This is a genomic window from Pseudomonas sivasensis, assembly GCF_052938085.1.
Genome location: NZ_CP176442.1, coordinates 1,415,609 through 1,471,737 on the forward strand (window position 1 = coordinate 1,415,609; position 56,129 = coordinate 1,471,737).

55 protein-coding genes and 1 tRNA gene (2 of these 56 running past the window's edge) are annotated in these 56,129 nt (G+C 59.4%); 33 read left to right on the forward strand and 23 right to left on the reverse strand.

The annotated features are described in order from the left end of the window. Positions 1-828: the 5' portion of an electron transfer flavoprotein-ubiquinone oxidoreductase gene (locus tag ACKZ62_RS06705; protein ID WP_447096464.1), read on the reverse strand. The gene continues 837 nt to the left of window position 1, outside the view; the window shows 828 of its 1,665 coding nt (coding positions 1-828); its start codon is at positions 826-828; the stop codon falls past the left edge of the window. A gap of 506 nt (positions 829-1,334) precedes the next feature. On the opposite strand from ACKZ62_RS06705, the gene ACKZ62_RS06710 reads away from it, so the two are divergent. The 14 genes from ACKZ62_RS06710 to ACKZ62_RS06775 all read left to right on the forward strand — a co-directional run bounded on the left by ACKZ62_RS06710 (position 1,335) and on the right by ACKZ62_RS06775 (position 12,988). After that, entirely contained in the window at positions 1,335-2,084 is a 750-nt protein-coding gene (locus ACKZ62_RS06710) for an electron transfer flavoprotein subunit beta/FixA family protein (RefSeq protein ID WP_032887429.1), read from the forward strand. 2 nt (positions 2,085-2,086) lie between these two features. Further along, a complete protein-coding gene (locus tag ACKZ62_RS06715) occupies positions 2,087-3,016 on the forward strand; it encodes an electron transfer flavoprotein subunit alpha/FixB family protein (protein ID WP_447096465.1) in 930 nt (309 codons plus the stop codon). Positions 3,017-3,099: 83 nt separating this feature from the next. Further along, a complete protein-coding gene (locus ACKZ62_RS06720) occupies positions 3,100-3,915 on the forward strand; it encodes a substrate-binding periplasmic protein (RefSeq protein WP_447096466.1) in 816 nt (271 codons plus the stop codon). 9 nt (positions 3,916-3,924) lie between these two features. Beyond that, positions 3,925-4,287: a DUF4398 domain-containing protein gene (locus ACKZ62_RS06725; RefSeq protein WP_095185327.1), complete on the forward strand. Its 363-nt coding sequence runs from the start codon at positions 3,925-3,927 to the stop codon at positions 4,285-4,287. Beyond that, the gene (locus tag ACKZ62_RS06730; protein ID WP_032887435.1) at positions 4,284-5,099 is read left to right on the forward strand and encodes an OmpA family protein; all 816 of its coding nucleotides are present in this window, start codon (positions 4,284-4,286) and stop codon (positions 5,097-5,099) included. The genes ACKZ62_RS06725 and ACKZ62_RS06730 overlap by 4 nt, the downstream gene beginning before the upstream one ends. A gap of 270 nt (positions 5,100-5,369) precedes the next feature. Next, positions 5,370-6,809: an aminotransferase-like domain-containing protein gene (locus tag ACKZ62_RS06735; RefSeq protein ID WP_032887437.1), complete on the forward strand. Its 1,440-nt coding sequence runs from the start codon at positions 5,370-5,372 to the stop codon at positions 6,807-6,809. Positions 6,810-6,913: 104 nt separating this feature from the next. Beyond that, positions 6,914-7,405, forward strand: a complete 492-nt coding sequence (locus ACKZ62_RS06740; protein WP_099602921.1) for a translation initiation factor 2 — start codon at positions 6,914-6,916, stop codon at positions 7,403-7,405. A 162-nt stretch (positions 7,406-7,567) separates the two neighbouring features. Then, the gene (locus ACKZ62_RS06745; RefSeq protein ID WP_032887441.1) at positions 7,568-7,822 is read left to right on the forward strand and encodes a YkgJ family cysteine cluster protein; all 255 of its coding nucleotides are present in this window, start codon (positions 7,568-7,570) and stop codon (positions 7,820-7,822) included. Positions 7,823-7,863: 41 nt separating this feature from the next. Then, the gene (locus tag ACKZ62_RS06750) at positions 7,864-8,469 is read left to right on the forward strand and encodes an START domain-containing protein (RefSeq protein WP_032887442.1); all 606 of its coding nucleotides are present in this window, start codon (positions 7,864-7,866) and stop codon (positions 8,467-8,469) included. A 103-nt stretch (positions 8,470-8,572) separates the two neighbouring features. Then, positions 8,573-8,809: a hypothetical protein gene (locus ACKZ62_RS06755; protein ID WP_032887444.1), complete on the forward strand. Its 237-nt coding sequence runs from the start codon at positions 8,573-8,575 to the stop codon at positions 8,807-8,809. 214 nt (positions 8,810-9,023) lie between these two features. Beyond that, entirely contained in the window at positions 9,024-9,365 is a 342-nt protein-coding gene (locus ACKZ62_RS06760; RefSeq protein ID WP_015885395.1) for a ribonuclease E inhibitor RraB, read from the forward strand. 457 nt (positions 9,366-9,822) lie between these two features. Continuing rightward, complete coding sequence (locus tag ACKZ62_RS06765) at positions 9,823-11,232, forward strand: circularly permuted type 2 ATP-grasp protein (RefSeq protein WP_032887446.1); 1,410 nt, start codon at positions 9,823-9,825, stop codon at positions 11,230-11,232. 5 nt (positions 11,233-11,237) lie between these two features. Further along, positions 11,238-12,188, forward strand: coding sequence for an alpha-E domain-containing protein (locus ACKZ62_RS06770; RefSeq protein ID WP_032887448.1), 951 nt, complete (start codon positions 11,238-11,240; stop codon positions 12,186-12,188). Then, positions 12,185-12,988, forward strand: a complete 804-nt coding sequence (locus ACKZ62_RS06775; RefSeq protein WP_095185329.1) for a transglutaminase family protein — start codon at positions 12,185-12,187, stop codon at positions 12,986-12,988. The genes ACKZ62_RS06770 and ACKZ62_RS06775 overlap by 4 nt, the downstream gene beginning before the upstream one ends. Before the next feature lie 202 nt (positions 12,989-13,190). Here ACKZ62_RS06775 and ACKZ62_RS06780 read toward each other — a convergent pair whose 3' ends face one another. Further along, a complete protein-coding gene (locus tag ACKZ62_RS06780; protein WP_447096467.1) occupies positions 13,191-13,997 on the reverse strand; it encodes a c-type cytochrome in 807 nt (268 codons plus the stop codon). Positions 13,998-14,638: 641 nt separating this feature from the next. On the opposite strand from ACKZ62_RS06780, the gene ACKZ62_RS06785 reads away from it, so the two are divergent. From ACKZ62_RS06785 to ACKZ62_RS06795, 3 genes are all read left to right on the forward strand, one after another. Then, positions 14,639-15,844 (forward strand): acetyl-CoA C-acetyltransferase, encoded by a 1,206-nt coding sequence (locus ACKZ62_RS06785; protein ID WP_339482120.1) that lies wholly within the window; start codon positions 14,639-14,641, stop codon positions 15,842-15,844. 16 nt (positions 15,845-15,860) lie between these two features. Beyond that, complete coding sequence (locus tag ACKZ62_RS06790) at positions 15,861-18,008, forward strand: 3-hydroxyacyl-CoA dehydrogenase NAD-binding domain-containing protein (protein ID WP_447096468.1); 2,148 nt, start codon at positions 15,861-15,863, stop codon at positions 18,006-18,008. Between the two features lie 84 nt (positions 18,009-18,092). Beyond that, a complete protein-coding gene (locus ACKZ62_RS06795) occupies positions 18,093-18,806 on the forward strand; it encodes an amidotransferase (protein ID WP_032887456.1) in 714 nt (237 codons plus the stop codon). Here the strand turns inward: ACKZ62_RS06795 and ACKZ62_RS06800 are convergent. The 3 genes from ACKZ62_RS06800 to ACKZ62_RS06810 form a co-directional block, all read right to left on the reverse strand. Further along, positions 18,803-19,774, reverse strand: coding sequence for a magnesium and cobalt transport protein CorA (locus tag ACKZ62_RS06800; RefSeq protein ID WP_032887457.1), 972 nt, complete (start codon positions 19,772-19,774; stop codon positions 18,803-18,805). The genes ACKZ62_RS06795 and ACKZ62_RS06800 overlap by 4 nt on opposite strands. A gap of 140 nt (positions 19,775-19,914) precedes the next feature. After that, a complete protein-coding gene (locus ACKZ62_RS06805) occupies positions 19,915-20,637 on the reverse strand; it encodes a 1-acylglycerol-3-phosphate O-acyltransferase (protein ID WP_447096469.1) in 723 nt (240 codons plus the stop codon). A gap of 213 nt (positions 20,638-20,850) precedes the next feature. Continuing rightward, positions 20,851-21,543, reverse strand: a complete 693-nt coding sequence (locus ACKZ62_RS06810) for a crotonase/enoyl-CoA hydratase family protein (RefSeq protein ID WP_032887461.1) — start codon at positions 21,541-21,543, stop codon at positions 20,851-20,853. A 319-nt stretch (positions 21,544-21,862) separates the two neighbouring features. Here ACKZ62_RS06810 and ACKZ62_RS06815 point away from each other — a divergent pair. The 5 genes from ACKZ62_RS06815 (at position 21,863) to ACKZ62_RS06835 (ending at position 24,191) form a co-directional block, all read left to right on the forward strand. Next, positions 21,863-21,952: transfer RNA gene (locus tag ACKZ62_RS06815), tRNA-Ser, on the forward strand. Between the two features lie 232 nt (positions 21,953-22,184). Further along, positions 22,185-22,532 (forward strand): metalloregulator ArsR/SmtB family transcription factor, encoded by a 348-nt coding sequence (locus ACKZ62_RS06820; RefSeq protein WP_032887533.1) that lies wholly within the window; start codon positions 22,185-22,187, stop codon positions 22,530-22,532. A 76-nt stretch (positions 22,533-22,608) separates the two neighbouring features. Next, positions 22,609-23,079, forward strand: a complete 471-nt coding sequence (locus tag ACKZ62_RS06825) for an arsenate reductase ArsC (RefSeq protein WP_122681204.1) — start codon at positions 22,609-22,611, stop codon at positions 23,077-23,079. Positions 23,080-23,091: 12 nt separating this feature from the next. After that, positions 23,092-23,793, forward strand: coding sequence for an arsenical resistance protein ArsH (gene arsH, locus ACKZ62_RS06830; protein WP_032887537.1), 702 nt, complete (start codon positions 23,092-23,094; stop codon positions 23,791-23,793). An 8-nt stretch (positions 23,794-23,801) separates the two neighbouring features. Continuing rightward, positions 23,802-24,191, forward strand: a complete 390-nt coding sequence (locus tag ACKZ62_RS06835) for a GNAT family N-acetyltransferase (RefSeq protein ID WP_375803698.1) — start codon at positions 23,802-23,804, stop codon at positions 24,189-24,191. Positions 24,192-24,248: 57 nt separating this feature from the next. On the opposite strand, the gene ACKZ62_RS06840 is transcribed toward ACKZ62_RS06835, so the two are convergent. The 4 genes from ACKZ62_RS06840 to ACKZ62_RS06855 all read right to left on the reverse strand — a co-directional run bounded on the left by ACKZ62_RS06840 (position 24,249) and on the right by ACKZ62_RS06855 (position 26,779). After that, on the reverse strand, positions 24,249-25,289 hold the full coding sequence (locus ACKZ62_RS06840; RefSeq protein ID WP_447096470.1) for a DMT family transporter: 1,041 nt from the start codon (positions 25,287-25,289) through the stop codon (positions 24,249-24,251). A 62-nt stretch (positions 25,290-25,351) separates the two neighbouring features. Next, positions 25,352-25,687 carry a hypothetical protein gene (locus ACKZ62_RS06845; RefSeq protein ID WP_032887540.1) on the reverse strand — a complete coding sequence of 112 codons (336 nt, stop codon included), beginning with the start codon at positions 25,685-25,687 and terminating at the stop codon, positions 25,352-25,354. A gap of 93 nt (positions 25,688-25,780) precedes the next feature. Continuing rightward, positions 25,781-26,359, reverse strand: coding sequence for a DUF4337 domain-containing protein (locus ACKZ62_RS06850; RefSeq protein WP_032887542.1), 579 nt, complete (start codon positions 26,357-26,359; stop codon positions 25,781-25,783). 54 nt (positions 26,360-26,413) lie between these two features. After that, the gene (locus ACKZ62_RS06855) at positions 26,414-26,779 is read right to left on the reverse strand and encodes a DUF2784 domain-containing protein (protein ID WP_032887544.1); all 366 of its coding nucleotides are present in this window, start codon (positions 26,777-26,779) and stop codon (positions 26,414-26,416) included. Between the two features lie 108 nt (positions 26,780-26,887). Here ACKZ62_RS06855 and ACKZ62_RS06860 point away from each other — a divergent pair, with 108 nt between their 5' ends. Beyond that, positions 26,888-27,574 (forward strand): HAD-IA family hydrolase, encoded by a 687-nt coding sequence (locus tag ACKZ62_RS06860; protein WP_095185335.1) that lies wholly within the window; start codon positions 26,888-26,890, stop codon positions 27,572-27,574. Between the two features lie 156 nt (positions 27,575-27,730). Here ACKZ62_RS06860 and ACKZ62_RS06865 read toward each other — a convergent pair whose 3' ends face one another. After that, complete coding sequence (locus ACKZ62_RS06865) at positions 27,731-28,477, reverse strand: 3-oxoacyl-ACP reductase family protein (RefSeq protein ID WP_032887548.1); 747 nt, start codon at positions 28,475-28,477, stop codon at positions 27,731-27,733. A gap of 126 nt (positions 28,478-28,603) precedes the next feature. Between ACKZ62_RS06865 and ACKZ62_RS06870 the strand changes: the two genes are divergently transcribed. Continuing rightward, positions 28,604-29,527 carry a LysR family transcriptional regulator gene (locus ACKZ62_RS06870; RefSeq protein ID WP_122757044.1) on the forward strand — a complete coding sequence of 308 codons (924 nt, stop codon included), beginning with the start codon at positions 28,604-28,606 and terminating at the stop codon, positions 29,525-29,527. 51 nt (positions 29,528-29,578) lie between these two features. On the opposite strand, the gene ACKZ62_RS06875 is transcribed toward ACKZ62_RS06870, so the two are convergent. The 3 genes from ACKZ62_RS06875 to ACKZ62_RS06885 all read right to left on the reverse strand — a co-directional run bounded on the left by ACKZ62_RS06875 (position 29,579) and on the right by ACKZ62_RS06885 (position 33,055). Beyond that, positions 29,579-30,307, reverse strand: coding sequence for an aspartate/glutamate racemase family protein (locus ACKZ62_RS06875; protein ID WP_032887552.1), 729 nt, complete (start codon positions 30,305-30,307; stop codon positions 29,579-29,581). A 13-nt stretch (positions 30,308-30,320) separates the two neighbouring features. Then, positions 30,321-31,850: an NCS1 family nucleobase:cation symporter-1 gene (locus ACKZ62_RS06880; RefSeq protein WP_447096471.1), complete on the reverse strand. Its 1,530-nt coding sequence runs from the start codon at positions 31,848-31,850 to the stop codon at positions 30,321-30,323. 470 nt (positions 31,851-32,320) lie between these two features. After that, entirely contained in the window at positions 32,321-33,055 is a 735-nt protein-coding gene (locus ACKZ62_RS06885) for a phosphoadenylyl-sulfate reductase (protein ID WP_032887556.1), read from the reverse strand. Positions 33,056-33,206: 151 nt separating this feature from the next. Here ACKZ62_RS06885 and thrH point away from each other — a divergent pair, with 151 nt between their 5' ends. After that, on the forward strand, positions 33,207-33,824 hold the full coding sequence (gene thrH / locus ACKZ62_RS06890; RefSeq protein WP_032887558.1) for a bifunctional phosphoserine phosphatase/homoserine phosphotransferase ThrH: 618 nt from the start codon (positions 33,207-33,209) through the stop codon (positions 33,822-33,824). A gap of 90 nt (positions 33,825-33,914) precedes the next feature. Here thrH and pabB read toward each other — a convergent pair whose 3' ends face one another. The 4 genes from pabB to rloA form a co-directional block, all read right to left on the reverse strand. Beyond that, positions 33,915-35,258 carry an aminodeoxychorismate synthase component I gene (gene pabB / locus ACKZ62_RS06895; protein WP_032887560.1) on the reverse strand — a complete coding sequence of 448 codons (1,344 nt, stop codon included), beginning with the start codon at positions 35,256-35,258 and terminating at the stop codon, positions 33,915-33,917. A 99-nt stretch (positions 35,259-35,357) separates the two neighbouring features. Then, entirely contained in the window at positions 35,358-36,344 is a 987-nt protein-coding gene (locus tag ACKZ62_RS06900) for an alpha-L-glutamate ligase-like protein (RefSeq protein WP_032887562.1), read from the reverse strand. Then, positions 36,344-37,876, reverse strand: a complete 1,533-nt coding sequence (gene rloB / locus ACKZ62_RS06905) for an osmotic stress tolerance membrane protein RloB (protein WP_032887564.1) — start codon at positions 37,874-37,876, stop codon at positions 36,344-36,346. The genes ACKZ62_RS06900 and rloB overlap by 1 nt, the downstream gene beginning before the upstream one ends. Before the next feature lie 5 nt (positions 37,877-37,881). Continuing rightward, on the reverse strand, positions 37,882-38,415 hold the full coding sequence (gene rloA, locus ACKZ62_RS06910; RefSeq protein WP_032887566.1) for a retropepsin-like aspartic peptidase RloA: 534 nt from the start codon (positions 38,413-38,415) through the stop codon (positions 37,882-37,884). Positions 38,416-38,686: 271 nt separating this feature from the next. Between rloA and ACKZ62_RS06915 the strand changes: the two genes are divergently transcribed. From ACKZ62_RS06915 to prpD, 6 genes are all read left to right on the forward strand, one after another. Further along, on the forward strand, positions 38,687-39,397 hold the full coding sequence (locus ACKZ62_RS06915; protein WP_032887568.1) for a GntR family transcriptional regulator: 711 nt from the start codon (positions 38,687-38,689) through the stop codon (positions 39,395-39,397). Beyond that, on the forward strand, positions 39,394-40,287 hold the full coding sequence (prpB, locus tag ACKZ62_RS06920) for a methylisocitrate lyase (RefSeq protein ID WP_015885362.1): 894 nt from the start codon (positions 39,394-39,396) through the stop codon (positions 40,285-40,287). The genes ACKZ62_RS06915 and prpB overlap by 4 nt, the downstream gene beginning before the upstream one ends. A 42-nt stretch (positions 40,288-40,329) precedes the next feature. Further along, a complete protein-coding gene (gene prpC / locus ACKZ62_RS06925; protein ID WP_032887571.1) occupies positions 40,330-41,457 on the forward strand; it encodes a bifunctional 2-methylcitrate synthase/citrate synthase in 1,128 nt (375 codons plus the stop codon). Between the two features lie 194 nt (positions 41,458-41,651). Further along, on the forward strand, positions 41,652-44,246 hold the full coding sequence (acnD, locus tag ACKZ62_RS06930) for a Fe/S-dependent 2-methylisocitrate dehydratase AcnD (protein ID WP_032887573.1): 2,595 nt from the start codon (positions 41,652-41,654) through the stop codon (positions 44,244-44,246). A 10-nt stretch (positions 44,247-44,256) separates the two neighbouring features. Further along, positions 44,257-45,447 carry a 2-methylaconitate cis-trans isomerase PrpF gene (gene prpF / locus ACKZ62_RS06935; RefSeq protein WP_095185342.1) on the forward strand — a complete coding sequence of 397 codons (1,191 nt, stop codon included), beginning with the start codon at positions 44,257-44,259 and terminating at the stop codon, positions 45,445-45,447. Positions 45,448-45,655: 208 nt separating this feature from the next. Further along, the gene (gene prpD / locus ACKZ62_RS06940) at positions 45,656-47,140 is read left to right on the forward strand and encodes a 2-methylcitrate dehydratase (RefSeq protein ID WP_032887577.1); all 1,485 of its coding nucleotides are present in this window, start codon (positions 45,656-45,658) and stop codon (positions 47,138-47,140) included. A gap of 75 nt (positions 47,141-47,215) precedes the next feature. Here prpD and ACKZ62_RS06945 read toward each other — a convergent pair whose 3' ends face one another. Genes ACKZ62_RS06945 through ACKZ62_RS06965 form a run of 5 tightly spaced genes read right to left on the reverse strand, consistent with a single transcriptional unit; the run spans position 47,216 to position 52,686 of the window. Next, positions 47,216-47,944 carry an alanyl-tRNA editing protein gene (locus tag ACKZ62_RS06945; protein WP_032887578.1) on the reverse strand — a complete coding sequence of 243 codons (729 nt, stop codon included), beginning with the start codon at positions 47,942-47,944 and terminating at the stop codon, positions 47,216-47,218. 2 nt (positions 47,945-47,946) lie between these two features. Next, the gene (locus tag ACKZ62_RS06950) at positions 47,947-48,939 is read right to left on the reverse strand and encodes a serine O-acetyltransferase (RefSeq protein WP_032887580.1); all 993 of its coding nucleotides are present in this window, start codon (positions 48,937-48,939) and stop codon (positions 47,947-47,949) included. Positions 48,940-48,976: 37 nt separating this feature from the next. Further along, positions 48,977-49,891: a PLP-dependent cysteine synthase family protein gene (locus ACKZ62_RS06955; RefSeq protein WP_447096472.1), complete on the reverse strand. Its 915-nt coding sequence runs from the start codon at positions 49,889-49,891 to the stop codon at positions 48,977-48,979. Between the two features lie 15 nt (positions 49,892-49,906). Beyond that, positions 49,907-51,769 (reverse strand): molybdopterin-synthase adenylyltransferase MoeB, encoded by a 1,863-nt coding sequence (moeB, locus tag ACKZ62_RS06960; RefSeq protein WP_447096473.1) that lies wholly within the window; start codon positions 51,767-51,769, stop codon positions 49,907-49,909. 23 nt (positions 51,770-51,792) lie between these two features. After that, entirely contained in the window at positions 51,793-52,686 is an 894-nt protein-coding gene (locus ACKZ62_RS06965; protein WP_160385034.1) for a DMT family transporter, read from the reverse strand. A 160-nt stretch (positions 52,687-52,846) separates the two neighbouring features. Between ACKZ62_RS06965 and ACKZ62_RS06970 the strand changes: the two genes are divergently transcribed. Further along, positions 52,847-54,271: an aminotransferase-like domain-containing protein gene (locus tag ACKZ62_RS06970; RefSeq protein WP_032887586.1), complete on the forward strand. Its 1,425-nt coding sequence runs from the start codon at positions 52,847-52,849 to the stop codon at positions 54,269-54,271. 115 nt (positions 54,272-54,386) lie between these two features. On the opposite strand, the gene ppsR is transcribed toward ACKZ62_RS06970, so the two are convergent. After that, the gene (ppsR, locus tag ACKZ62_RS06975; protein WP_027603681.1) at positions 54,387-55,205 is read right to left on the reverse strand and encodes a posphoenolpyruvate synthetase regulatory kinase/phosphorylase PpsR; all 819 of its coding nucleotides are present in this window, start codon (positions 55,203-55,205) and stop codon (positions 54,387-54,389) included. A gap of 178 nt (positions 55,206-55,383) precedes the next feature. Between ppsR and ppsA the strand changes: the two genes are divergently transcribed. Continuing rightward, positions 55,384-56,129: the beginning of a phosphoenolpyruvate synthase gene (gene ppsA / locus ACKZ62_RS06980; protein ID WP_032887588.1), read on the forward strand. The gene runs 1,630 nt beyond the window's last position; only the first 746 of its 2,376 coding nucleotides appear in the window; its start codon is at positions 55,384-55,386; its stop codon lies beyond the right edge, outside the window.

A 56,129-nucleotide genomic window follows, 5' to 3' on the forward strand; every position in this document is an offset into this window, starting at 1 on the left:
GAAAGCGTTGCTGTAGGACAGGTCGACGATCAGGCCCACGACCACCTGGTTGTTTTCCAGGTGATAAAGGAAGGAGCCGCCAGTGTTCTCGTTGCTCATGATGTCCAGCGGCCAACCGGCGGTGTGGACCACCAGGCCTGGCTGGTGCTTGGCCGGGTCGATTTCCCAGATTTCCTTGAGACCAATGCCGTAGTGCTGGGCGTCGGCGTCGCTGTCCAGGTTGAAGCGCTGGATCAACTGCTTGCCGATATGCCCGCGGCAGCCTTCGGCGAACAACGTGTACTTGCCACGCAGTTCCATGCCTGGGGTGTACACGCCTTCTTTAGGATTGCCTTCGCGGTCGACGCCGAGGTCACCGGTGATGATCCCGCGCACCACGCCGTTCTCGTCGAACAGTGCTTCCTGGGCGGCGAAACCTGGGTAGACTTCCACGCCCAGATTCTCGGCCTGCTGGGCGAGCCAGCGGCACAGGTTGCCGAGGGAGATGATGTAGTTGCCTTCGTTGTGCATGGTCTTGGGCACGAAGAACTCAGGCACTTTGGTGGAAGCTTCGGGGCTGCGCAGTACATAGATGTCATCGCGCACCACGGGCGTGTTGAGCGGGGCGCCGAGTTCTTTCCAGTCCGGGAACAGTTCGTTCAGGGCCCGTGGTTCAAACACGGCACCGGAGAGGATGTGTGCGCCGACTTCGGAGCCTTTCTCGACCACGCAGACGCTGATTTCCTTACCGGCTTCGGCGGCCTTCTGCTTCAGTCGGCAGGCGGCGGACAGGCCAGCCGGGCCAGCGCCGACGATGACCACGTCGAATTCCATGTATTCGCGTTCCACAGGCTATCTCCTACTCAAGGCTCAACAGGCTTTTTTTCTAATGGGTGGAGGTTCGGTGTCGTCTTGCGGCAACGGCAAGACCCACCTTTCTCTCTAGGTGGCGCATTATATATAGACCACTGTCAGCGTCCAATACAAACGTTTGTTTGAATTGCCCGCAGGCTAGGAAAATCAAAGCAACGCGGCTTATGACTGGCCATTTTGCCGTATTGACCAGAATAGGCGTTCCGGTCAATATACGGTCGGTTTTGCGCTTACCGTAGGCAGACAGCAGGTTTCAAGAGCACGTCCAAAAGCGAAACAGGTGACGCGCGCCTAAACACCGGCGCGCAGTTTACACGCCGCGATAAAGAATGACCTCTCAGTCAGCACTGACGAACGGTCGTCATTTCCCGTGAGCAAGGTCATTTGCCCAGGTTTTTGGAGGTGCCCTTGTGTGCCGATGAGCATCAACCGCCAGGTTCGCCTAGGCGACTTTCTTTTCACCGGAGAGTAACGAGGAATCCATGAAGGTTCTTGTAGCTGTCAAACGCGTTGTCGATTACAACGTGAAAGTTCGCGTCAAGGCGGACAATTCCGGCGTCGATCTTGCTAACGTCAAGATGTCGATGAACCCTTTCTGTGAAATCGCTGTGGAAGAAGCCGTACGCCTGAAAGAGAAAGGCGTAGCGACTGAAATCGTCGTGGTTTCCATCGGTCCTACCACTGCTCAAGAGCAGCTGCGTACCGCCCTGGCACTGGGCGCTGACCGCGCTATCCTGGTCGAATCCGCTGAAGACCTGACATCCCTGGCCGTTGCCAAGCTGCTCAAGGCTGTTGTCGACAAGGAACAGCCTCAGCTGGTGATCCTCGGCAAACAGGCCATCGACAGCGACAACAACCAGACTGGCCAGATGTTGGCTGCACTGACCGGTTACGGCCAAGGCACCTTCGCCTCGAAAGTCGAAGTAAGCGGCGACAGCGTTGCCGTGACCCGCGAAATCGACGGCGGCGCACAGACGGTTTCCCTGAAACTGCCGGCCATCGTCACCACCGACCTGCGTTTGAACGAGCCGCGCTACGCGTCCCTGCCAAACATCATGAAAGCCAAGAAGAAGCCTCTCGAAGTGCTGACTCCGGACGCTTTGGGCGTTTCCACCGCCTCCACCAACAAGACCGTCAAAGTTGAAGCGCCGGCTGCACGCAGCGCGGGCATCAAGGTCAAGTCGGTGGCTGAACTGGTCGAGAAACTGAAAAACGAAGCGAAGGTAATCTAACCATGACTATCTTGGTAATCGCAGAACACGACAACAAAGTGCTGGCCCCGGCCACGCTGAACACTGTTGCTGCTGCCGCCAAAATCGGTGGCGACATCCACGTGCTGGTAGCAGGCCAAGGCGCTGGCGCCGTGGCTGAAGCCGCAGCCAAAGTGGCTGGCGTGAGCAAAGTACTGCTGGCCGACAACGCCGCTTACGCTCACCAACTGCCGGAAAACGTCGCTCCACTGGTTGCAGAGCTGGGCGCTGGCTACAGCCATATCCTGGCTGCCGCTACCTCCAACGGCAAAAACATCTTGCCACGCGTTGCCGCGCAGTTGGACGTTGACCAGATCTCCGAGATCATCTCGGTTGAAAGCGCCGACACCTTCAAGCGCCCGATCTACGCCGGTAACGCCATTGCCACCGTGCAATCGACTGCTGCCGTCAAAGTCATCACCGTGCGTGCCACCGGTTTCGATCCGGTTGCTGCTGAAGGTGGTTCGGCTGCCGTTGAAGCCGTCTCCGCTGCCCACGACGCTGGCACTTCCAACTTTGTAGGCGAAGAGCTGGCCAAGTCGGACCGTCCTGAGCTGACCGCTGCCAAGATCGTCGTATCCGGCGGTCGTGGCATGCAGAACGGTGACAACTTCAAGCACCTGTACGCCCTGGCCGACAAGCTGGGCGCTGCGGTTGGCGCTTCCCGCGCCGCCGTCGACGCAGGTTTCGTACCCAACGACATGCAGGTCGGCCAGACCGGCAAGATCGTGGCGCCACAGCTGTACATTGCCGTCGGTATCTCCGGCGCGATCCAGCACTTGGCCGGTATGAAAGACTCCAAAGTGATCGTTGCGATCAACAAGGACGAAGAAGCACCGATCTTCCAGGTGGCTGATTACGGCCTGGTGGCGGACTTGTTCGAAGCCGTACCTGAGTTGGAGAAGCTGGTCTAATCCAGCCGCTTCACTTATAAAGAGCCCGGTCTTGCGACCGGGCTTTTTTTTGTCCGGCCTTTTTGAATATCGGAGAAACCGCCATGGAACTGCGTCCCTGGGCACTATTGCTGGGCCTGTCGCTGCTGCCGAGCCTGACCTTGGCCGCTGGCAAATGTGAGCGCCTGGTGGTCACCGGCAGCCCTGACGCACCGCCCTTGTTATGGCGCGACCCCCAAGACCCCACGCACCTGATCGGCGCCACCGCCGACGTGCTCCAGCAAGTGGCAAAGGACCTAGGGTTGAAAATCGACCTGCTTTACGGCGGCAAGCGTTCCCAGGCCTTGGATGAGGTGCGCAGCGGCCGTATGGATATATTCGCCGATACGCCGCTAAACCTCGGCGAGCTGGAAAATCTTGATTACATCCACCCGGCGTTGGTGCAGACCGATTATCTAGTCTGGACGCGCAAAGACTCGGCACTGGTCTACACCACAGCTGCCGACCTGCACGGGCACAAGGGTGCAGTATCGGAGCGTTCCCGTTTTAGTGCCGGATTCGAAACCTTCGCCGGTGAGCAACTGACCTTACAGCGCCTGCCGACGTTGACTCCGGCATTCCAGAAACTGCTGCTGGGGGAGGTGGAGTACGTGCTGGCGGGACGTTATTCCGCAATGGCCATGGCTCAGACACTGGGCATGAGCAACGACCTGATCGCCCGCGATGTTCCGATCGATCAGCCGGGGCTGTACCTGGCGATTTCCCACAACTCGGCCTGCAATGATCCGTGGTTGCGCGGACAGCTCACCAAAAAGATGACAGAATTGCCCGGGTCTGGTGTGACGGAAGCCGCGCTGCAGCGCAATCTGGAGCGTTGGAAAGCGCAATTGCAACAACCCGTCGGCACCCCAACAAAGTAGGGATTTTCAGTGACTCTTCGACCTTTTTTCGCGGCCCTCGCCGTTGTCGCTCTGGCGGGATGTGCGGCCGATCCTGCGCCGAATGAACAAATTCGCCTCACCCAGCAAGCCCTGGAGCAAGCCAACGCGGTGGGTGCCAGCGCCGATGAATCCCCTGAACTGAAGCTGGCGGAAGACAAATTCGCCCAGGCCAAGGCCGAAATGGCCGACCAATCCTACAAAGACGCGCGCATGCAGGCCGAACAGGCCGAGTTGGACGCGCGCCTGGCCGAAGCCCAGGTGCTGACTCGCAAGAGCCAGGAACAACTGAACGTGCTTAACACCCGCATCACGCGCCTGCGCAAGCAATTGCAGTTAGGGGAAGCCCAATGAGTCGGATGATCCGTGGAGTGGGTTTTACCGTGCTGCTGGGCAGTGCGGTGCTGGGCGGTTGCGCCAGTCACCCGAATGGCGAGCAAGCCTTGCAACAGGCCGGCAGCGACTTCCAGAAGGTCAAGGAAGACGCCAACGTGCTGCGCATCGCGCCTAAAGACGTGATTCGCGCCGGTGAATCCCTGGCGCGGGCTGACCGCTTGTCCAGCTACTGGGGCAGCGGCGCCGACGTGGTGCATTACGCCTACCTGAGCCAGCGCTACAGTGCCATCGCCCGTGAACACACCGAGCAGGCACTCAACGAGGAACGCGCCGCCAAGCTCGAACTGGAACGCCAGCGCCTGCAACTGGCCCTGCGTGAAAGCAAGCTGATCAGCGTGCAGCAACAGGGCAAATGGCTGGAAGAACAGATAGCCAGCCTGACCACCACCCAGACCGATCGTGGCCTGGTGATGACCTTGGGCGATGTGCTGTTCGATACCGGCGAAGCGGAGTTGAAGAACTCGGCCAACCGCACCGTGCTGAAAATCGTGCAGTTCCTGCAATTGAACCCCAAGCGCGTAGTGCGCATTGAGGGTTACGCCGACAACACCGGCGGCCAGCAGGAAAACCTCAAACTGTCCCGTGACCGCGCGCAATCGGTGGCCGATGTGTTGGTGGATCTGGGAATCGATGAAAAGCGTATCCAGGTCGAAGGCTATGGTGACCAGTACCCGGTGGAAGCCAACGCCTCCGAACGGGGTCGCGCGCAGAACCGTCGGGTCGAGATTGTGTTTTCCGACGAGAAAGGCCAACTGGGCGCCGCTCGCTAAAGGCTTGCCCCGATCAAAACTGTGGGAGGGGACTTGCCCCGATGACGGAATATCAGTCACCGAAAAAGCTGACTGAACCACCGCTATCGGGAGCCAGACCCTCCCACAGTTGTTTCGTATACACCTGAAAATTCTATCCGCCACCCTTACAGTTTTTACTGTCACTCCCGCGCGCGCTCGACTATTGTGGCAACTGTCCCCGTACACTTTCAAACTGTGCCGGTATGTTTCACACAAAAATAAAATACCCGTGAAATCGAGTGCTGCGTCATGACCAATCTGTTGCTTTACCAACGTATCGCCCAGCAACTGGCTGAGGACATCCGACGCGGTGTCTATCAACCGGGTGAGCGCGTGCCCTCGGTGCGCAAGATGAGCTCCCAGCTCAATGTGAGCCACGCCACGGTATTGCAGGCTTACGCCAACCTGGAAGACCAGGGGCTGATCCGGGCGCGGCCGCAGTCCGGCTACTACGTGCACCAGACGCCAGCGCTCACGGCGCCGACACCGGACATCGCACGGGTCGAGCGCCCGGGGTTGGTTACGCGCAGCAGCATCATTCAGCAGGTTTTGGGCGAATCGCGCCGCGAAGGCGTGTTCCCGCTGGGCGCCGCCGTGCCGAGTGTCGACTACTTGCCGGTGCGGGCGCTCCACCAGCAGTTGGCCAAGGTCACGCGGTTCCAGAGCCCGCGCGCGTTCAGTTATATGTTCAGCCCAGGTTTCGAGCCGCTGCGCCGCCAAGTGGCGATCCGCATGCGCGATGCGGGCGTTGTGGTTGACCCGTCCGAAGTAGTCATCACCCACGGTTGTGTCGATGCATTGCAGATGTCTTTGCGCGTGCTGACGCGTCCCGGCGACTTGATCGCGGCTGAATCACCGACGTATTACGGCTTGCTGCAACTGGCCGACTTGCTGGGCCTTAAAGTCATTGAGATTCCCAGTGATCCGTCCACCGGCATGAGCCTGGAGGCCCTGCAACTGGCAGCCAACCAATGGTCGATCAAGGCCCTGGTGCTGACCACGCGCCTGAGCAACCCCTTGGGCGGCACCATGCCCGAGGAGCGGCAGAAACAGTTGCTGCGCCTGGCCTCGGATTTCGATATCCAGATTGTCGAGGACGATATCTACGGCGAGTTGATGTTCGAAATCGGTCGCACCAAGGCCCTCAAGGCCTACGACCGCCTGGACCGGGTGATCTATTGCTCAAGCTTCTCCAAGACGTTGTCGCCGGGTGTGCGTATCGGCTGGATGATCGCCGGTAAGTACCAGCAGGAAATTCAGCGTCTGCAGATGTTCAGTACCCATTCGGCATGCAGTGTCACCCAGATGGGCGTGGCGGCGTACTTGGAGAACGGCGGCTACGACCGGCATCTGCGCTACATCCGCCAGGAATACCGCAAGAATCTCAGCGCCTTCCAACTGGCAGTGCAGCAGTATTTTCCCGAAGGCACCCAGATGACCCGTCCGACCGGTGGTTTTATCCTGTGGGTCAGTTTGCCCGGACGCGTCAATACCCAGGAACTGCACGTGCGCGCCCTGCAACAGGGCATCAGCATCGCGCCGGGGTTGATCTTCAGTAACACCGAGCAGTTCAACCACTGTATTCGCCTTAACTGCGGCACCCCGTGGAACCGCGAGGCAGAGCGGGCGCTGATGACGTTGGGGATGCTGGCCAGCCAGTTGTGTCAGGAAACCGCGGCAGGATTTTGAGGCGCTGAAAGGGGACAACTCCGATAGCTGGCTAATCACCGCCCTTGTCATGGCGCGCACAACAAGCGAGCATATGGCCCTCTGCCGTTAATGCTGTAGGCGATATGACCTCGATTGTTCGTGCTGTTTTGGTGATTGGCCTGTTAAGCCTGTGCAACGTCAGCACAGTGCTGGCGGCGGCACCTGTGACTGAAAACAAGCCTGCTGCCACTACCGAGCAGAACGCTCCGGCAAAGAAACCAAGCCCCGCCAAGCAAGCCTCCGTTACGAAGAAACAAGCCGCCACGGCGAAAAAGCGTGCAGCGAAGGCGAAAAAGTCCAAGTCAGCCCAGGAAGTGGCACAGACCAAGCTGCCACCGGCACAGTTGGATCTGTCGCTGCCGTCGGACATGGTCAGGCACCTGCAGCCCCTCGGCACCATGCCCAAGCCCCAGAGCGTGCCGTTGCTGCCGCCGATGTTTGGCGAAAAGCCCACCGACAACAGTGCCTTCCAGATCAATGGCCGCCTGCTCAGCAATGAGATGAAGCTACAACTGCGGAACGAAGAGCGCCGTGACGTGGAAGGTGCCGCGCTGGAATTCGAGTTCAAGCAATAAACGTTTCCCATAGACGTGACGCAGGCCAATGACCATCTGTCGCAGACTGGTCAGTCATGTTTTTTTTATGCGAAAAACCCCTGTTAGACCATTTTAAAACGGCTGTTTAAGGGCGTACTCTAGCCCGGCCATCCCTATTGAGTCGTCGAGGACCTGCTGGTCATGAATTGCCGTGAAGGCTGTGGCGCTTGCTGCATCGCCCCCTCCATCAGTTCGCCGTTACCCGGAATGCCCCATGGCAAACCGGCGGGCGAACGCTGCCTGCACCTGTCGGTCGAACAGCTGTGCCAACTGTTCGGCCAACCGGAACGCCCGGCGGTGTGCAGTGATTTCAAGGCGGATATTGATGTCTGCGGCACCGACCAAGCCGACGCGATCCGGTTGATCGGCTGGTGGGAGCAGATGACGGCGGCTTGATGGGCTTTACTATCGGAACTTCAACAACAAGGAATACAACAATGGGTTCGCTGAAACGAATGGCTGTGCTGTGCGGGTTTACGGTGTTGTTCGCTGCCACTGCCCAGGCTGAGGATTGGCAAGTCGCGAAGGATGAGGACGGTATCAAGATTTCCCTGAGCGAAATTGCCGGCTCCAAGTACAAGGCGTATCGCGGTGTGACCGTGATCAAGGCCCCTGTCGCCAAGATCCAGGCCCTGCAGGAAGATGTGGCAGGCGCCTGTTCATGGATTCATGAGTGTAAATCCCAGAAGCTGGTGGACAAGAAAGGCGATGAGGCCTGGACTTACACCCAGTTCAAGGCGCCGTTCCCGGTGACCGATCGCGATTCGTATATCCATGTCACCACCACCAAGGACGCCGATGGCAGCGTGACCCGCAAGTTGCAGGGCGTGCCTACCTACAAGCCTGAAGAGAAAGGTTACGTGCGTGTTGCCCAGGTTGAGGGTTTCTGGAAGCTGGTGCCTAAAGGCGCCAATGAAACCGAAGTCACTTATCAGGTTCACACCGAGCCAGGCGGCAGCGTGCCTTCGTGGTTGGCGAACAAGTTTGTGGTGGACGCGCCGTTCAACACTTTGAAAGCCTTGAAAGAACACGCTGAAAAATAAGTGCAGTTGATCAGGTGTCTCCGGACTTGAGCGGAACGTTTTCCGAGCCCTCAAGGTCCAGATAGTTGTAAGCCCAAACACGGGTTTTATCGAGGAGGCACCGATGCAAAAGTGGCAGATTACCTTCGTTGATGATCACGGCGTCCAGTCCGTGGAGCAGTTCACCTGCGACCAAAAGCCCAGCCTCGAAGATGCGGCACACATGATTCGCAACAAGTTGGTCCCCGTCGCAGCAGAACTCGACCTCAATGACCTGGAGGGCCGCAAGCCCGAGCCTACGGTCAAGATCCTGAAAGACCAGAACAGTATCCAGATCCTCGATATCTCGCCCGCCGTCTGAACATTCCCGCTATGCCATCCATGCGCCTCTGGTGGAGGTGATAGCTTCGCGCTACTCTGCAAGTGAGATCAGCGAATGAATCGCTAAGGTCTGGTCTTGTCAGCTACATGCTTGTTTTCCTGCGGTGATGTTATTGCCGTGGTGCCCGCGCCAGCAGCGCGCGGGGCTTTGGGAAGCACGGAAAGTCTATCCATCAGTTTGAGGAGGACGTTTCATGAGCACAGCCTATCAAGAAGACATCAGCACCAACGTTCTGCGCCGCATGAAAGAGGGCGGCTTCGACTTTTCACGCTTCCACCCCATCGAGTTCTACGCCATTTTCCCGGATGAGGAACGGGCGCGCAGGGCTGCGGGTGAGTTTCGTGGAGAATCACTGAATGCCCAGGTCAGCGCGCGCGACGATGGCGCCTGGTACCTGGAACTGAGCAAAATCATGTTCGCCACCTACGACGGCATAGGAGACTTCGAGCAGGACTTTGAGGCGGTGGTCGAGCCGCTGGGCGGGATCATCGAAGGATGGGGCGTCAAGCAGGAGGTGCGTGGGTTACCCATGTAGCGCAATTGTATGAGTAACGCAGCGTATCGGCTGACCTTAGGGTCGGCCGATTTTGTATGGGTTGCGAGAAAATTCCTGGAACTTGAGCTGCCTTTTCGTGCACCAAAAAAAAAGCCATCCTAAAAGGATGGCTGAAAGGGAAGACCTTAGGAGTCAGTCAGTACACGAGCTGTCACGGTACCGAGTGTGCAAGGGGTAAAGCTGTAGGAAAGATCCTGTTCAGCTGATGGAGGCGATTATCCGCACCCTTCGTCGGGCAGTGAAATCAACTCTGGCTATGCTGTTGATAGTCAAAGCCTGCATTGCTATGACGCGTGCAGCAATACGACGGGCGTTCTGCGCACCAGGACGGTGCGATCAGCGCTTCTCTTTTATTTAACTCACTGATTTTTAAGTGTTTATGCCGCTGGCACGGGCCTTGCGATGGTTCTTGCGTCCGGGTGACAAGGAGTACGGCATGATCCGCACTTATTACGACGAAATGTACGATGGAGCGGGGCAGGTCCGCCCCCATTACCGCGAGTTCGCCCGCTGGTTAGCCGAGACCCCTGCAGAACTGCTGGCCCAGCGCCGGCGTGAAGCCGATTTGCTGTTTCATCGCGCCGGTATCACCTTCACACTTTATGGCGACGAGCAGGGCACCGAACGCCTCATTCCTTTCGACACCATCCCTCGCAGTATCCCCGCCAGTGAGTGGCGAATTGTGGAGCGCGGCTGTATCCAAAGGGTCAAGGCGCTGAACATGTTCCTTGCCGACCTGTACCACGAGCAACGCATCATCAAGGCTGGGATTATCCCCGCCGAACAGGTGTTGGCTAACGAGCAATACCAGTTGGCGATGCAGGGTCTGGACCTGCATCGCGACCTGTATTCCCACGTCTCCGGGGTCGACCTCGTACGCGATGGCGACGGCACTTACTACGTGCTTGAAGACAACCTGCGCACACCGAGCGGCGTGAGCTACATGCTCGAAGACCGCAAGATGATGATGCGCCTGTTCCCCGAACTGTTCGCCGCCCAGCGCATCGCGCCCATCGACCACTATCCCAACCTGTTGCTCGACACCCTTAAAAGCTCCAGTCCTTTGGATAACCCCAGCGTGGTGGTGCTGACGCCGGGGCGCTTCAACAGCGCGTTCTTTGAACATGCGTTCCTTGCCCGGGAAATGGGTGTGGAACTGGTGGAGGGCGCCGATCTGTTCGTACGTGATGACCGCGTCTTCATGCGCACCACCGACGGACCTAAGGCGGTGGACGTGATCTACCGCCGTCTCGATGACGCGTTCCTCGACCCGCTGGCCTTCAACCCGGATTCCATGCTCGGTGTGCCGGGCCTACTGGCGGCCTATCGCTCCGGCAACGTGGTGCTGGCCAACGCCATCGGCACCGGGGTGGCGGATGACAAGTCGGTGTACCCCTTCGTTACCGAGATGATCCGTTTCTATCTGGATGAAGAACCGATCCTAAAGAACGTTCCTACCTTTCAATGCCGTAAGCCTGACGAATTGTCCCACGTACTGGCCAACCTGCCGGACCTGGTGGTCAAGGAAACCCAAGGCTCCGGCGGCTACGGGATGTTGGTGGGGCCGGCGTCCACGGCGGCTGAAATCGAAGCGTTCCGGGCGCGAATCAAAGCCAAGCCTCATGCCTATATCGCACAGCCGACCCTATGTTTATCCACCTGCCCGACCTTTGTCGAAAACGGTATCGCCCCGCGCCACATCGACCTGCGCCCGTTTGTGCTGTCCGGCAAGGAAACCCGTGTGGTGCCGGGTGGCTTGACCCGCGTGGCGCTGCGCGAAGGTTCGCTGGTGGTCAACTCGTCCCAGGGCGGCGGCACCAAAGACACCTGGGTGGTTGAGGACTGAATGCCATGTTGAGTAGAACTGCCTCGGATTTGTATTGGATGTCGCGCTATCTGGAGCGTGCGGAAAACCTCGCGCGCATGCTCGATGTCAGTTATTCGCTGTCGCTGATGCCCCAGGATGGGCGCGGCGATGGCCTGCATGAATTAGCCATGCCGCTGCTGATCACCGGCACCCTGGATGATTACCGCGAGCGCCACGGTGAATTGCATGCCGAACGCCTGCTGCACTTCTTTGCCCTGGACGCGGCCAACCCGGCGAGCATCTACAGTTGCCTCGGCTCGGCGCGGGCCAGTGCCCATGCGGTGCGTGGGCGAATTACCGCCGACATGTGGGAAAACATCAACGCCACTTGGTTGGATATTCGCGATATCGCTCAGCAAGGTCTCAGCCGCTACGGTATGAGTCGCTTCTGTGAGTGGGTTAAGGAACGCTCCCATCTGTTTCGAGGGGCGACCTACGGCACCATCATGCGCAACGATGCATTCCGTTTCATTCGTTTGGGCACCTTTATCGAACGCGCTGACAACACCCTGCGTTTGCTTGATGCGCGCTATGAAATGGCCGGCGACCGTGCTGAAGCCGTCACCGATGGCACGGCCCACGCCTACTATCAATGGAGTGCCTTGCTGCGGGCGTTGTCGTCGTTCGAGGCCTACACCGAGATCTATCGCGACGCCCCTGGCGCCCGGCAAGTCGCCGAATTATTGCTGTTACGCGCCGATGTGCCGCGCTCGCTGCGCGCCTGCAGTGAAGAAATCGACCAGATCCTTGCCAGCCTGCCCGGCCTCAACGGTCGACCGGCCCAGCGCTTGGCCGCCGAAATGGACGCGCGCCTGCGCTTTACCGCGATCGATGAAATCCTTGAGGAAGGCCTGCACGCCTGGCTGACCGACTTTATCCCCCTGGTCCGCCAATTGGGCGACGCCATCTACAGTTCCTACCTGGAGGCGGCATGAGACTCTCCATCAGCCACGAAACCACCTACCACTACGAGGACCAGGTTCGCGCCAGCATCCAATACCTGCGCCTGACGCCCCATGACAGCGAGCGTCAGCACGTGCTCAGTTGGCAACTGGACCTGCCGCGCCCGGTGCGCGCTCAAGTGGACCCTTTCGGCAATATCCTGCACGTGTTGACTCTGGACGAACCCCATGACGCCATCATCATCGGCGCCCGTGGCCAAGTGGATATCGACGAATTACGCGAAGCCGAGCATGAGAGCCAGTCGGCGTTTCCGTTCCTGCGTTGCACGCGCCTGACTGAACCGGATGACGCCTTGCGTGGCTTCGCTGCACAGCATTGTCATCAGCGTCGTGATCGCACCGCGCTGATCGACCTGATGCACGCGCTCAACCAAGCGATGGTCTACACGCCAGGCGCTACTGAGGTCGACACCTGCGCTGCCGAGGCCTTCGCTGGGGCTGCGGGCGTGTGCCAGGACCACACCCACGCGTTCCTGGCCTGCGCACGCAGCCTGGGCATTCCTGCGCGGTATGTGTCGGGGTATTTGTACACCGAAGACAGTACGCATCTGGCCAGCCACGCCTGGGCCGAAGCCTGGTTGGATGACGCCTGGTACAGTTTTGACGTGACCAACCAATTGGCGCGCCCGGAGCGGCATCTCAAGCTGGCTGTGGGCCTGGATTACCTGGATGCCTGCCCCGTACGCGGCATGCGTCGTGGCGGCGGGCATGAGCAAATGCACGCCAAGGTGTTTGTGGCGCCGACGCCGGTGGTTTCTGTGCAGCAGCAATAAATGATGAGTGGGTCGTGGCTTGTTGGGGGGAGAGCTTTCTGTGGTGAGCGGGCTTGCCCCGCGCTAGGAAGCGAAGCAGCCCCAAGACCATCCGCCGCGTAATGCCTGCCCGACAAAATTCTGCTGTATTGGGGCTGCTGCGCAGCCCAGCGCGGGGCAAGCCCGCTCACTACACGAAAACTATCTTTCGAAGGAGGCTGGCTCAGGGCTGCTGCTTACGCCCCGCCATATGCTTCAAATACCCCACCAATAAATCCAGCTCGCTGTCAGGCAACACACTGGCAGCGAACGCCGGCATCTTCGCCTGGGGCCAATGCCTCAAACTCTGCGGATCACGGATATAGCGCTTGAGGAAATCCCCACCGAAATATTCGGTAGGGCTGTAGGGGATATTCAGATCCGGACCCACCTGCGCATCGCCTGCGCCATTGAGGCGATGGCAGGCCAGGCAGTTTTTCTGGAACAGTGCAAAGCCCTGGTTGATGGGATCATTCGCCGCCAGTTCCGGATCGGGTAGCAGCGCGGGGAAGCGCTCGGCTAAGGTCTTCAATTGCTTGATTGTCGAGACTTGAAACGGCCACTGCTCGGGGCTGATGTGCCCCGCTTGCGGGTCGGTCCACACCAGATAAAACGGGCCGGCACTGTGTTTGCCATCGGCCAGGGCGGGCCACGGTTTGGCCGGGTCTTCCACGGCCAACCACGCGCGCGCGCCGTGTTGTTCCAGCAGCGGTGCGGCAGTGAGTTCTGCTGCGAAGCCATCCAGGGCAACGGCTTGCACATGGCTCTGCGGCGAAAGGCCTGGTAAGAGTACCGCCAGCGGCACCGCGCGATAGGTCATATTGCGCTTGTAGGAAACGTCATCGACGATCTGCACCGTCTGCGCATCCGGATGCTTGAGCAGGTCGGCGGTCTGCCAGGTCTTGCGGGTGTGGTCCAGTTCGATAGTCAATTGCGCCGCGGCTGCGGGCAGAGCAAGCAACAAGGCTAAGAGTGCGAAGATCGGTTTCAAGACAGAGGCCCCGGGTTAAGTGGCGATGGGGCTCACGATACCGGAAAAACGCGCGTAAAAAGGCAGCCCCTGCAACGGGGTCGCTATGCACGAAGTCCCGGCAGGTGCTGCCAAAAAGCTGCAATCCTGATGCACAAAGCGCGGAGGGTAGAGGGTCACCCAATGACCTTGGTCAAATTGGGCAGGATCAGAATCAGTGTGGTGGCGAACAGAATAAGTCCCGCCTGACGTACTTTCGAATGCTTGAACATGGCTGACTGCCTTTTGTTGTTATTCCTGAGCGTCAAATACGTGCCGTTTTATTTCAGTATGGCGCTATGACGTGTCACTTTTCTTACAGCTGCTCCAGCAAAACCCGGCAGCAACATCTTACTGATTGAACCTTAGAGCCCTCGTTCTTCGCGGCTTAGATCCATTTCATATCAGCTAATCAGGGTTTCAGCTTAAAAAGGCATGAGGCAGAACGCCATCTTGGCGCCAATGCCTTGGCTAGACAGCTAAAACGATTAATCAGCCTATGCGCTTAGGGGCCTACCGTTCGTCCGAGCGTGGGGGTCAAAAGCAATGAGCGCATCCGTCATTGAAACCGTGTCAATCGGGCCTAAGGTAAGGGCACTACTGCGCAATGGTTCGAGGATGTCATGACCCAAGCTTTGATCTTTGATGCGATACGCACGCCCCGGGGCAAAGGCAAGGCAGACGGCGCCTTGCACAGCGTGAAACCGGTAAATCTGGTGGCAGGTCTGCTCACGGCGCTGGCTCAACGCAGCGACCTCGACACCCACCAAGTGGATGACATCGTGCTCGGCTGCGTCACCCCAGTGGGCGACCAAGGCGCCGACATCGCCAAGACCGCCGCCTTGGTAGCGAACTGGGCGATCAGCGTGGCTGGCGTACAGATCAACCGCTTCTGCGCCTCGGGCCTTGAAGCAGTGAACCTGGGGGCGATGAAAGTGCGCTCCGGCTTTGAAGACCTGGTGGTGGTTGGCGGAGTCGAGTCTATGTCCCGTGTGCCCATGGGCAGCGATGGCGGTGCCTGGGTGCTGGACCCGCAGACCAACCTGCACAGCCACTTCACACCCCAAGGCATCGGCGCGGATCTGATCGCCACCCTGGAGGGTTTCAGTCGCCAGGATGTCGATAGCTTTGCCCTGCAGTCCCAGCAGAAAGCAGCCAGGGCCAGTGCCGACGGTTCCTTCAGCAAGTCGTTGATCGCGGTGCAGGACCAGAACGGTATTGTCCTGCTGGACCATGACGAATTTATCCGTGGCGACTCGACCCTTGAAGGCCTGGGCAATCTCAAACCGAGCTTCGAGATGATGGGGCAAATGGGCTTCGACGCTACGGCTCTGCGGGTCTACAGCCATGTGGAACGCATCAACCACGTACATACCCCGGGTAATAGCTCCGGCATTGTCGACGGCGCCGCACTGATGTTGATCGGCTCTGAAGCGAAGGGGCGCGAACTGGGCTTGCAACCGCGGGCGCGCATCGTCGCCACGGCGGTTACCAGCACTGATCCCACCATCATGCTCACGGGCCCCGCGCCAGCCACACGAAAAGCCTTGGCCAAGGCCGGTTTGCGCGTGGAAGACATTGATCTGTTCGAGGTCAACGAGGCCTTTGCCTCAGTGGTGCTCAAATTCATCAAGGACATGGGCATCGATGCCGCACGCGTCAACGTCAACGGCGGTTCCATCGCAATGGGCCACCCGCTGGGCGCCACTGGTTGCGCGATCCTTGGCACTCTGCTTGACGAGCTTGAAGTGCGCCGGCAGCGCTACGGCCTGGCCACCCTGTGTGTCGGCGGTGGCATGGGCATCGCCACTATTATCGAACGCCTCTGAGCCTAAGGAATTTCTGATGACCGATGCCATTCGTTACGAAAAAGGCCAGGACCAGATTGTGGTGCTGACTCTCGACATGCCCGGCCAGAGCGTCAACACCATGAACGGTGTTTACCGCGATGCCATGGCCGCTGCGGTTCTGCGCCTGGAGTCGGAAAAGGACCACATTGCCGGTGTGATTATCACCTCTGCAAAGAAGACTTTTTTCGCGGGCGGTGACCTCAATGAATTGATCAAGGTCGAGAAGTCCCACGCCAAGGATTTCTATGAGAGCGTGTTGGTGCTTAAAGCGCAGTTGCGTCGCTTGGAAACCCTCGGCAAGCCGGTGGTGGCCGCGATCAACGGCGCGGCGCTGGGCGGCGGCTGGGAGATTTGCCTGGCCTGTCATTACCGTGTCGCGCTGGATGACAAATCGGTGCAGCTTGGATTGCCGGAAGTCACTCTCGGCTTGCTGCCGGGCGGCGGTGGCGTGGTGCGTATGGTGCGCATGCTCGGTTTGGAAAAAGCCCTGCCGTATTTGCTGGAAGGTAAAAAAGTACGGCCGCAACAGGCGCTCCAGGCGGGGTTGATCAACGAACTGGCGGAGGACCGCGATGGGCTGCTGGCCAAGTCCCGCGCTTGGATTCTCGGCAATCCCGAGGCTAAACAACCCTGGGACAGCAAGGCGTACCAGATTCCCGGCGGCACTCCCTCGAACCCAAAAGTCGCGCAGATGCTGGCGATTGCACCCTCGATCCTGCGCAGCAAAACCAATGGCTGTTTTCCGGCTCCAGAGAAAATCCTCTGTGCTGCCGTTGAAGGCGCTCAGGTGGACTTCGACACCGCGCACCTTATCGAAACCCGTTACTTCACCGAGCTAGTCACCGGGCAAGTGGCGAAAAACATGATTGGCACCTTCTGGTTCCAACTCAATGAAATCAACGCCGGCAGCTCGCGACCCAAGGGTTTTTCACCTTACGTGACACGCAAAGTGGGTGTGCTTGGTGCCGGGATGATGGGGGCTGGAATTGCGTATGTCAGCGCCTGTGCGGGGATCGAGGTGGTGCTCAAGGACGTCACCCAGGCCGCCGCCGAGAAGGGCAAGGCACATTCGGCCGCGCTGCTGGACAAGAAGGTCAGCCGTGGGCAATTGACCGCCGAGCAGCGGGAAGCCACCTTGGCGCGGATTTACCCTACTGCCTCGGATGCTGATTTGGTCGGCTGCGATTTGATCATTGAGGCCGTTTTCGAAGACCGTGAACTTAAGGCCAAGGTTTCGGCCGCCGCGCAACATGTCGTCGGAGCCGACGCGGTGATCGCCTCCAATACCTCAACGTTGCCCATCACCGGCCTTGCTAGAGCTGTGGCGGATGAAGGCAAATTTATCGGCCTGCATTTTTTCAGCCCGGTGGACAAGATGCCTCTGGTTGAAATCATCAAGGGCGCCCAGACCTCGGACGAAACCCTGGCCCGAGGTTTCGATTTCGTCCTGCAAATCAAGAAAACTCCGATTGTGGTCAACGACAGTCGCGGCTTCTTCACCTCGCGGGTGTTCGGCACGTTCACCAATGAAGGCATCGCCATGCTCGGTGAAGGTGTGGCCGCGCCGATGATCGAGACCGAGGCGCGCAAGGCCGGTATGCCGGTGGGGCCGCTGGCGGTGTCCGATGAAGTGTCCCTCAGCCTGATGAGCCATATCCGACAGCAGACGGCCAAGGATTTGCAGGCCGAAGGTAAGACGGTGCCAGGGCATCCGGCAACGGCGGTCATCGATCTGTTGGTGAATGAATACAAACGCGCGGGCAAGGCGGCGGGGGGCGGTTTTTACGAGTATCCCGCTGGAGGGCAGAAGTACCTGTGGCCGGAGTTGAAAGCCCGCTTTGAACGGCCGGGCCAGCAGATTTCGCCACAGGATGTGCGCGACCGTTTGCTGTTTATCCAAGCCATCGAAACTGTGCGCTGTGTGGAGGAGGGCGTGTTGATGTCCACCGCTGATGCCAATGTGGGATCGATCTTCGGCATTGGTTTTGCGGCGTGGAGCGGTGGGGCGTTGCAGTTTATCAATCAGTACGGCTTGAACGACTTCATCGCCCGTGCGCGTTATCTGGCTGAGCAATATGGGGAGCGCTTTGCGCCGCCAGTGTTGTTGCTGGAGAAAGCGGCGAGGAGTGAAGTGTTTCGGTGATTAATGGAGGGGCTTGCCTTGAAGGGGTGTTTCAAGGCAGGCTCTGGGTGTTCAATATTCCCATCGCCGTGTCAGGTATTTTTTATGTCGCTACGCGTCTGCATCCTGGAAACCGATATCCTGCGTCCAGGCTTGATCGATCAGTACCAAGGTTACGGGCAGATGTTCAAGCGCCTGTTCTCCAAGCAGCCGATTGCTGCCGAGTTTGTGGTTTACAACGTGGTGCAGGGCGAATATCCGTCAGACGATGAAGTGTTTGATGCCTACCTCGTTACCGGCAGCAAGGCCGATTCCTTCGGTACCGACCCTTGGATCCAGACCCTCAAGACCTACTTGCTGCAGCGCTATGAGCGTGGCGACAAATTGCTCGGTATCTGCTTCGGTCACCAGTTGTTGGCATTGCTGCTCGGCGGCAAGACTGAGCGCGCCAGCAAAGGCTGGGGCATGGGCATTCATGACTACAAACTCGATGCCAAGGCTCCGTGGATGAGCCCTGAGGTGCCTGAGTTGACGCTGTTGATCAGTCACCAGGACCAAGTCACCAGCTTGCCGGACAATGCCACGGTCATCGCCTCCAGCGATTTTTGCCCGTTCGCGGCGTATCACATTGGCGACCAGGTGCTGTGCTTCCAAGGCCACCCGGAATTTATCCACGACTATTCGCGCGAGTTGCTGGAGATTCTTCAGACAACCCTCGGGGAAACGGTTTACACGAACGGTGTCGCCAGCCTGGAGCGCGACCACCACGGCGCCACCGTGGCGGAATGGATGATGCGGTTTGTGGCGCACAAAGCTTAAAGCCAGCCCGAGCGTTTGAAACTGGCCCACAGGCTGGTGCATCCCACCGCAATAAACCCGAGCACCGCAAAATAGCCATAGTGCCATTGCAGCTCGGGCATGTTCTGGAAGTTCATCCCATAAATCCCTGCCACCGCGGTGGGGAATGCCAGGATCGCCGCCCACGCGGCAAACTTGCGCTGCACCACGCTCTGGCGTGACGCCTCCAGCAACACCCCGATTTCGATCGTCTGGCTGGCGATGTCGCGCAGGGTAGTGAGGTCCTCCATCTGCCGTGTCACGTGGATCTGCACATCACGAAAATAGGGGCGCATGTTCTTGTCGATAAACGGGAAGCTCAGCTTCTGCAACTCCTGGCTGATCTCCACCATCGGCGCCACATACCGCTTGAGCCGCAGCACATCGCGGCGCAGACCGTGGATCTTCTGAATATCGCGTTCGCTCAGTGAACTGCACAGTACGTTGCGCTCCAGTTCATCGATCTCGGCGTGGATCGCCTCGCTGACCGGCTGGTAGTTTTCGGTGACGAAATCCAGCAACGCATAGAGTACGAAATCTTCCCCATGCTCCAGCAACAGCGGGCGCGCCTCACAGCGTTGGCGCACAAAGCCGTAGGACGCTGAGTGACCGTTGCGGGCGGTGATGATATAGCCGGTGCCGGCAAAGATATGGGTTTCGATAAACTCCAGCTTGCCGTTCTCGCGCACCGGTGAATAGGTGACGATAAACAGCGCATCGCCGAAGGTTTCGAGCTTGGGGCGGCTGTGTTTTTCCAGGGCGTCTTCGATGGCCAGTTCATGCAGGTTGAACTGGCGCTGCAGGTTGGCCAGCTCCTGGGCATCGGGCTCTTCCAGGCCGATCCACACAAAATGCCCGGGCTTGGCGGCCCAGGCGGCGCCTTCATCAAGGGTGATATCAGAGACTTTCTTACCGGCGCTGTAGACGGCGGCCGCAACAACTCTACCCATGGTGCTGATCACTTCTTGTTTGGAGGACAGATGTTGGGCAGCTTAGCTTGAATGGCGTTCCGTTGTAGACGTCGTTGCGGCGAGCTTTGTGTGGTGAGCGAGGTTGCTCGCGCTGGGGAAGGAGCGCCCAAATAACGTGTTCAGGCGGACTGCACTTCGCGGTCCAGTTCTGCAATGCATGCATCCATCTGCGCCTGACACGCCTGCATCAACGCAGGGACGTCATTCGCTGTCAGCCCGGCTGTAGGAACGGGTGGCAAAGAACGTATGAGCACATCACCACTGTTCCAGCGATTAAGCTTCATATGAACGACGTAATTGCTGACGCACACCTGCACGATAGGTACACCCGCCGCAATCGCCATATGAAACGCGCCTTTTTTGAACGGCAGCAGGCCCTTGCCCAGATTGCGCGTGCCTTCCGGGAACACCCAGATCGACGTGTCTTTGTGTTGCAGCGTATGGGTGGTGGTCAGCATCGCACGGCGCGCCTTGTGCGCATTGCCGCGGTCGATCAACACATTGCCTGCCAGCCAGAACAACTGGCCGAACAACGGCACCCATTTCAGGCTCTTTTTGGCAATACACACTGTGCGATGGGGCACTACAGTGCCCACCACGAACAGGTCATAGTTGGACTGGTGGTTGGCGATGACCACGCAGGTGCCGGGCTTGTTGCGCAGCGAGTCGACATCGGCCTTCACGTTCAGTCGCAAGATGCGCATCGCGGGCAGCGCATACAGGCGCGCGCACAGGCGGCTGTTGTCCGGGTTGAACGGCCGGCAGATACCTAGAAGAACCCCGAGCACACCCGCCAACATAAAGTGCAGGCCCATCAACAACATACGCGGCAGAAAAAGCATCGACACGGCCTATCGGGACAAAAGGTGGCGCAGTGTACGGATGTGCACTGACTTCGGCAATTACCCAGGTAGAGGTCGGAGATAGGCGATGTTTAAGCGTATGTTTCAACATGTGCCGACACTGGCTGGCTAGAGCGGCTAGGGGCGTTTCGGATTTACGTGTAAGAAAGAGCCCGACACAAGGTCGGGCTCTGGCGCAGCAGGTGTAGGGACTTAGCTCAGGTTGTGACCCTGATCCTGGATAATTGCATCGTCCAAGGCTTCCAGGAGCGCTTTACGCACCTTCAACTTGGTGTGCTTGTGGGCATTCATATTGATCTTCTTCAACTGGCGCGCCGCTTCCAGTGCCGCTGCGTGCAGTTCTTCAGGCGCCACCACCTTGTCGAGGAAACCGGCCTGCAACGCGCCCTGCGGGTCAAACATCTCGGCATTGATCACCGAGCGGTGGAACGCCGACTTGCGCAGACGATCCCGCGCCAGCTCGATCCCTGCGTGGTGCATGGTCATGCCGATTGCCACTTCATTCAGGCCGATGCTGAACGGGCCTTCCACCCCAATCCGATAATCGGCCGACAGCAACAGAAACGCGCCCTTGGCCACGGCATGCCCAGGGCACGCCACAATTACCGGGAATGGGTGCGACAACAGACGACGCGCCAACGTCGAGCCCGACGTGACCAGGCCGATCGCCTCTTTAGGGCCTGCCGTCATCACTTTCAAATCATAACCACCCGACAAAATCCCCGGCGTGCCGGTGATCACCACCACCGCCCGATCTTTCTCGGCTTGGTCAAGCGCTGTATTGAACGCACTGACAACATCCGGAGAAATGGCATTCACCTTGCCGTTGCTCAAGGTCAGGGTCGCGATACCGTCTTCGAGGTGGTAGGCAATCAACTCACTCATGACGCGGTTCCTTGTAGGACTTGTTATAGAAGAATGCAGCAGACGTTACCCACCACGCCCGTTCCGGTAAAGCGCAATGACTGACTGGCCAGTCAGCCTTTTCCCGTATCCCTGGTCGAAAATGGCCTGCAGCCGGGCACAGTGCCCAGCGAAGACCCTCTGAACCCTCCCCGAGATTGGCATAATCACCGTCCTCCCGCGGGCCCATTCCGGTATAACCGTCTAACCGCATGAAAATTCTGAAAAAAACCTTTGCCATCAGAAAGGCTTTCGACTACATTAGCGCGCCTCGACAGACTGAACTGGTTTGACGAGATACGGTGAAGTGTCCGAGTGGCTTAAGGAGCACGCCTGGAAAGTGTGTATACAAGAAATTGTATCGAGAGTTCGAATCTCTCCTTCACCGCCACATTCTACAAACACAAACCCCTGATTTTCCTAGAGAAAGTCGGGGGTTTGTGGTTTTTGGCATTCAAAAAAAGCCCCGTTAGCGGGTTTGCGACAGGGTCATCTCGTATGGGCGCTCACGAAGGTCCTACGTACGGTTCCCATCGCCCCGAAGAAACCCACCCGATCGATAGCTTGCTTTAAACATGTGTGTATCCGTATATTCGGTTATTCACATATAGCAAGTGGCCCACATGATTACGCCTCCAGAAGTGTTTAAGAGCCTTGCAGAGGAAACTCGCGCACGCGCTACTTTGCTGATTGCCTCCCAAGGAGAACTCTGCGTCTGCGAACTGATGTGCGCTCTCGGCGACAGCCAATCGAAGATCAGCCGTCACCTCGCACAGTTACGCAGCAGTGGTCTCCTGCTGGATCGTCGCCAGGGACTCTGGGTTTACTACCGCTTAAATCCGGACCTTCCCAGCTGGGTGCACGAGATCCTGCAAGTGACGTTACGAGCCAACGTTCACTGGCTGCAGGGCGACACTTCCCGTCTACAGAATATGGATGGACGCCCTGTCCGCGATGTTGCCTGCTGCTAATCCCAACTGTTAACCCTATCGAAGCTGGCGCTGCGCCTAAGTGTTTAATGCCCGCGAAGAGTGGAAGGAGTAATTAATGCGAGTCTTGTTCATGTGCACGGCCAACAGCTGCCGAAGCATTCTTTCAGAAGCCATGTTCAACCACCTTGCGCCGGAGGGTTTCAAAGCGGTGAGCTCCGGAAGCTTTCCCAAGGGGCAGGTGCTACCTCGCAGTTTGACGACTTTGACCCAGTCGGGCATTTCCATCGAAGGCTTGAGCAGTAAGGGCAACGAAGCCTTCGAAGATAACCCTCCGGATATCGTCATTACCGTATGCGACAAGGCAGCAGGCGAGTCTTGCCCGGTCTATTTCGGCCCAGCCGTGAAAGCTCATTGGGGCCTGGAAGATCCTTCCGATGTGATGGGGGACGAAGAAGAAGTTGATGCCGCTTTCCGAGCCACGCTCGCTTGCATCGAAAAACGCTGTAAAGCGTTCTTTGCGCTTCCCTTCAACAGCCTCAGCCGCGATGAACTCAAACGCGAGCTGGATCAAATCAGCAAACACTGAGAAGGAGGACATATGTCAGAGCAACTGCCCAACCTAGACCTCTCTCTGTTCGACCCCCTGCCAATTGCATCTCGCCCGAAAGATCAAAAGCCTCGAATTCTCTTGCTGTATGGGTCGACCCGCGAGCGCTCTTTCAGCCGTCTGCTGGTCGAAGAAGCTGCGCGTTTACTGGAGCACTTTGGTGCGCAAACCCGTGTGTTCAATCCTAGTGGGTTGCCACTGCCCGACGACGCATCGGTGAATCATCCTAAGGTGCAGGAACTGCGGGATCTGATGTTGTGGTCGGAAGGTCAGGTCTGGTGTTCACCAGAACGGCATGGCGCGATGTCAGCGGTGTTCAAGGCGCAGATCGACTGGGTGCCTCTTGAACTCGGCGCTGTTCGCCCCACCCAGGGAAAGACCCTGGCCGTGATGCAGGTCTGCGGTGGCTCACAGTCCTTCAATGTGGTTAATCAGTTGAGGGTACTGGGTCGCTGGATGCGCATGTTCACGATACCCAATCAATCCTCTGTACCGAAAGCCTATATGGAGTTCGACGAGGCAGGCCGAATGAAGCCTTCTGCTTTTTACGATCGCGTGGTCGATGTGATGGAGGAACTGGTGAAGTTCACCCTGTTGCTGCGTGACCAAAAGGCGTTTTTGGTGGATCGTTACTCGGAACGCAAGGAAAGCGCGGAACAGCTCATGGCGCGCGTGAACCAGCGTTCAATCTGAGTTCAACAATGTCCATTGAAATCAGAGCGGCACGGCTTGGAGATGCTGTTGCCATCCAGGCTATCTATGCCTCGGTAGTGACCGGCTCGGCTATTTCCTTTGAAGAGGTGCCGCCTAGTATTGAAGAGATACAGCAGCGCATTGAGCTAACGCTGCGGATCTATCCATATCTGGTGGCGGTTCGAGAAGGCAAGGTGGTCGGCATATGCTTATGCAAGTCAGCACCGAGCTTCTGGTTCGGCAGGGCTATCGTCCGGCCTATGCTGGCATTTCTCAGCCCGATTCAGGCAGCGTCAAGTTGCATGAGCGGTTTGGCTTCCAACACATCGGTACCTATCCTCAAGTCGGTTATAAGCTCGGTCAGTGGCACGATGTGGGCTATTGGCACCTTGAGTTAGCGGATAAAAGCCAGCCGATCGGGCGTCTGTTGGTCTCAGAGCCATGCCCATCGCCCCTCAATGCCTGTGCCGATGATGCACATCCGGAAAATGCGCATGGCTGTGCCTCAGCGGACTGTGCACATGCACATGGCTGTGGGGCTCAGCCGGATCCCACTCAAACCCATGCTCATGTTGGTGATGTTCATCATGCACATGCCGATGTCCGTGCTCCATGGCCTCATGCTGATGATCATGGGCATGCCGTTCCGTCAGGTGCAGCCAAACGCCCATGGCCATCAACGCCGATGCAATCCAGAAAGCCAATGTCACTGACTCACCCAACATCAGCACCGCAATCGCGGCACCCAGAAACGGCGCGGTGGAAAAATAGGCTCCCGTGCGTGCACTGCCCAGTCCGCGCAGCGCCAGCACGAACATCACCAGGCTGATGCCATAGCCCAGAAAACCAACCAGCAAGATAGGCGTCAGCTGCGCCATACCCGGGATTTGCGCTCCGAGATAGAGCGCCAACCCGCCATTCGCCAGCCCTGCAATCAACCCCTTGGCCCCGGCGATAAACAGCGCGTCCGACGCAGACACTTTGCGCGTCAGGTTGTTATCAATCCCCCAGCACAGGCACGCCACGGCAACCGCCAGCGGCCCCGTCCAGTCATGGCTCGTGCTACCGCCGTCGGCCCATGACAACACCACGCCGCCCATCACGATGGCGATCATCCCCAGGACGATGCGACGGTCGGCGTTTTCCTTGAACACGACCCAGGCGATGACGGCGGTCAGCACTGATTCCAGGTTGAGCATCAGGGAGGCGGTTGCGCCGGCCGTGCGGGTCAGGCCGAACATCAGCGCGACAGGCCCGAGGATGCCGCCGAATGCGATGGCGCCGAGCAGCCAGGGCCATTCCGATGAGGTCAGTCCGCTGGGTTTCCAGCCACGATCACGGATCAGGCGCACGCCGGCGAGACCGACGCCGCTGCCGAGGTAGAGCAGGCCGGCGAGCAGCACGGGCGAGAGGCCCAGGCCGAGGTTTTTGGCGAGCGGGGTGCTGGCGCCGAACAGCGCGGCGGCGGCGAGTGCGTAGAGGATACTGAGGTTCATGGGTCATCCTCGAAAGGGTGGCCCATGATACGTCGCGGGCTCAGGTGAAAGCCCGAGCGGATTTACTGCGCGGTTTTCAGCTTGATCACATCACCGGAAATCTTGGTGGTGTAACCGCTGAGGACCCAGGCCCAGAACCAGTTTTCCTGCACTTGGGTGTTGATCAGCGCATCGCCGCCTTTTGCTTTGATGGCGGCATCCTGGGCGCGCACGAAACGGCTGTTCTGGCCGATCGGGATCACGCCGAACAGCATAATGCCGGTGGCGCTGGCTTCACTGTGGCCCAGGACGGTGTATTGGCTGCTGTCGTATTGCGGGGATTTGATGGCGGTGCCGGTGCAGCCTGCAAGCGTGAAACCGAGAACGGCTGCTGCAACCACTTTACTGATGTACTTCACTGGGAAACTCCATGGACTAAAGCCCGAGATTCAATTCTCGGGGGGGCGTACTTTAATCGCCCTGGCAGGGGATTGAAATCAATCTTCCCGTCGTCAGATGTGCAACCACGCCAGGCTACCTAACACCACCGCCACCCCCGCCGCCGTATACGCCATGCGCTTCAACCACTCCTTCCTTGTGAGCAACGTAATTGCCGCCAGCGAAATCGCGATCTGAATCGCGGTCATCGCCTGGGCCCAGCGGTGGTGCTGGTGCAACGCCTGTTCTGATTTTTCATCCCATTCCCGCGAGGTGGCCTCAAGCTTTTCTGCCTGCTGGCGCACGTCTTCCTTCTGGCTTTTGTAGCGCTCGATCTCGCCCTTGTAATGCGCAGCGTCTACGCCGGGAATATGGGTGGCCAGCTCCGCCAGGTTTTGGCGGCTGGATTTGGCCTGGTAGTAGTTCCACTGGTTGGCGGCTTCGGTCTTGATGATGGCCGCGTTGTTTTTGTCCATCGCCGCTTCGCTTTCGGTGGAACCGGCCTGGTAGCTGAGCATGGCGCCGAGAGTGGCCATCAGCGCGGTCATGACGGCGATTCGGCTGGCGAAACTGTCTCCTCTTGCGTGGGCATGTTCGGTGGTGTGTTCGATGTGTTTTTCGTGGGGGCTGGGGACTTCGAAGGCTTCGGACATGGCGGCGGCTATGAAGGGACTGAGGGAGTCTGATTCTTCACCCGTGCGGCTGTCTCAAGGCTGTACGTAACGCCGAATCAGCCGCGTATACACCGCGATATTGATCACTAACACCAATGCACCCAGCGCCAGTTGAATCTGCGGAGTCAGGCCAGCCGGATAGATGAGCGTAAGAATGTAGTGTTCGATGAATCCGCCGCCGTAGCCGTCTTGACCGGCGAGATGGCGAAGCAAGTTTTCCCAGCGCGTGAGTGGGCACGGCAGGTGAAAGACCTCGACGGCCACGCCCCACGCGGCAGCGGGCAAGTGCAGCCAGATAACCGGCCGCCACTTAAGGGCCAGCAGCCCGCCGAATAATACGAACAGGATAAAACACAGGTGAAACAGCACGAGGCTGTCGGCAGCTAGACGGTAGAGCATTGTGCGCGCTTCAAAAAGGGGAGGGCGTAGTCTAAGGGTTGCCCGCAGGTAAGCGGGACCGTTATTGTGCTGAATCCTTTTAGTCCTTCCTCCCAAGGATCTGTTGTGATGAATTCGCCACGTACCGTTGCCCCGATCAAGGCTGTGATTTTCGATATGGACGGGTTGTTGCTCGATACAGAAGGCATCTACACCGAAGTCACGCAGATCATCGCCGAGCGCTACGGTCGTACTTATGATTGGGGGATCAAGCAGCATATTATTGGCCGTGGCGCCCAGGACCTGGCCGATTACGTGGTCAAGGCATTGGACTTGCCGATCACACCGGCGCAGTTTCTGGAAATTCGCGAACCGTTGATGAGCGAGCGCTTTCCAAAGGCCCTGGGCATGCCCGGTGCCGAGGCGCTGGTTCGGCACTTGAAGGCACACAACATTCCGATTGCCGTGGGCACCAGTTCGTCGCGCAATTCGTTTGGCCACAAAACCACGTTGCACCGCGAGTGGTTTAGCCTGTTCGGCACCATTGTCACCGCCGACGACCCCGAAGTCGGCGCCGCCAAACCTGCACCGGATATCTTCCTTACCGCCGCGCGCCGCCTGGGCGTTGCCCCTGAGGATTGCCTGGTGTTCGAGGATTCGCCCTTTGGTGTAACGGCTGCGAAGGCCGCCCATATGACCGCCATCGCCGTGCCCGACGAAGCCATGGCCGACAGCAAGTACCAGCATGCCGACCAGATCATCCGCAAGCTTGCGGACTTTGACCTGGCGGCCTATGGCTTGCCGCCAATCTCCTGACCTTACTCGGTAAAAAATGTGGGAGGGGGCTTGCTCCCGATGGCAGAGTGTCAGTCACCATTGAGCTGGCTGACACTCCGCCATCGGGAGCAAGCCCCCTCCCACATTTGTTTTTGCTGGGATTCAGAAAATTTGGTTTTGCAGGGATTCAGAAAATCAGGCGCTGAACCCACCATCAATGGTCAGGCTGGCACCGGTGATATACCCCGCTTCCGGTCCGGCCAGATAGGCCACGAAACTGGCAATCTCTTCCACATGCCCATAACGTCCCACCGCCATTAACCCGATCAGGCTCTCGGCAAAATCACTGTTTGCCGGGTTCATATCGGTGTCCACCGGCCCAGGCTGCACATTATTGATGGTGATGCCCCTCGGTCCCAGATCTCGCGCCAACCCCTTGGTCAGGCCCACCAGTGCCGCTTTGCTCATCGCGTACGGGCCACCACCGCCAAAGGGCATGCGTTCGGCATTGGTGCTGCCGATGTTGATCACCCGACCACCTTCACCCATATGCTTGGCGGCTTCCTGGGTAGCGATAAACACGCTGCGCACGTTGATCGCCAAGGTTTGGTCGAAGTCTTCCAGCTTGAAGTCTTCCAGCGGTGCGATGGCCAGCACGCCAGCGTTGTTCACCAGGATGTCCAGGCGGCCAAAGGCTTCCACGGTGGTATTGACCGCGTTGCGGATCGCAGTGGCATCGGCGCTGTCGGCGTGAATCGCCAGGGCTTTGCCGCCGGCGCTGATTACGCTGTTCTGCAACTCTTCTGCCTTAGCGGCCGAGCTGACATAGGTAAAGGCGACCGCTGCGCCTTGGGCGGCGAGGCGCTTGACGATGGCGGCGCCGATACCGCGGGAACCGCCTTGAATCAAGGCGACTTTGCCGCTGAGGTTGAGTGTGGTCATGTCGATCTCCTGGCTGTTCAAGGCAGGCTGCCTTGTTGTTGGAGCCGAGTATCGACTTCACCCAGCCCTACCGGTAGACCGTGATTGCTATAGTCTGTGTAAACCAAAAGTTTAGAGTGGGCTGTGATGGAAAGCTTTGGAAGTATCGAATGCTTCGTGCGCAGCGCCGAAGGTGGCAGCTTTGCCGAAGCGGCGCGGCACTTGAGCCTGACCCCGGCGGCGGTCGGTAAAAGCGTCGCCAAGCTGGAAGCGCGCCTCGGTGTGCGGCTCTTCCAGCGCAGCACTCGGCGCCTCACGCTGACTGAAGCCGGCAAGCTGTTTCTAGAAGAGGTCAGCGCCAGCCTTACCACTATCCAGAACGCCGTCGCCAACCTGGCCAGCGCCGAAGGGCGACCGGTGGGTACGCTCAAGGTCAGCATGGGCACGGTGTTCGGCAATCGCTATGTGGTCCCGCTGCTGGGGGAGTTTATGCGGCGTTTCCCGGATATCAGCCCGGACTGGCATTTTGATAACCGCCAGGTGGACCTGATCGGCCAAGGCTTTGATGCCGCGATTGGCGGCGGTTTTGAACTGCCCCAAGGCGTGGTGGCGCGCAAGTTGACGCCCGCGCACCGGGTGCTGGTGGCTTCACCGGGTTACCTGGCGCAACGCCCACCGGTGCGCGAGCCTGAAGACTTGTCGCGGTGCAAAGGTATCCTGATCCGCTCACCGCAAACCGGGCGTATCCGTTCCTGGCAGTTGACCAGTGTCGAACGTGAATGCCGCCCGCTGGTGCTCAAACCCGGCATGACCATGAGCGACTCCGAAGCCGCCTGCCGCGCCAGCGCTCAAGGCTTGGGAATTGCGCTGGTGAGCATGCCCATGGCCGTGCCGTTCCTCGACAGCGGCGAGGTGGTAAGGGTATTGCCCGACTGGTACGTCGACGACGGCAATATTTCCATCTACTACGCCGAGCACAAACTGCTGCCCGGCAAGACCCGGGCGTTTGTGGGCTTCATCATTGAGCAGTTTGCCGAAAAAAAACTGGGGCAAAGGTTCAGCGCAATCTAAAACCAGACGCAGCTCGAAATGTGGGAGGTGGCTTGCTCCCACATTTGATTTTCAGCGGCCGAACCGGGTCGGCCAGCCAATGACCTTCTTCGGCCGAGGCGTCGCGTAAGTCCGGATCTTCGACGTCGACAACCCCAGCCGCACCAAGGATTCGGCGATGGTCACCGCCGCCGTCACGCCATCCACCACCGGCACCCCGGTGCGCTGGCGAATCTGCTCATCCAGCCCGGCCATGCCGCCGCAACCCAGGCAAATCACTTCGGCCTTGTCCTCGCGGATGGCCAGTTCCGCTTGGCGCACGATGGCTTCCATCGCGGCCAACGGGTCCTCTTCCAGCTCCAAAACCGCCATGCCACTGGCCCGAACTGAAGCGCAGCGCTGGTACAGGCCGGCAAGTTTCAGGCGGTCTTCGATCAGCGGCACGGTGCGGTCCAGGGTGGTCACCACCGAATAGGCATGGCCCAGGAACATCGCCGTGCTGGCCGCCGCTTCGGTGATATCCACCACCGGCACATTCAATAACTCCTGCAAACCTTCCCGGCCGTGTTCGCCGTAGCCGGCCTGGATCACCGCATCGAACGGTTGGTCGTAAGCCATTACCCGGTCCATCACGGCGATGGCGGCCAGGTAGCTCTCAAAATTGCCTTCAACCGATTCCGCGCCGAAGTACGGGGTAAGTCCGACAATCTCAGTGCCCGGCGAGGCCACGGCCCGCGCTTGCTGGGCGATGGTTTCAGTGATGGATTCGGTGGTGTTGACGTTGACCACGAGGATACGCATGGAAGGTCCTTACTCAGTGACTGACGTTATCGACGGCAATGCTTTCGCCGCTGACATCGGCGTAGAACGGCTGGCGCTTGGCGATCAGCAGGTACAGCAACCCTGCAATACCGGCGCCAAACAACCAGGAAAACGGTGAGACGCCGGCAAATCCCGGCAACAGCGCCAGCAGGATGGCGATGATGGCCGCAGGAATAAACGCCGCCACTGCACGCATATTCACCCCACGGCTGTAGTAATAAACGCCATTCGGGTTTTCGCTATACAACTGCGGTACGTCCACCTGGCTTTTACGGATCAGCCAGTAGTCGACCATGATCACCCCGTACAACGGGCCTAGCAGTGCGCCGAGGCCAGAGAGGAAATACACGATCACCAGCGGGCTGTTGTAGAGGTTCCACGGCAGGATCAATACAGCCACGGTGGCGCTGATCAGACCCGCACGGCGGAAGTTCAGGTACTTGGGCGCCAGGTTGCTCAGCACAAAGGCAGGCGCAACGAAGTTGGCCATGATGTTCACCGCTACGGTGACGATCAAAAACGCCAGGCAGCCCAGCACGAGAAAGAAGGTATTGGGGATGGCCGCGATGATTTCAGTCGGGCTTTCGATCACCCGGCCATTGAGTTGGAATTGGCCGCCGCAGAGCAGCACGGTGATCGCGGCAAACACCAGGATATTCACCGGCAAGCCCCAGAAGTTGCCGACCAGGATGGTCTTGCGGCACGGCGAAGAGCGTGCAAAGTCGCAGAAGTTGAGGATCAGCGTGCCGTAGATCGCCAGCCATAGCGCGCCGCCGGCAAAGATATTGCGCCACATCTCGCCACCGCTCAGCGGTTCGCGGATCGACCAGGCAATGTTGCCGCCGGCCTGGAAGTACATCCAACCGGCCAGCGACGCCACAGTCAGCAAAATCACCGGCCCGGCGAAGCCTTCATAGCGCCGTACCATCTCCATGCCGTAGGCCAGGATCACCAGTTGTACGAACCATATCGCCACAAAACACGCCCAGCCAAGGGATGACAGGCCGAGGATTGAGTTGTGGTCATAGTCGGCAAACCCTGGATGAATTGCCGTCAGCAGCACGCGGAAAACCACCGAGGCCAGGTAGGTCTGGATACCAAACCAGGCAATCGCAATGACCGCACGGATCAACGCGGGAATCTGTGCGCCGTGAATGCCAAAACTGATACGGCTGATGACCGGGAACGGTACGCCGGTCTTCTGCCCCATATACCCCGACAAGTTCATGAAGAAGTACACCAGCGCCGCACCGATCCCCAGGGATAACAGGATCTGCCAGCCGCCGAGGCCCAGTGCATATAAGCCAATGGCGAACGAATAGTTGGCGATGTTGTGCACGTCATTGGTCCACAACGCAAAGATGCTGTAGCGCCCCCATCGACGGCCTTCGATCTTGGTCGGCGCCAGGTCTTTATTGTGCAGGCGTGGGCTGAGCACTAACGGGCCGGGGCATGCGGCGTCCGGGTTCAGGGCGGAGGAGGGCAGATCCAGTGCGATATTGTTCGAGAGGCTTGTACGCATTCCGGCAGGCTCCAGCATATCTGCCGGGAAGAGGCAGATGGCAAAGTGTATGTAGGTTTTGTATTTATTGTATACAAAGCGCAGTTCACCTTAAGCCACATGCGTGCCAGTTTTGGATCTATGAAAGTCCTGGGTAATTTCGTTTTTATAGGTTGGTTAAATAAATAGCTGAATTTAAAGAGATATAAATTGACCGACTGAACAGCTATTTATTTTTGGGTTGCCAGTGTGCGATTCGCCAGGCCAATCGAGGGGAGGGGAGAGGTGTTACGTTATGGTGCGGCCGAATAAGAATTGCACACATAAATGGCACCGATGGTTACATGTATGTGTACATCTCCAACACTCAACACAAGACAAATGTGGGAGGGGGCTTGCCCCCGATAGCGGTTTTCCAGTCAAACATAGGTTGACTGACAGGCCGCTATCGGGGGCGAGCCCCCTCCCACATTTTCTAACCGCGTCAGCCCTTAGGCCTTGCTGATGATGTTCCCGGCATGCAGCCCGCATTCTTTCTGCGTGGCTTCTTCCCACCACCAACGACCCTCTCGCTCATGCTGGTTCGGCAGCACAGGCCGGGTGCACGGCTCACACCCGATGCTGATAAAACCGCGCTCATGCAAGCTGTTGTACGGCAGCTCCAGCATGCGGATATAGCCCCAGATCTCTTCGCTGCTCATCTGCGCCAGCGGGTTGAATTTGTATAGGGTGCGTTCCGGGGTAGAGAAGGCGGTGTCGATCTCCAGCGCCGCCACTTGGCTGCGGGTGCCAGGGCTCTGGTCACGGCGTTGGCCGGTGGCCCAGGCACTCACGCCCGAAAGCTTGCGGCGCAGCGGCTCGATCTTGCGCACGCCGCAGCATTCGCCATGACCATCCTTATAGAAGCTGAACAGACCTTTCTCCTTGACGAAGGGCTCCAGCTTGCTCTGGTCCGGCGAAATCAGTTCGATGTCGATCTTGTAGAAGTCGCGCACCTGCTCGATAAACCGGTAGGTCTCCGGGTGCAGACGGCCGGTGTCGAGGCTGAACACCTTGACGTTCTTGTTCAGCTTCCAGGCCATGTCCACCAGCACCACGTCCTCGGCGCCGCTGAAGGAGATCCACAGGTCATCGCCGAACTGGCTGAACGCCAGCTTGAGAATGTCCTGGGCGGATTTGTTGGCGTAAGTCGCGGCGAGTTCAGCGACGTCGAAGGCTTGGTTCATCAGGACGGTTCCTACAGGTCAGTGGCGCTGAGCGCTCTATAGGGGAGCGATGGTATCAAAATCCGCTCCGCGTTGCGGCGGCGAGCTTGAATCGCTAGAGTTCGGCAGTCCTTTTGCTCGCTCAACTAACAACATCCAATAGGAGTGTCTTGTGGAAATTGCCTGTCTTGACCTGGAAGGGGTACTGGTACCGGAAATCTGGATCGCCTTCGCCGAAAAAACCGGTATTGAATCGCTACGGGCCACCACCCGGGACATTCCTGACTACGACGTGCTGATGCAGCAGCGCCTGCGTATTCTCGACGAGCACGGGCTCAAGCTCGCCGATATCCAGGCAGTGATCGCCACGCTCAAGCCTTTGGACGGCGCCATCGAGTTCGTCAACTGGCTGCGCGAGCGTTTTCAGGTGGTGATCCTGTCCGACACCTTCTACGAATTTTCCCAGCCGCTTATGCGCCAACTGGGTTTCCCGACTCTGCTGTGCCACCGCCTCATCACCGATGAATCCGACAGGGTGGTGAGCTACCAACTGCGCCAGAAAGACCCCAAGCGCCAGTCGGTATTGGCGTTCAAGACTCTTTACTACCGCGTGATCGCCGCTGGCGACTCCTACAACGACACCACCATGTTGGGCGAGGCCGACCGTGGGATTCTGTTCCATGCGCCGGAGAATGTGATTCGCGAGTTCCCGCAATTCCCGGCGGTGCATACGTTTGAGGATTTGAAGAAAGAGTTCATCAAGGCGTCGAATCGGTCGCTGAGCCTCTAAAGCGGATTGTGGCGAGCGGGCTTGCCCCCGGAATGGGACTGCTGCGCAGTCCAACGCGAGCAAGCTCCCTCGCCACAAGAGGTCTACCTGCTACAACCCTTCCAGCGTTTGCAGCAAAACCCGCACCTTCGTCAGCGACTCCTGATACTCGGCCTCCCACTGCGAATCCGCGACAATCCCGCCGCCGCCCCAGCAGCACACTTGCCCATCCTTGACCAATAAGCTGCGAATGGCGATGGAGCTGTCCATCTCGCCGCGTACGTCCAGGTACACCAGCGAACCGCAGTACAAGCCGCGTCGGGTGGGTTCCAGTTCGTCGATGATCTGCATGGCGCGAATCTTCGGCGCGCCGGTGATGGAGCCACCAGGGAAGCTGCCGGCGATCAGGTCGAGGGCGTCTTTGTCGTCGGCCAGTGTGCCGGTGACGCTGCTCACCAGGTGGTGCACGTTGGGGTAGCTTTCCAGGCTGAACAACTCCGGCACGCTCACCGAGCCGGTGCGGCAACTGCGCCCCAGGTCGTTGCGCAGCAGGTCGACGATCATCAGGTTTTCGGCGCGATCCTTGGGGCTGGCCAGCAGTTCCGTGGCGTGGGCGGCGTCTTCTTCAGGCGTGACACCGCGTGGGCGGGTGCCTTTGATCGGGCGGGTTTCGACCTGGCGCTCGCTGACGCGCACGAAACGCTCCGGTGACAGGCTCAATACCGCGCCGTCATTGGGCAGGCTCTGGAATCCGGAGAAGGGCGTCGGGCAGGCTTCGCGCAAGGCGCAATAGGCGACCCAAGGATCACCGCTGCACGGCGCACGAAAACGTTGGGCGAAGTTGACCTGATAGCAGTCGCCGGCCTGGATGTAATCCTGGATGCGCTCAATGGCCTGTTGGTAAGCCTCAACGCTGAGATCCGGCGCCATGGGGCCCTGCAATTTGAAGGTTGCAGGGGCGGTGGCGGCGTCACCGCTGAACAGCGTGATCAGTCGCTGCCGTTCGCTACCGGCCAGCGCCGGGTGAAATACCAGTTGGCTGGTCTGTGCCAAGTGGTCGCTGATCAGCGCCCAGGCATACAGTCCAAAACGCGCATCCGGCAGGTGCAAATCATCCACCGCCAAGTGCGGCAGCTGTTCCAAATGCCGGCCAAAGTCGTAGCTCAGGTAGCCGATCAAGCCACCGGCAAACGGCAACTCATAGCCGTCGGGCAATTTCGCTTCACCCAACTGTGAAAGGTTTTTCCGTAATCTCCGCAGGAAGTTGCTGCCGCTTTCGTTAGGATCCACTGCCAGGGTCGCCTCGGGCCAGGCGCTGAGCAGGTCATAACGACCGCGTTCGGCAGCAGGTCGGCCGCTGTCGAGCAGGACCGCGCCGGGTGCATGGCGAATCGCCGCAAAATACTCGGCGGGGTTGGCCCGATAGGGCAGCGGGTGTACTGAACAGGTCGACATGCGAGGGTGGATCAGCCAGGGCGCGGGGGAGGGGATTGTAGTCCCCTGTAGGATTTGCTCCTAGAGGGGATGTCGGCGATAGACAGTTCGAAGACCGGATCAGCCTTCCACAGGGGGAATATGCCCAAACATTTCCTGCACAAACTTCACCCGCTCTTCCGGGGTTTCCGTCACACCGGCGGCTTTGAGTGCTTCCAGTCGTGCTTCTACCGCGTGGGTGCGCAAGGTCAGGCCGCAATCGTTGGCGATCTGGATGTTCAGCCCTGGCCGCGCATTGAGCTCCAGGATCAGCGGGCCTTTTTCCTGGTCCAGCACCATGTCCACACCGATGTAGCCCAGCCCGCATAGCTCATAGCAGCCGGCGGCCAGCTTCATGAAACCGTCCCAGTTGGGCAGTTGCACGCCATCCACCGCGTTAGTGGTGTCGGGGTGTTTGGTGATGATGTTGTTCAGCCAGGTACCGCGCAGGGTCAGGCCGGTGGCAAGGTCCACACCGACGCCAATGGCGCCCTGGTGCAGGTTGGCCTTGCCGCCGGACTGGCGGGTCGGCAACCGCAGCATGGCCATCACCGGGTAGCCCATCAGCACGATGATGCGGATATCCGGCACGCCTTCGTAGCTGATGCTCTTGAAGATCTGGTCGGGCACCACGCGGTACTCGATCAGCGCGCGGTCACGGTGGCCGCCCAGGGAATACAGGCCGGTGAGGATGCTGGAAATCTGATGCTCGATCTCTTCATGGCTGATGATCTTGCCGGACACCGTGCGGTAGCGCCCTTCAAAACGATCGGCCACCACGAGAATGCCGTCACCGCCGGCGCCCTGGGCCGGCTTGATCACGAAGTCGCTGCGCCCACCGATAATTTCATCGAGCTTGTCGATTTCCTTCTCGGTGGAGATCACTCCATACATTTCCGGCACGTGGATACCCGCCGCGATCGCCCGTTCCTTGGTGATGATCTTGTCATCCACGATCGGGTACAGGCTGCGCTTGTTGTACTTGAGCACGTAATCGGCGTTACGCCGGTTGATGCCCATGATTCCCCGCGCTTCCAGGGCTTTCCAGGTCTTCCAGAAACCGAACATTACTTATCAGCCTTCAAGAACGCCTTGAAACGCACCAGCTCGGTCAGGCGGTAGCCGCGATAACGACCCATGGCCAGCATGAAGCCCACCAGGATCAGGAGGATCGCAGGGAAGGTGAACACGAAGTACACCAACTCCGGCACGCTCATAATCAAGTGCGCCAGGGAGGCAGCGAACAACGTACCAATCGCCACTTTCAACGCATGGTTGGCACCGCGTTCTTCCCAGGTGATCGACAGGCGTTCGATGGTCATGGTCAGGATCACCATCGGGAACAGTGCCACCGACAGCCCGCGCTCCAGCCCCAGTTTATGGCTGAACAGACTGATGGCCGCGATCAGCACCACCACGAAGGTCAGCACCACCGACAGCCTCGGCAGCATTTGCAGCTTCAAGTGTTCCAGGTACGACCTGAGTGACAGCCCCAGTGCCGTAATAATGGTGAAAAGCACGATTCCGAAGCCCAATTGCGTCTCGCGGAACGCGAGGGCAATCAGCACTGGCGTGAACGTGCCCAGGGTCTGCAGGCCGATCAGGTTGCGCAGGATCAGAATCACCAGCACGCCAATCGGGATCATCACCATGATCATGAACGTCTGCTGGGTTTGCAGTGGCAGGCCGTACAGCGAGTATTCGAGGAAGTTGGCGTCGGTGTTTTCATCCGTCAGCTTGGCCAGGCGAATCGCGTTCATTTCGCTGTTGTTCAGGCTGAACGTCACCATGGCTTTCTTGCCGCCGTCGACCGTGATCAGGTTTTCATCGCCGGTCCACCACAGCAGGCGGTCGCTGGGCAGGCCCTGTTCGCCGGTTTCCGGGTTGAAGTAGAGCCAGTCATTGCCATTAAAGCTGCGCAGCCAGAGTTCGGGCGTTTGCGGCTGGTCGGCGACCAGGCGGATGGTGTGGACCTTTTCCACCGGCACGTGGGCGATGGACAGCAGCAACTCGACGATCTTGGCCTTGTGCGGCGTGGACGGGTCGCCGGCGAGCAACAGCTTCACATTGTCGTCGTTGAGGTTGTTGGTGCGCTTGATGGCTTCGGTAATGAAGGTTTCGACGTCGGCCGAATGTTGGCGGATCGGCGCCAGCAGGGCTTCGGCGGCGATTTTTTCCGGGCCTTCCACCGCGATGCTGTCGCGGAACGTTGGGCCTTTGATCTTGGTTTTTTCACCGCTGTAACGCTTGGTCAGCACCAGGCGGTAATACAGGGTCTGGTTGCCGTTGGCGCGGCGTGCCGACCAGGTGACCTTACGGTTACCGTCAATACGATTGACGCTCACCCCATAGTTGTTCGAGATAAAGCTCTCATTAAGGCTGACGAAGTCGCGGCTCAGGGGCGGCACGAACATCTGGATCTTCACCGGGTCCTTCGGATTGGCGACGAACTCGACCTTGGCGTCGATGTTCCACAAATCGTCGGTCGCGTCCTCAGTGACAGGAATGCCCAGCACGAAGATCTGGTAGGCGGTGACCGAAATACCCAGCACCACCAGGATGGCGATCAGGATTTTCAGGTGCAGGGTAAGAGAGCGCATTCGGTTTACTCGGCGGTATGAGCGTCGGCGGCGCAGGCGGGTTTGCCTGCTGCGTATTTAAGACTGGGGTCGACCAGCGCATCAAAGCGTTTCAACGCTTCGGAGCCGATCAGCAGCGGATATTGGAATGCGCTGCGGTCAGTCAAGTTCACTTCGATGCTGCGTAAAGCGGTGCCCATGCAGATATCCAGGGCTATCACTGGACGGGCGGTGTAGTTCTTGTCCTCATCGGGATCGTAGTCACCGGCGCGGCGCTTGATCTTGCTGACTCGGGCCAGGGGCCGTTCGATGGGGTGGGAATGGGCGGTGTCGATGGCCAGGTAGAAGCGCACCCAGGATTCGCCGTTGCGCTTGAAGCGCTTGATATCACGGGCGCTGAGGGAGGCGGTCTTGGCGCCGGTGTCCAGCTTGGCGGCCACTTCAAGGTCGATGCCAGCCAATTGGGCATATTCATTGAGGCCATACACGGTCTTCTCGGCGGCAACGCCAAGGCCGGGGATGAACAGTAGGCAAAACAGGGGGAAGGGCTTGAGTCTCATAGATCCTGAGGCGGTGCAGTGCGATGTTCAATTCAAGGCGACTGGCATTGCTGCGCAAACTCCCTCGTGCGCCGTTTCATCAAGCGATGTCAGGCAAATGCGGCGGCATTCTAACATGATGCTTTTTTGGCGCCACCGCTGGCAGGCGGCCATGCTCCGAGCGCGTGCAACAAGGGTTATTAGACGATTGTCGACAATGTGTATTTATTCTTTGACTATCGAGGTCTGATTGGCTAGTTTTTGCGGCATTGCTTTTCAAGGTGTCGACAATATGCTGGTTCAGCCTGAAGCTCCGATAGTCGTGTCGGACGAATCCCAAACGATGTCGGAGAACGTTTTCCGGCGCATCCAGGCCGCCATCGTCAAAGGCGAGATCGCCCCCGGCAGCAAGATCTCCGAACCGGAACTGGCCCGCACCTACGGCATCAGCCGTGGCCCGTTGCGTGAGGCGATCCACCGCCTGGAAGGCCAGCGCCTGCTGGTGCGCGTGCCCCATGTGGGCGCGCGGGTCGTGTCCCTGAGCCACGCCGAGCTGATCGAACTCTATGAAATCCGCGAATCTCTGGAAGGCATGGCCTGCCGCCTGGCCGCCGAGCGCATGACCGACGCCGAAATCGAAGAGCTGCGCCAAGTGCTGCACACCCACGAACGGGATGCTGCGTTCCAGGCCGGCGTCGGCTACTACCAGCAAGAAGGCGACTTCGACTTTCATTACCGGATAATTCAAGGCGCCGGTAACCGCACCCTGACCCAAATGCTCTGCGGCGAGCTGTACCAGTTGGTGCGCATGTACCGCATCCAGTTCTCCACCACCCCCAATCGTCCACGCCAGGCTTTTGCCGAGCATCACCGTATTCTTGACGCGATTGCCGATCGCGACGGTGAACTGGCCGAACTGCTGATGCGCCGTCATATCGGCGCGTCCAAACGCAACATTGCCCGTCACTTCCCGGACGGCGCCCCTGATAGAGGTGAGTCATGAGTTCGAACAACAAAAGCACACCCGGCCAGCGTTTCCGTGACGCAGTCGCCAGTGAACAGCCGTTGCAGGTAGTCGGCGCAATCAACGCCAACCACGCGCTGCTGGCCAAGCGCGCTGGCTTCAAGGCGATCTACCTGTCAGGCGGGGGCGTGGCGGCCGGTTCCCTGGGCGTGCCCGACCTGGGCATCACTGGCCTGGATGACGTGCTCACCGACGTGCGCCGTATCACCGACGTCTGCGACCTGCCGCTGTTGGTGGACGTGGACACCGGTTTTGGCTCCTCGGCGTTCAACGTGGCGCGCACCGTCAAATCGATGATCAAGTTCGGCGCCGCCGCGATTCATATCGAAGACCAGGTCGGCGCCAAGCGCTGCGGCCATCGTCCGAATAAAGAAATCGTGTCCCAGCAGGAAATGGTCGACCGCATCAAGGCCGCCGTGGATGCGCGCACCGATGACAGCTTCGTGATCATGGCGCGTACCGATGCCTTGGCCGTCGAAGGGTTGGAGTCCGCCTTGGAGCGTGCCGCCGCCTGCATCGAGGCTGGCGCCGACATGGTGTTCCCGGAAGCCATCACTGAACTGGAGATGTACAAACTGTTCGCCGCCCGTGTGAAAGCGCCGATCCTGGCCAACATCACCGAATTCGGCGCGACGCCGCTGTACACCACCGAACAGTTGAAATCTGCTGATGTTTCCATCGTGCTGTATCCGCTCTCGGCCTTTCGCGCCATGAACAAGGCCGCCGAGAACGTTTACACCGCGATCCGTCGCGACGGCACCCAACAGAACGTGATCGACACCATGCAAACCCGCATGGAGCTTTACGATCGCATCGACTACCACACCTTCGAGCAGAAGCTCGACGCGCTGTTCGCCGCGAAGAAGTGACGAACACGTCTCCCTGAATAACGACAAAATTGGAGAAAAACCATGGCTGAAGCAAAAGTACTGAGTGGCGCCGGCCTGCGTGGCCAGGTCGCCGGGCAAACTGCACTGTCCACCGTGGGCCAGGCCGGTGCCGGCCTGACCTATCGCGGCTACGATGTTCGCGAACTTGCTGCCGATGCGCAGTTTGAGGAAGTCGCCTACCTGCTGCTGTACGGCGAATTGCCGACCAAAGCCGAACTGGCTGCGTACAGCCAGAAGCTGAGCAAGCTGCGCGACCTGCCGCAAGCGCTCAAGGAAGTGCTGGAACGCATCCCCGCCGACGCCCATCCGATGGACGTGATGCGCACCGGTTGTTCGTTCCTGGGCAACATCGAGCCGGAAAAAGACTTCAGCGTGCAGCGCGATGTCACCGACCGCTTGCTCGCCGCCTTCCCGGCAATCATGTGTTACTGGTACCGCTTCAGCCACGACGGTAAGCGCATCGACTGCGTGACCGACGAGCCGAGTATCGGTGGTCATTTCCTGCACCTGCTGCACGGCGAGAAACCGAGCGAGCTGCATGAGAAGGTCATGAACGTCTCGCTGATCCTTTACGCCGAGCACGAATTCAACGCGTCGACCTTCACCGCTCGCGTGTGTGCCTCGACCCTGTCCGATCTCTACTCCTGCGTCACTGCCGCCATTGGCTCCCTGCGCGGTCCGCTGCATGGCGGCGCCAACGAAGCGGCGATGGAAATGATCGAGCGTTTCGGTTCGGCAGAGGAGGCTGTCGAAGGCACCCTCGGCATGCTGGCGCGCAAAGACAAGATCATGGGCTTCGGCCACGCGATCTACAAAGACAACGACCCGCGTAATGAAGTGATCAAGGGTTGGTCGAAAAAACTCGCTGACGAAGTGGGCGACACCGTGCTGTTCCCAGTCTCCGAAGCCATCGACAAGACCATGTGGGAACAGAAAAAACTCTTCCCTAATGCCGACTTCTACCATGCCTCGGCGTACCACTTCATGGGCATTCCCACCAAGCTGTTCACGCCGATTTTCGTCTGCTCGCGCCTTACCGGCTGGGCAGCTCACGTATTCGAGCAACGCGCCAACAACCGCATCATCCGTCCAAGCGCCGAGTACACCGGCGTCGAACAGCGCAAGTTCGTGCCAATCGAACGTCGCTGAAGACTGACGATCCTGAAGTGGTAATCGAATCAAATGTGGGAGGGGGCTTGCCCCCGATAGCGGTGTGTCATTCAACACTCATAGCAACTGATCCACCGCCATCGGGAGCAAGCCCCCTCCCACACGTTGATCGCATTTCAATTCTGGATCGGCCCAGGTCTTCCTTTTGTAATCACCGTGACCGAGTCCTGACGATGAACACAGAATTTCGCAAACCGCTCCCCGGCAGCCGCCTGGATTTCTTCGACGCCCGTGCGGCAGTCGAAGCAATCACCCCTGGCGCCTACGCCACCTTGCCCTACACCTCCCGCGTACTGGCAGAAAACCTGGTGCGCCGCTGCGACCCGGCCACTCTCAATGCTTCCCTGAGCCAGTTGATCGAACGCAAGCGCGATCTCGACTTCCCCTGGTTCCCGGCGCGTGTGGTGTGCCACGACATTCTTGGCCAGACCGCGCTGGTCGACCTCGCCGGCCTGCGCGATGCCATCGCCCTGCAAGGCGGCGACCCGGCCCAGGTCAACCCGGTGGTGCCGACCCAATTGATCGTTGACCACTCCCTGGCCGTCGAAGCCGGGGGTTTTGACCCCGATGCGTTCGAGAAAAACCGCGCCATTGAAGACCGTCGCAACGAAGACCGTTTCCACTTTATCGAGTGGACCAAAAAGGCCTTCAAGAACGTCGACGTGATCCCGCCGGGTAACGGCATCATGCACCAGATCAACCTGGAGAAAATGTCCCCGGTGATCCAGGTGCGTGACGGCGTGGCGTTTCCGGATACCTGCGTCGGCACCGACAGCCACACGCCCCACGTGGATGCTCTGGGCGTGATCGCCATTGGCGTCGGCGGCTTGGAAGCGGAGAGCGTGATGCTCGGTCGCGCCTCGTGGATGCGCCTGCCGGAAAGCGTCGGTGTCGAGCTGACGGGCAAGCTGCTACCGGGCATCACCGCCACCGATATGGTGCTGGCGCTGACCGAGTTTCTGCGCCAACAGAAAGTCGTCGGCGCATGGCTGGAGTTCTTTGGCGAAGGCGCATCAAACCTGACCTTGGGCGACCGCGCGACCATCTCCAACATGGCCCCGGAATACGGCGCCACGGCAGCGATGTTCTATATCGACCAACAAACCATCGCCTACCTGAAACTCACCGGTCGTGAAGATCAACAGGTCGCACTGGTCGAGCAATATGCGCGTCACACCGGTCTGTGGGCGGATGATTTGAAAGGCGCGCAGTACGAGCGCGGCCTGACCTTCGACCTGTCCAGCGTCGTGCGCAACATGGCCGGCCCGAGCAATCCCCACGCCCGCGTCGCCACCCGCGACCTGGCGGCCAAAGGTATCTCCGGACAGTGGGATGAAGTGCCAGGGCAAATGCCTGATGGCGCGGTGATCATCGCCGCCATCACCAGTTGCACGAACACCAGCAACCCGCGCAACGTGATCGCCGCCGGGCTGTTGGCGCGCAATGCCAACAAGCTGGGGCTCAAGCGCAAGCCGTGGGTCAAATCCTCCTTGGCACCCGGTTCGAAAACCGTGGCCATGTACCTGGAAGAAGCCGGCCTCGGTCACGAACTGGATAAGCTCGGTTTCGGTGTGGTGGCGTTTGCCTGCACCACCTGCAACGGCATGTCCGGCGCGCTCGACCCGGTGATCCAGCAAGAGATCATCGACCGCGACCTGTATGCCACCGCCGTACTGTCGGGTAATCGCAACTTCGACGGGCGCATTCACCCTTACGCCAAGCAAGCTTTCCTCGCGTCGCCGCCGCTGGTGGTGGCGTATGCGATTGCCGGCACCATCCGTTTCGACATCGAGAAGGACGTGCTCGGCCTCGACGCCGACGGCAAGGAAATCCGCCTGCAGGACATCTGGCCGAGCGACGAAGAAATCGACGCGGTGGTCAAGGCCTCGGTCAAGCCGGAGCAGTTCCGCGCGGTGTATATCCCGATGTTTGCGATCCACGAAGACACCGGCCCCAAAGTCGCGCCGCTGTACGACTGGCGTCCGCAGAGCACGTATATCCGCCGTCCGCCGTATTGGGAAGGTGCGCTGGCCGGAGCGCGTCCGCTGAAGGGGATGCGCCCGCTGGCGGTGCTGCCGGACAACATCACCACCGATCACCTGTCGCCGTCCAACGCGATCATGCTCGACAGCGCCGCCGGCGAATACTTGGCGAAAATGGGCCTGCCGGAAGTCGACTTCAACTCCTACGCAACCCACCGCGGCGACCATTTGACCGCGCAGCGCGCAACGTTCGCCAACCCGAAACTGTTCAACGAAATGGTGGTGGAAAACGGCAAGGTTAAACAGGGTTCCCTGGCGCGCATCGAGCCGGAAGGCCAGGTTACGCGGATGTGGGAAGCCATCGAAACCTACATGGAACGCAAGCAGCCGCTGATCATCATCGCCGGTGCCGATTACGGCCAGGGTTCGTCCCGCGACTGGGCGGCCAAGGGCGTGCGTCTGGCCGGTGTGGAGGCGATTGCCGCCGAAGGTTTCGAGCGCATCCACCGCACCAACCTGGTGGGCATGGGCGTGTTGCCCCTGGAGTTTTTGCCGGGAACCGATCGTCACACCCTGCACATCGACGGCAGTGAAACCTATGACGTGGTCGGCGAGCGCACCCCGCGTGCGCAGTTGACCCTGGTGATCAATCGCAAGAATGGCGAACGTGTCGAAGTGCCGGTGACCTGCCGCCTCGACACCGCCGAAGAAGTGTCGATCTACGAGGCGGGCGGCGTGTTGCAACGTTTTGCCCAGGACTTCCTGGAATCGGCGGCGACCGCTTAAGAGGACAACCATGGCACACGTACCGCAAATCAAGATCCCCGCCACCTATATGCGTGGCGGCACGAGCAAGGGCGTATTTTTCAGCCTCCAGGACCTGCCCGCCTCGGCGCAGGTACCGGGCGCTGCCCGCGATGCCTTGTTGTTGCGGGTGATCGGCAGCCCCGATCCCTACGACAAACAAATCGACGGCATGGGCGGCGCCACATCGAGCACCAGTAAAAGCGTGATCCTGGCCAAAAGCACCCGCGCCGAGCACGACGTGGACTACCTGTTTGGCCAAGTCTCCATCGACAAACCCTTTGTCGACTGGAGCGGCAACTGCGGCAACCTGTCGGCGGCGGTGGGTTCGTTCGCCATCACCGCCGGGTTGGTAGACCCGGCTCGCATTCCGCACAACGGCGTGGCCGTGGTGCGTGTGTGGCAGGCCAATATCGGCAAGACCATCATCGCCCACGTGCCGATTACCGACGGCGCTGTGCAGGAAACCGGCGACTTCGAACTGGACGGCGTGACCTTTCCGGCCGCCGAAGTGCAGCTGGAATTCATGGACCCGGCGGCAGAAGAAGAGGGCGGCGGCGGCTCGATGTTTCCCACCGGCAACCTGGTCGATGACCTGGAAGTGCCCGGTGTCGGCACCTTCAAGGCCACGCTGATCAACGCCGGCATCCCGACGATTTTCATCAACGCCGAAGACCTCGGCTACACCGGCACCGAGCTGCAAGGCGCGATCAACGGCGACCCCAAGGCTTTGGCCATGTTCGAGACCGTGCGGGCCTATGGCGCGTTGCGCATGGGCCTGATCAAACACCTGGACGAAGCCGCCCAGCGCCAGCACACGCCGAAGGTCGCGTTTGTGGCCAAGCCTGCGGATTACGTGGCGTCCAGCGGCAAGGCGATCAAGGCTGGCGATGTGGATTTGCTGGTGCGCGCCCTGTCCATGGGCAAGCTGCACCACGCCATGATGGGCACGGCTGCCGTGGCGATTGGTACGGCAGCGGCGATTTCCGGGACATTGGTCAACCTTGCCGCAGGCGGCATTGAACGTAATGCGGTGCGCTTCGGGCATCCGTCCGGCACGTTGCGCGTGGGGGCTGAAGCCACCCAGGTGAACGGTGAGTGGGTGGTGAAGAAAGCCATCATGAGCCGCAGTGCACGGGTGTTGATGGAAGGTTTCGTCCGCGTACCCGGCGACTCTTTCTAAAGTCCAACACCAATCCCTTGTGGGAGGGGCGGTGCGACAATTCAGCGGTGTGTCAGTCGACACATTCATCACTGACCCATCGCCATCGGGGGCAAGTCGAATCGTCGCACCGCCCCCCCCCACAGTCATAAGCAGGCATTCAGACCTGCGAAACGATCAACCCTGACCCTGAGGATGCAACAACCCTAACTCACTTTGGAGATCTGCCATGAGCACCAACGTCGACCAGAACAACCGCCCCGACTACGACCAGGTTCTGCAGGACATCGCCGACTACGTCCTCACCTACCGGATCGACTCCCCAGCCGCCCTCGACACCGCCCGCAACTGCCTGATGGACACCCTCGGTTGCGGCCTCCTGGCGCTGCGTTTTCCCGAGTGCACCAAGCACCTGGGGCCGATCGTCGAGGGCACGGTGGTGCCGTTCGGTGCGCGGGTGCCGGGCACGTCGTTGCGCCTGGATCCGGTCAAGGCCGCCTGGGACATTGGCTGCATCGTGCGTTGGCTCGACTACAACGACACCTGGCTCGCCGCTGAATGGGGCCACCCTTCGGATAACCTCGGTGGCATTCTGGCCGTGGCCGATCACCTGTCGCAAAAACGTGTGGCCAATGGAGATGCGCCGCTGACCGTGCGTGCGGTGTTGGAAGCGATGATCATGGCCCACGAAATTCAGGGCGTTATCGCGCTGGAAAACTCGTTCAACCGTGTCGGCCTCGACCATGTGCTGCTGGTCAAAGTCGCCTCGACGGCGGTCACTGCCAAGCTGATGGGCGCCACCCGTGAGCAACTGCTGGCGGCCTTGTCCCACGCGTTTGTGGATGGGCAAGCGCTGCGCACTTACCGCCATGCGCCGAATGCCGGCTCGCGCAAATCCTGGGCGGCGGGTGATGCATCAAGCCGTGGCGTGCGCCTGGCGGATATCGCGCTGCGTGGCGAGATGGGTATTCCTGGTGTCTTGAGCGCGCCGCAGTGGGGCTTTTACGACGTGTTGTTCAGCCACACCAACAAGGACCTGGCGCTCAAGCCCGAGGACAAGCGCGCGTTCAGTCTTTCCCAGGCGTACGGCACCTATGTGATGGAAAACGTGCTGTTCAAGATCAGCTTCCCCGCCGAGTTCCATGCGCAAACAGCCTGCGAAGCGGCGGTGACCTTGCATCCGCAGGTCAAACATCGACTGCATGAGATCGAGCGCATCGTGATCACTACCCATGAGTCGGCGATCCGCATCATTTCCAAGGTGGGTCAGTTGGCCAATGCCGCTGATCGCGACCACTGCCTGCAATACATGACCGCCGTGCCTCTGGCGTTCGGCAATCTGGTGGCCGAGCAGTACGAAGATGAATTCCATGCAGCCCACCCCATCATTGATGAGCTGCGCGACAAGATGGTCATTGTCGAAGACCCACGCTACAGCCGCGAATACCTGGAGGCCGACAAACGTTCCATCGCCAATGCAGTGCAGGTGTTCTTCAAGGATGGCTCCAGCACCCAGCAGGTGGCGGTGGAATATCCCATCGGCCATCGTCGCCGTCGCGTGGATGGCATTCCGTTGCTGGAAGACAAGTTCAAGGCCAACCTGGCGACGCGGTTTACCGCGCAACGCAGCGCCGAGATCTTTGCGTTGTGCAAGGACCAGGCGAAGCTTGAGGCCACAGCTGTAAACCGCTTCATGGACCTGTTCGTGATCTAGCAGGCGACGCAAAACTAAAAATGTGGGAGGGCGGCGCGACGATTCGACTTGCCCCCTCCCACATTTGAATTGCGTTCATTCGAACCGCAGGATCACCCGGCGATTGTGCTTACTCTTCTTCTCGATCTTTTCGCAGAACACCCGGCCGATTTCCTCAGTGTTGATCACGTGGGTGCCGCCGCACGGCTGGATGTCGATCCCGGCAATTTCAATCACCCGTACCGAACCTTGGATCACCGGGGGGGCGACCGCTTGGGTGCGGGTGATCTGCAACAGGGTGGAGTATTCCGTGGCAGCCATCGACAGGGTTTTCACCGGGTGAGCCTGTTCGATCAGCGCGTTGAGGTCGCGGGTGATGCTGTCTTTGTCGAGGGTCATTTCCGGCAGGTCGAAATCCAGGCGACCTTTGTCGGCACTGATGCTGCAGCCCGTTACCGGTGCATCGATGAGCGAGCACAACAAATGCAGGCAGGTGTGCATTTTCATGTGCTGGTAGCGCCGTGCCCAATCCAGCCCGGCATCCACCTGTACTCCGGCAACCAGTTGCTCGGGGCAGTGTTCAACCTGGTGCCAGATGATCGAGCGCAGTACTTGGTCGCGTACGGTGCCGATCACTTCGACCCGCGTACCATCGGGTAAGGTCAAGTGGCCGGTATCGCCCGGCTGTCCGCCGCCGGTGGGGTAGAACAGTGTGTGCTCCAGGGCAATGCCGTGTTCGCTTACGGCAATCACCCGGGCGCTGAATGCGTTCTGGTAGGGCGCGCTGTCATACAGCGCCAGGGTTTCCATGGAGTGCACGGACATGTTCAACCTCCGACGATCAGTGGGCTGGCTTGCAACAGGTGGCGCACCATTGCACTCAAGCCAGGGGGGGAAAGCAGGGTTATTTCAAATTCCGGGCCGCAGATTTTCAGGTTCAGCGGCAGGCGCGGCAGTTGATTGCCGGCTTCGACCCGGTGCAGACGAAATTGGAGGTGATGACGCTCCTTCACTGTCGGCTCCAGCATCAGCCCAGGCAAAGGGTGGAAGTCGGCGTCCAGCACCGTCACCTTGTGGCTGGCGTTGACCTCGCCGACCACGTGCAAGCGCTCCTCCAGGGCGAAGGCGCCAAGGTAGCTGCTGTGGTCCGATTCATCGTTTTTCTGCAGTTGGATCTGGTTGACCACCTTGACCTTGGTCCCGGCGGGCACGTCCTGGGTGATCACGCAGGACGGGCTGATAAACACGTTATCGCCAATTAACACATACCCCAGCACCCGGGCACCGGAGCCGACTTCGACGTTGTTGCCCAGGCGTGGATGGCGCTTGCCGTCAGGGTTGTTGGCAATGCCCCGAGCGCCGAGGGTCACGCCGCAGAGGATGTAGCAGTCGTTGCCGATCTCGCAGGTTTCACCGATGACCGTGCCGTAGCCGTGGTCCAGCACAAAGCGCCGGCCGATGCGCGCCGCCGGGTGTATCTCGGCGCCGGACAGCACTTTGCCCTGGTTGCTGAGCTTGAGGGCGATGCGCGAGAACACGCCGTTGGTCTGGTCGGGGAAATTCCACACCAGGTGCGCAAGCCGGTAATACAGCACCGCCTTGAACGAGGCATAGGATTCCAGAATCAGCTCGCCGCGACCGCGTGAAGCCGGGTCGCGGTAGGCATAGGCGATCAGGTCTTCGGCCACCGATTGGGCGGCGCTCTGGATCAGCGGCGCCAGGTGCGGTTCCAACTGTTTCATTTGCGCAGGCGTCAGGGTCTTGATGAGTTGGGTGAGCAACTCATCATGCAGGTGTTGCATGTCGATAAAGCCGCCCATGGAGGAACCCCCGCATTCTGGCTGGTTGGAAAACCGGTTATTCGAAACTGGGCAGGTAGCTGTCGGCATTGTCGTAGACCATGGTCAACACCACCGTTTCGGGCGGCAGTTCGGGGGCAAGCCTGGCGACGGCCACCATGTTGGCGGCGGAGGAGAGGCCCAGGCTGATGGCGTCGGTGCGCATGATGCGTTTCATCATGTCGATGCAGTCTTGGCGCGAAACCTTGAGCATGCCGTCAATCACATCGAGGTTGAGGATGCTCGGGATCAGCCCAATCGACAGGCCCTGGATATGGTGCGGCGCGTGTTGGTTTTTCAGCAGGTCACATTCTTCCGGTTCCACGCCCATTACGTGTAGTGCCGGCCAGGCGGCTTTGAGGGTTTCGCCGATACCGGTGATATGGCCACCGGTGCCGATGCCGCTGACGAAGTAGTCCACGCGGCGATCACTAAAGGCGCGGAGGATTTCAGGCGCGGTGGTGTCGCGGTGAGTCTGCGGGTTGGCGCCGTTACGTTGCTGGTTGAGCATCACGTAGTTGGGGTTTTCCAGCTGCAACTCCATGCATTTTTCACCGTGGGAATTGTTGCCCAGGCGGCTGTCCGACAGCACCACCTTGGCGCCGTACAGGCGCAGCAGCTTCTGTTTTTCAGGGCTGTAGTTGTCGGGAATCACCAGCACCACCTTGTAGCCCAGTACGTTACCGGCCATCACCAGGCCGATGCCGGTGTTGCCGCCGCTGGGCTCGATGATGGTTTGCCCGGAATCGCGCATCAGCACGCCCCGGCGCTCGGCGTCGAGGATCATGCCGAGGGCGATGCGCGCCTTGTGGCTGCCGCCGGGGTTGAGGGATTCGAGCTTGGCGTAGACCTCGATGCCGAGGTCTTCGGAAAACTGCGCCAGACGCACGATGGGCGTGTGGCCGATGGCATCGAGGATCGAGTTATGCAACATCAGTCAGTCCTCAACTCAGTACAAGGGCATGTCGGGTTCGACGTCGCGAACCCAGTGCTTCATGCCGCCTTGCAGGACTTTGGTGTTGGCAAAACCTGCCGCGAGCAGCGTACTGGCCGCTTGCTCGGCGCGGGTGCCGGCGTAGCAGATCAGGTAATGAGTGTTGTCGCGGCTGAGGCGGTCGAGTTGACCGTCCAGCTCGGCGAGGGGGATGTGCACCACCCCCGGTAACTTGCACACCTCCAGTTCGCTGGCGTCGCGCACGTCCAGCAGCACGTCGGCGCTGCGCGGGTGTTCGAGCAATTGCTTGAGAACGCGCGGCTTGATGTAGCGCTCTTCGGCGAGTGACGGTGCGCTGGGCATGGTGTCGGCGCACACGGCTGGCGCGACCGTTTCACTGTGGCGCAGTTCGGAGCAGCACGGGCAGTCAGCGCGGCGTTTGAAGCGGATTTCACTGAATTTCATCGCCAGCGCATCGAAGCGCATCAAGCGCCCGGACAGCGGTTCGCCAATGCCGATCAACAGCTTGATGGCCTCGGTGGCCTGGATCATCCCAACCACGCCGGGCAGTACGCCAATCACGCCACCGGCGCTGCAATTGGGTGCCAGTTCTGCGGGCGGTGCGCTGGGGAACAGGCAGCGGTAGCACGGCCCGCCCTTGTAGTTGAGGACGCTGATCTGCCCGTCGAAACGGTAAATGGCGCCATACACCAAGGGTTTTCCAAGCTGTACGCAGGCGTCATTGACCAGGTAGCGGGTGTCGAAATTGTCGGTGCCGTCGATCACCAGGTCATAGGCGCTCACCAACTCCAGGGCGTTGTCGGCATTCAGGGCGGTGTCGTGGGCGTTGATCTGGATATGACTGTTGAGGTCTTGCAGGCGTTGCTTGGCGGATTCGACCTTGGGCATGCCGAGGGTGCTGTTGCCGTGGACGATTTGGCGTTGCAGGTTGCTGCTTTCCACCACATCGAAATCCACCAGGCCCAGAGTGCCGACACCGGCCGCCGCCAGGTACAGGCTGATGGGTGAGCCCAGGCCACCGGTGCCGATGATCAATACCTTGGCTTTTTTCAGGTTCAACTGGCCTTCGCGGCCGACGCCCGGCAGGGTGATGTGGCGCACGTAACGCTGTACTTCCTCGTTGCTCAGAGTGTCGAGGTCTATGCCGCCGGACGTGGCGAGCAGCACTTCGATTTTGGCTTGTTCCGGCAAGGGTTCGTCGGCACCGATCAGCTCTTCTTCGGCGGTAAACAGGAAGTGTTCCTTGAGCTGGTTGTTCTTCTCGTGAAACAGGTGCGCACGCAACTGCGGGTGGCTGCTGCAGAGGTTTTCAATGACTTCGCGCAATGTCGATCCGGTGCTCTCAAGGGTCGATTCCGGCAGCTTGGCCACGCGAACCAGGATATCGGGGAAAGAGACAGCGTTCATGGACAACTCCGTGTGCAGGTCGTTGAAGGGTTGAAGGGCGAAATGTTTGCCATCCCAGGCAAATAGCTTGGAACCGAGGGCCTGGCCCTGGCGAACATCCACCACCAGATAGCTCACCGGGTAGATCGGCTCGCCCAGGAACAGCGCCTTGTCCTGGTCCTCGTCGCTGAAATACGCGCCGACGTCCGGGTGGGAGTGGTAGATCACCACCACGGGGTTGTCGCCGCGAAATGCCTTGTTCAGCAGCAGGGTGTCGGCCACCGAGAAGGTGTAGCCGCTGGCCGCGCTGCGCGGGTACATCTCGGGGTTCTTGTGGTGCAATTCATTTTGGATATTGCTGCCCAGGTACACGCTGCCGTCGGCAAAGACGTAGCCACAGCATTCCTCGGGATAGCTGCGGCTGGCGTGGGCGTAGATCTGTTCCAGGGCGGTGGGGCGGAGGACTTCCATGTTTCTCTCGCGTTGGTTGTGGGTCAATTTTTCTTGGCCATGAGTTTTTCAATCGGCAACTTGGTGATCGCAAAGCCAGCCAGCAGGATGGCCGAATACAGCATCAGGTCGCGTGAAATCGCCACGCCTTCGTACCAGGCGCCGATGATCACCGCGAACACCGGGAAGATGATGAACACGAACGACAGGATGATCGGGCTCAAGCGCTTGAGCAGCATGAAGTACACGATGAACCCGCCCACCGAGGCCACCAGTCCGAGGTAGAACAGGGCACTCCAGGAGCGCAGGGTGATGTCTTCAAAGGTGGGTGTTTCAAACCACAGCCCGGCGACGAACAGCATCAGCCCGGCGATGCCGATGGGCAGGGTGTTGTAGGTGATCACGCTGATGGCGCTGCCTTTCTGCTTGGTAATCACGTAGCACAAGGCATGCATGATCGCGGCGGTCAGAATCGCCAGTACGCCGAAGAACTCGGCGTGGTCCAGGTGCAATCCCTGGCTCCTGATGATCATGTAGAGGCTGCCGAAGCCGATGCCGATGCCGACCACTTGGGAAAAGTAGATGCGCTCGCGCAGAAATAGCGCGGAGAAAATCAGGATGAATACCGGCATGCAACTGAAGAGCAGGGCGGTCAGGCCGGACGAGACATGCATCTCGCCATAGTTGAGCAGGTAGTAGGGAACGCTGAAGTAGGAAAGGGTCACGAACACGAAGAACCAGCGGCTTTCGCGGGGAAACAGGATCGGCTCGCGCCGCACCATGGCAAAACACAGGAACAGCGGGAACGCGATCAGGAAACGCAGGCCGGCAGAGGTCAGTGGCGGGACGCTTTCCACGGCAATTTTGATGCCCAGCCAGGTCGTGCCCCAACTCAGGCACACGATCAGGAACATCACACTGGTGATCAGCCCGGCCAACCACTGTTTTTGGGTGTTGGTTTTGGCGGTGTTTTCTATAACGGCGGACATTGGCATCGTTTATTACTTCCCTGAGCCGGAATTGAACTCTATATTGAACTTGTAATGAGTTATTAAATTCGGCGATTGAACCCGTAAAAGCACACTATTAGGGCGAAAGATGGCTGTCAAAACAAATATTGACATGGTGTCAATTATGCGTGAGGGCTTGTCCAACGGTCAGGGCGTGAAGTACAAGCGCCTGTCCGATGTCATGGAACGGGGCATCCTCGAAGGCTTGATTGAGCCGGGACGAAAACTGCCGCCCCATCGGGTGCTTTCCGACAATCTGGGTGTGACCATCGGCACCATCAGCCGGGCCTACGGTGAGTTGGAGCGCCTTGGCTTGGTGGTTGCGCGAGTCGGTGACGGAACATTCGTGCGCAAGCGTGGGATGGAGCGCCAGCGCGATGAAGGCTTTCGCAACGTCAGCGAGGAGCCGCGCCAGTACTTCGATATGAGCCGCAACATGCATATCCCCGGGCAGGAGACGGCGTTCCTGGCCCAGAGCTTCCAAACCTTATCGACCAACGCCAAGTTCCTTCAGGACATCAGCGCCTATACCCCGGACGCTGGCCTGCCGCGCTACCGCGAAGCGGGTGCGCAATGGCTGGTGCAGAGGGATTTTCATCCGATTCCCGAGCAGGTCATCTGCGTCAATGGCGGCCAGCACGGCCTGCTCTGCGCGATGATGGCTTTGCTGCGTGCCGGCGATACGGTGGTGACCGAGCAACTGACGTATCCAGGCCTGATCACCGCGGCGCGTATGCTTGGCATCCGCCTGATCGGCCTGGAGATGGATGACGAGGGCGTGTTGCCGAATGCGCTGGACGAAGTCTGTCGAAATCACCGGATTTCGGCGCTGTACTGCACGCCGACGATCCAGAACCCCACCACCGCCGTGTTATCGGTGGCGCGCCGCGAAGCGCTGGTCAAGGTGTGCCGCGAGCACAATCTGCTGATCCTTGAAGACGAAGCTCATGGAGTATTAGTCGAAGACCGGCCGCCGCCCCTCAGCCATTTCGCCCCCGAGCGCACGATTTTGATCAGCAGCCTGAGCAAAGCCGTTTCCGCCGGGCTGCGCGTGGGCTATGTGCATGCGCCGCCGGCGTTGGTCAGCCGTATTTCGGCGGCCTTACGTTCTACGTGCTGGATGGCTACACCGGTGACGTTGGAACTGGCCACGCAATGGATCGAAAATGGCACGGCCGAGTACCTGCTGCGCCAACAGATCAACGAGATCAGCCGGCGTAAAGCCTTGGTGAGTGACCTGCTGGAAGGCCTGGCATACCGCACCCACCTCAACAGCCCGCACTTCTGGATTGAAGTGCCGGAGCCGTGGCGTGCGTCGGAAATCGAGGCGGAGCTCAAGCAGAACAATTACCTGATCGCCACCGCCGAAGCATTTGCCGTAGGGCAGACGGCGGTCCCGCAGTTTATTCGGGCGAGTATCTGCAATACCTCTGGAGATGATCAGTTGTTGCGAGCGGGGTTTGATGCGTTGGCGACGGCGTTGGGGCAGGGTGGGGGCAGGTTCCATCTGTAGAGTTGAATGTACGCCGACCCAAATGTGGGAGGGGGCTTGCCCCCGATGGCGGTGGATCAGTCAATTAATCTGTCAACTGACACGCCGCCATCGGTAACAAGCCTCCTCACACAGGTTATTTGAACCTGCGCTCCACACCTTTCTCCACCAGAATCTTCGCCGAAATTTCTTCCACCGAAAAATGCGTGGAATTGATGTGCGCAATATTCTCGCGACGGAACAGATTTTCCACTTCGCGCACTTCAAACTCGCACTGGGCGTAGCTTGAATAGCGGCTGTTGGGCTTGCGCTCGTTGCGGATGGCGGTGAGTCGGTCCGGGTCGATGGTCAGGCCGAACAGCTTGTGGGAGTGAGCGCGCAGGGCGGCCGGGAGTGTCAGGTGCTCCATGTCGTCTTCGGTCAGCGGGTAGTTGGCCGCGCGGATGCCGAATTGCATGGCCATGTACAGACAGGTGGGCGTTTTGCCGCAGCGCGACACGCCCACCAGGATCAGGTCGGCTTTATCGTAGTAATGCGTGCGGGCGCCATCGTCGTTGTCGAGGGCGAAGTTCACCGCCTCGATACGCTCCATATAGTTGGAGTTATGCCCAATGGAATGGGACTTTCCTACGGAGTAGGAGGAGTGTTCGCTCAGCTCCTGCTCCAACGGCGCCAGGAAGGTCGAGAAGATGTCGATCATGAAACCATTCGACGTTGCGAGAATCTCACGGATGTCTTGATTGACGATGGTGTCGAAAATGATCGGCCGAAAGCCGTCTTTTTCAGCCGCAAGATTGATTTGTTGTACCATGGCCCGCGCTTTATCCACGCTGTCGATATAGGGCCGCGTGAATTTTGCGAAGGTATTGTTTTCGAACTGCGCGAGCAGGCTCTGACCCAATGTTTCGGCTGTAATGCCGGTGCCGTCGGAGATAAAGAAAGCAGATCGTTTCATTTGAGCCCTGGGCCTTAAGCTGATGGCGAATCTTGGATATGATAGGCGCGATTTTGCCGTCCCGCAGTGGGCCGCATTCTCACTTATTTTCCAGGTCCAGGCCACAAGCGCGGGCGTTAGCTCCTACTGAGCCGCCGGCGTCCTGAGCTTTTCCAACACAGAAAGTGGAGAGATCACCTTGGTAGAGTACGTAGTTTCCCTCGATAAGCTCGGCGTCCATGATGTAGAGCACGTGGGGGGCAAGAACGCATCCCTCGGCGAGATGATCAGTAATCTTGCAGGCGCTGGTGTCTCGGTGCCCGGTGGTTTCGCCACCACGGCCCAGGCTTACCGCGATTTCCTCGAACTGAGCGGCCTGAACGCTCAGATCCACGCCGCGCTGGACGCCCTGGACGTCGATGACGTCAATGCCCTGGCCAAGACCGGCAGCCAGATCCGCCAATGGATCATGGACGCCGAGTTCCCCGAGAAGCTCAACGAAGAAATCCGCACCGCCTTCGCCACATTGTCGGCCGGCAACCCGGACATGGCTGTCGCCGTGCGCTCCTCGGCCACCGCCGAAGACTTGCCCGACGCCTCCTTCGCCGGTCAGCAAGAAACCTTCCTTAATATTCGTGGCGTGGAAAACGTGATCCGCGCCGCCAAGGAAGTGTTTGCCTCTCTCTTTAACGATCGCGCCATTTCCTACCGCGTACACCAAGGTTTCGACCACAAGCTGGTGGCTTTGTCTGCCGGTGTGCAGCGCATGGTGCGTTCGGAAACCGGCACCGCCGGCGTGATGTTCACCCTGGATACCGAGTCGGGCTTCCGTGACGTGGTGTTTATCACCGGCGCCTACGGCCTGGGCGAAACCGTCGTACAGGGCGCGGTCAACCCGGATGAATTCTACGTACACAAGCACACCCTTGAAGCTGGCCGTCCCGC

Bases quoted from the DNA above. Each gene is read 5' to 3' on its own strand.
- ACKZ62_RS06710 (WP_032887429.1), top strand. From the start codon at position 1,335: ATGAAGGTTCTTGTAGCTGTCAAACGCGTTGTCGATTACAACGTGAAA.
- ACKZ62_RS06715 (WP_447096465.1), top strand. From the start codon at position 2,087: ATGACTATCTTGGTAATCGCAGAACACGACAACAAAGTGCTGGCCCCG.
- ACKZ62_RS06720 (WP_447096466.1), top strand. From the start codon at position 3,100: ATGGAACTGCGTCCCTGGGCACTATTGCTGGGCCTGTCGCTGCTGCCG.
- ACKZ62_RS06730 (WP_032887435.1), top strand. From the start codon at position 4,284: ATGAGTCGGATGATCCGTGGAGTGGGTTTTACCGTGCTGCTGGGCAGT.
- ACKZ62_RS06735 (WP_032887437.1), top strand. From the start codon at position 5,370: ATGACCAATCTGTTGCTTTACCAACGTATCGCCCAGCAACTGGCTGAG.
- ACKZ62_RS06740 (WP_099602921.1), top strand. From the start codon at position 6,914: ATGACCTCGATTGTTCGTGCTGTTTTGGTGATTGGCCTGTTAAGCCTG.
- ACKZ62_RS06745 (WP_032887441.1), top strand. From the start codon at position 7,568: ATGAATTGCCGTGAAGGCTGTGGCGCTTGCTGCATCGCCCCCTCCATC.
- ACKZ62_RS06750 (WP_032887442.1), top strand. From the start codon at position 7,864: ATGGGTTCGCTGAAACGAATGGCTGTGCTGTGCGGGTTTACGGTGTTG.
- ACKZ62_RS06755 (WP_032887444.1), top strand. From the start codon at position 8,573: ATGCAAAAGTGGCAGATTACCTTCGTTGATGATCACGGCGTCCAGTCC.
- ACKZ62_RS06760 (WP_015885395.1), top strand. From the start codon at position 9,024: ATGAGCACAGCCTATCAAGAAGACATCAGCACCAACGTTCTGCGCCGC.
- ACKZ62_RS06765 (WP_032887446.1), top strand. From the start codon at position 9,823: ATGATCCGCACTTATTACGACGAAATGTACGATGGAGCGGGGCAGGTC.
- ACKZ62_RS06770 (WP_032887448.1), top strand. From the start codon at position 11,238: ATGTTGAGTAGAACTGCCTCGGATTTGTATTGGATGTCGCGCTATCTG.
- ACKZ62_RS06775 (WP_095185329.1), top strand. From the start codon at position 12,185: ATGAGACTCTCCATCAGCCACGAAACCACCTACCACTACGAGGACCAG.
- ACKZ62_RS06785 (WP_339482120.1), top strand. From the start codon at position 14,639: ATGACCCAAGCTTTGATCTTTGATGCGATACGCACGCCCCGGGGCAAA.
- ACKZ62_RS06790 (WP_447096468.1), top strand. From the start codon at position 15,861: ATGACCGATGCCATTCGTTACGAAAAAGGCCAGGACCAGATTGTGGTG.
- ACKZ62_RS06795 (WP_032887456.1), top strand. From the start codon at position 18,093: ATGTCGCTACGCGTCTGCATCCTGGAAACCGATATCCTGCGTCCAGGC.
- ACKZ62_RS06800 (WP_032887457.1), bottom strand. From the start codon at position 19,774: ATGGGTAGAGTTGTTGCGGCCGCCGTCTACAGCGCCGGTAAGAAAGTC.
- ACKZ62_RS06805 (WP_447096469.1), bottom strand. From the start codon at position 20,637: ATGCTTTTTCTGCCGCGTATGTTGTTGATGGGCCTGCACTTTATGTTG.
- ACKZ62_RS06810 (WP_032887461.1), bottom strand. From the start codon at position 21,543: ATGAGTGAGTTGATTGCCTACCACCTCGAAGACGGTATCGCGACCCTG.
- ACKZ62_RS06820 (WP_032887533.1), top strand. From the start codon at position 22,185: ATGATTACGCCTCCAGAAGTGTTTAAGAGCCTTGCAGAGGAAACTCGC.
- ACKZ62_RS06825 (WP_122681204.1), top strand. From the start codon at position 22,609: ATGCGAGTCTTGTTCATGTGCACGGCCAACAGCTGCCGAAGCATTCTT.
- arsH (WP_032887537.1), top strand. From the start codon at position 23,092: ATGTCAGAGCAACTGCCCAACCTAGACCTCTCTCTGTTCGACCCCCTG.
- ACKZ62_RS06835 (WP_375803698.1), top strand. From the start codon at position 23,802: ATGTCCATTGAAATCAGAGCGGCACGGCTTGGAGATGCTGTTGCCATC.
- ACKZ62_RS06840 (WP_447096470.1), bottom strand. From the start codon at position 25,289: ATGAACCTCAGTATCCTCTACGCACTCGCCGCCGCCGCGCTGTTCGGC.
- ACKZ62_RS06850 (WP_032887542.1), bottom strand. From the start codon at position 26,359: ATGTCCGAAGCCTTCGAAGTCCCCAGCCCCCACGAAAAACACATCGAA.
- ACKZ62_RS06855 (WP_032887544.1), bottom strand. From the start codon at position 26,779: ATGCTCTACCGTCTAGCTGCCGACAGCCTCGTGCTGTTTCACCTGTGT.
- ACKZ62_RS06860 (WP_095185335.1), top strand. From the start codon at position 26,888: ATGAATTCGCCACGTACCGTTGCCCCGATCAAGGCTGTGATTTTCGAT.
- ACKZ62_RS06865 (WP_032887548.1), bottom strand. From the start codon at position 28,477: ATGACCACACTCAACCTCAGCGGCAAAGTCGCCTTGATTCAAGGCGGT.
- ACKZ62_RS06870 (WP_122757044.1), top strand. From the start codon at position 28,604: ATGGAAAGCTTTGGAAGTATCGAATGCTTCGTGCGCAGCGCCGAAGGT.
- ACKZ62_RS06875 (WP_032887552.1), bottom strand. From the start codon at position 30,307: ATGCGTATCCTCGTGGTCAACGTCAACACCACCGAATCCATCACTGAA.
- ACKZ62_RS06880 (WP_447096471.1), bottom strand. From the start codon at position 31,850: ATGCGTACAAGCCTCTCGAACAATATCGCACTGGATCTGCCCTCCTCC.
- ACKZ62_RS06885 (WP_032887556.1), bottom strand. From the start codon at position 33,055: ATGAACCAAGCCTTCGACGTCGCTGAACTCGCCGCGACTTACGCCAAC.
- pabB (WP_032887560.1), bottom strand. From the start codon at position 35,258: ATGTCGACCTGTTCAGTACACCCGCTGCCCTATCGGGCCAACCCCGCC.
- ACKZ62_RS06900 (WP_032887562.1), bottom strand. From the start codon at position 36,344: ATGTTCGGTTTCTGGAAGACCTGGAAAGCCCTGGAAGCGCGGGGAATC.
- rloB (WP_032887564.1), bottom strand. From the start codon at position 37,876: ATGCGCTCTCTTACCCTGCACCTGAAAATCCTGATCGCCATCCTGGTG.
- rloA (WP_032887566.1), bottom strand. From the start codon at position 38,415: ATGAGACTCAAGCCCTTCCCCCTGTTTTGCCTACTGTTCATCCCCGGC.
- ACKZ62_RS06915 (WP_032887568.1), top strand. From the start codon at position 38,687: ATGCTGGTTCAGCCTGAAGCTCCGATAGTCGTGTCGGACGAATCCCAA.
- prpB (WP_015885362.1), top strand. From the start codon at position 39,394: ATGAGTTCGAACAACAAAAGCACACCCGGCCAGCGTTTCCGTGACGCA.
- prpC (WP_032887571.1), top strand. From the start codon at position 40,330: ATGGCTGAAGCAAAAGTACTGAGTGGCGCCGGCCTGCGTGGCCAGGTC.
- acnD (WP_032887573.1), top strand. From the start codon at position 41,652: ATGAACACAGAATTTCGCAAACCGCTCCCCGGCAGCCGCCTGGATTTC.
- prpF (WP_095185342.1), top strand. From the start codon at position 44,257: ATGGCACACGTACCGCAAATCAAGATCCCCGCCACCTATATGCGTGGC.
- prpD (WP_032887577.1), top strand. From the start codon at position 45,656: ATGAGCACCAACGTCGACCAGAACAACCGCCCCGACTACGACCAGGTT.
- ACKZ62_RS06945 (WP_032887578.1), bottom strand. From the start codon at position 47,944: ATGTCCGTGCACTCCATGGAAACCCTGGCGCTGTATGACAGCGCGCCC.
- ACKZ62_RS06950 (WP_032887580.1), bottom strand. From the start codon at position 48,939: ATGGGCGGCTTTATCGACATGCAACACCTGCATGATGAGTTGCTCACC.
- ACKZ62_RS06955 (WP_447096472.1), bottom strand. From the start codon at position 49,891: ATGTTGCATAACTCGATCCTCGATGCCATCGGCCACACGCCCATCGTG.
- moeB (WP_447096473.1), bottom strand. From the start codon at position 51,769: ATGGAAGTCCTCCGCCCCACCGCCCTGGAACAGATCTACGCCCACGCC.
- ACKZ62_RS06970 (WP_032887586.1), top strand. From the start codon at position 52,847: ATGGCTGTCAAAACAAATATTGACATGGTGTCAATTATGCGTGAGGGC.
- ppsR (WP_027603681.1), bottom strand. From the start codon at position 55,205: ATGAAACGATCTGCTTTCTTTATCTCCGACGGCACCGGCATTACAGCC.